This is a genomic window from Kitasatospora sp. NPDC085464, from assembly GCF_044541955.1.
GTDB lineage: Bacteria > Actinomycetota > Actinomycetes > Streptomycetales > Streptomycetaceae > Kitasatospora.
Genome location: NZ_JBITTM010000053.1, coordinates 1 through 56,238, shown reverse-complemented (window position 1 = coordinate 56,238; position 56,238 = coordinate 1). Strand labels below are relative to the sequence as shown.

The following is a 56,238-nucleotide window of genomic DNA, read 5'->3' as shown; positions in this document are numbered from 1 at the left end:
CCGCGGAGGGGGTGGCGGCCCCTAGCGTCGAAGCAGCGACCGGCCCGGCGGGCCGGGCGCCGGATCCCACACGAAGGAAGGAGCACCGCCATGGCCGAGGACGTCCTGGCCGAGAGCGGGCCCATCGACTACCTGGTGGTCGAGTTCCCCGGCAACCGCATGACCGGGGAGGGGCTTCCGCTGTTGATCGACCTGGTGGACCGGGGTGTGATCCGCATCCTGGACTTCGCGTTCGTACGCAAGGACAGCGACGGCACCGTCACCGGGATGGAGATCGCCGACTTCGACGGCGACGGCCTGCTCGACCTGGCCGTCTTCGAGGGCTCCGGGTCGGGGCTGCTCGACGACGACGACCTGGGCGAGGCCGCTGGGGCCATCGAGCCCGGGAACTCGGCCGGGGTGCTCATCTACGAGAACACCTGGGCCGCTCCGTTCGCCACGGCGCTGCGCCGGGGCGGCGCCCGGGTGGTCGCCAGCGGCCGGGTGCCCATGGCGGACCTGCTGCGCTCCCTGGACGAGCTGGACGACGTCGAGGACGCGTCCGACGACCCCGCGACCCGGCCGTCCGCCACCGAGTGACGCCACCGAGAGGAGAGACGAGTCATGCCTGGACTGCTGCGCGGTGTGGCGCGCACCGCCGTCGTCGCCGGAACGGCGACCGCCGTGTCCAACCGGGTCTCCCGCCGTCAGGCGGGTCGTTGGGCCCAGCAGGACGTGGCGGCCGAGCCCGCTCCGCCCCCACCGGCCGCGGCACCCGCCGCTTCTGCGGCGCCACCGGCGGCGAGCATGGACGACAAGATCTCCCAGCTGCAGCAGCTGGCGCAGCTGAGGGACCAGGGAGTCCTCACCAACGAGGAGTTCGCGGCACAGAAGCAGCGGCTCCTGGCCGGCTGAACGCCCCCCGCGTGCTGGTGCCCCGTCCCGGTCCGGGACGGGGCACCGGCACGCGGGAGCCCGGACGAAGCGTGCGGGCGGCGGCACCACCCGCACCGGTGGTTCAGTGCCCGACGGCGACCTTGGCCGCCACGATGACCAGCCCGAGGACCAGGTTGACCGCGCCCTCCACGGCGACCTGACGGGCCGGGGCGCCCGCCCGGTGGGCGCCCAGCGTCGCCCAGGCCACCTGCTGGGCCACCGCGACGCCGAGGGCGAGCCAGGCGCTGTTGCCCGTCCCGAGCCACGGACTGACCAGCACCGCCAGGGCCGGCAGCCCCGACGCCTCGACCAGCGGCCACTCGTGCCGGCCGACCTCGCGCACCTGGGGCCAGCTGACCTGGCGTCCGATCTCCCGCTGCCCGGCCACGTGCGCGTAGACGTGGGCGATCCAGAAGACGAGCCCGGTGATCACCAGCAGCAGGATCAGCGACAGCCGCGGGTGCGGTTCGTGGACACCGGCGGCCGCGATCACGGAGGCCGCCAGCATCGAGCCGTAGACCGCGCCGGCGTAGTCCGTCCGGTCCCCGTTCCCCTGCGGGGCCGGCCCGGGCGGGACGGGGGTACGGCTGCGGGACGTTGTCACGGCGTCTCCTCCCGTCACCGTGCCGGGGACGGCCGGTGAACCGTCGCCGTCATTGTCACCGGATCCCCGGGGCCCGGCCTCACCCCGGGCAGGTGAGGGGTCGGCAGGCGGGGGGCCGCCCCGGCGGGGCCCCCCCCCCCGCCCCCCCCCCCGGGCCCCCCCCCCCCCCCCCCCCCGCCCGGGCCCCCCCCCCCGGGGGGGGGCGGGGGGGCCCCCCCCGGGCCGCATCCCTCCCCGGCCCGGGGTGGGCTCGCCTGGCGGGCCCCCGCCGGCGCGGCCCCCCGGGGGGGGCCCCGCCCGGGCGGCCCGCGGCGCCCCGGCCGCCGGACGTTCACCCACGCCGGGTGATCCGCGGCCGGGCCGCCCTCCGTAGCGTGTCGGCGAAGGGCCGATTCCTTCTCCACCCGGGGAGTGCAGCACGGACGACCACCCTCCGATCACCGAACACGGGGTCATCGGCGATCCGCAGACCGCCGGGTCTCCCGTCAGAACCATCGAAGGAGACGAGACCCATGCCAGGCATCCACCACCAGGTCGCACGCCGCGCCATCGCGCCCGCGCCCGACGAGCTCGGACGCGTCGGGTGGCTCGTGATCGGTCTGGGGGCTCTCGTCGTCGGCGCGACCCTGCACGCCCTGTCAGGCCTCGTCGCGATCGCCAAGGACATGCTGCGCCCCGCTCCCCGGAGCGTCTCCGTGACCGGCCGCGCCCCCGCCACTCCGATCAGCCTCAACGAGAAGGAGGCCTGGATCCTCATCGGCTCCCTGATGATCCTGAGCGGTGCCGTGGGCCACGCCCTCGCGGAGTTCATCGCGGGGATCAGGAAGGCCGCCCACGCGACGCACCGCCGGGCCCGGGCCTGACCTCCCGCACCGGCCGGCCGTTCAACCGACGGGCCCCGGCACACGGCCGGATCGCCCGTCAGGAGGCCGGGGCCTCGGCCTCCGCCGTCTGCCCGGCCCCGCCCGGCTCCCGCCGGGCGGGCAGGTGGCCGGTGAAGGCGAAGCCGACGAGCGTGATCCCGGCGGCGGCCAGGAACGACACCTTGAGGCCGTCGAGCTGGGCCGCGCTGTAGGACTCCACGATGGCGTCCGCCTCCTGCGGCGGAACGGCGGTCTGTGCGAGCACGGCGGAGAGCTGGTCCGCGGGCACGAAGCTGACGCCGGCCTCGATCCTGATGCCGGCCTCCTGCCGCACCGGCTCCGAGATCTGCGGGTGCTCGGCGACGGTGCTGCCGAACGCAGCCGTCAGGGCGCCGATGAGGATGGCGCCGATCAGCGCGGTGCCCAGCGACGACCCCAGGTTCTGCGCGGTGTACTGCAGCCCGCCGACCTCGCTGCGGTCCTCCTCCCCGACGCTCGACTGCACGATGTTGCCAGCTGGGAGGCGAGCAGCCCCATGCCGATCCCCAGCAGGGCCATCGCCAGCGCGAAGGACAGGTCGTCGAGCTCCGGCTTGACGGTGCCGACCAGCCACAGCGACGAGACGAACAGCACCAGCAGCCCGATCCGCACCACCGTCCTCGGCGAGGCGAACCGGCCGAGGAACGGGCCGGTCATGGAGGTCGCGAGCATCGTGACGGACACCGGCAGCAGCCGGAGGCCCGTCTCGAAGGCGTCATGGCCCTGCACGACCTGGAGGTAGAGCGGGATGACGAAGAACAACCCGAGGAGGATCAGGTTCTGGCTGAAGAGCATGAGCAGGCCGGACCGCAGTGGCGGGATGCCGAACAGCCCGAACCGGACCAGCGGATGCTCCCGGCGCAGCTCCCACGACCGGAACAGCACCAGGAGCACCCCGCCGAGCGCGACGGCGAAGAGGGTCGGCGAGAACCCGAGCACCGTGAACGGCGGGTTGCGGGGCTGGAGCCAGCCCCAGGAACTGCTCTGCAGGACGGCCAGCACCACCAGTCCCAGCCCGGCCACCGACAGCAGCACGCCGACCACGTCCAGCCGCGTGCGCCGCTCCGGCGCCGGTTCCGGCGCGATCCAGCCCATCAGCAGGAGGATGACCACCACCAGGACGACCTCGCCGGCGAAGACCAGACGCCAGGTCAGGTAGGTGGTCAGCCAGCCGCCGAGCAGCGGGCCCACGGCGATGCCCGCCCCGGCCAGGCCGCCGATGACGCCGTAGGCGGTGGCGCGGTCCCGTCCCCGGTAGGCGCCGGCCACCAGCGCGGCCAGCGCCGGGAGGACCAGCGCGGCCCCCAGGCCCTCGATCACCGACCAGCCGAGCGCCAGCACCCCCAGGGTGGGGGCGACCGCGGTCAGCCCCGATCCCACGGCGTAGACGACCAGGCCGAGCCGGAACATCCGGCGGCGTCCGAACATGTCGCCGAGCTTGCCACCGGTGATCATGAACGCCGCCATCACGAGCGTGTAGAGGGTGATCACCGCCTGGATCGCCGTGACGTCGGTGTGGAAGTCCTCGACCAGCTGGCTGATGGACACGTTCATCACGGACGCGTCGAGCACCATCAGGAACTGCGCCGTGCCCAGGACGATCAGCGCTCTCCACCGGTTCGCCGTGTCTCCTCGCGCTCGCCGATCCGTACGCCCGGGCCGGACGCCCGCACGGTTCGTGTTCCCGCAACGATGCCGGACCGGACGCCAGCGGCCGTGGCTCACCCCGGCTGGGTGATCCCCCGGGGCGACGCTGCGCGCAGCCTGGTCACACGGGGATCGGCGAGGACCGGCGGAGCATTCCAGGGAAGGACGCTTATGCGTTACGAGTTCCGTATCGCCGGGGCGATGCCAGAAGTGACTGTCCGCGAAGCGTTCCCGGAGCTGGAGAGCGTCTTCGTGCCGGACCAGACCCTCCTGTTCGGCCCCGTCACGGACGAGGCCCACCTCTACGGCCTGCTCGGCCGGTTCCAGGCGCTCGGCTTGCACGTCATGGAGCTCCGCCAGCTGCCCGACCAGGACGCCCTCGGACGCCCCCGGAGCCGGACGCCGGGCGGTTGAGCCCCGCCCCCGGGGCCGTCGGGCCCGCCCCGGGCGTTGCGCCGAACGGCGGCCCGGCCGAGATGCCGCCCACCGTCCGGTCGCCCAGTCTTGGACGGAATCCGGTGTGCCCGCGCCAGAGCGAGCCGCGGCGGTGCCCGACCGCCGACATCGACCCGAGGGAGAGCGGCGTGGCGGAACGGCGGGTTCGGCCCGGCCGCACCGACTGGTTCCGCGCCAGGTCCGCCTGGCTGCAGGACCAGACGGCCACGCTGCGCGACGCCCCGTTCCCGCGCCGGCTCGCGGCGCAGCTGATCCACATCCACGTCCTGGACACCGCCACCCGCCTCGCGGCGCAGACGTTCCTGACCGCCCTCCCGGTGCTGTTCGTGCTGGCGGCCTTCATGCCCCAGGAGGTGCGCAGCAGCGCGTCCGACTCCATCAAGGCCGTCCTGGGGCTCCAGGGCGCCTCGCTGGACGAGGTCACCGGGGTCTTCCACCCCAAGGGAGGGGAGGCCACCACCGACACCTTCGGCGGCATCGGGATCCTGGTGACCCTGCTCTCGGCGACGAGTTGCAGCCGAATCCTGCAGCGGCTGTGCGAGCGGAGCTGGCACCTGCCCCACCTGTCGGGGCGTCTGGCGGCCTGGCGGTGGCTCGCCTGGCTGCTGGTGTGGCTGGCCGCCCTGGTCGTCCAGGGGAAGGTGCGGTCCGGATTCGGGGCGGGCGACGCGCTCGGGGTCGTCCTGTACCTGATCACGGCCACGCTGCTCTGGTGGTGGACCCAGCACCTGCTGGTCGGCGGCCGCGTCCCCTGGCTCCCGCTGCTGCCCGGGGCCGTGCTGACCAGTGCCGCGCTGACGACGCTCGCCTGGGCCTCGCGGATCTACGTCCCCCACTCGATGAACCGCAGCGTGACCCAGTTCGGCCCGCTCGGCCTGGTCTTCACCCTGCTCAGCTGGCTCATCGTGTTGTTCACCGCCATCACGCTCGGGATCGGCGTCGGGTACGTGCTGGCGGGCCAGGGCCGGCTGGCCGTGCTGCTGGGAACGCCGGAGTCGCCCCCGGAGGAGGAGGACGCGGACGGACCGGCCGCTCCGTAGACCGCGTTCACCCGTGCGGCCCAACCGGCGCGCGTGCCGTGACGGGGAACCGGGACCGTTCGGCGGACGGCGGTGGGGGCGTGCGGCCCCGGCGGGCGGGGCCGTGCGCCCCTTTGCCCGACCGGGCCCGGTCGGAAAGGATGGAAGGGTCAGTGATGCGCGCTTCCCGTCCGCGCTTCCCGTGCGCCGCCCACCTGAGGTGAGCACCATGGCCCTCAGCCCAGCCGTCGGCACCCCGGCCCGCCCGGTCGGGGTGCCCGGACGCGCCCCCGACGTACCGGCCCGGATACCCGGCGGCGATCCGGTGCTCGCGGCCCGTTTCGCCGTACCCCTGATCCCGGAGACGTTCGTCCACCGGCCGCGCCTGGTCGGGCGGCTGGACGACGGCCTGCGGACGTCCCTCCTGCTGGTGAGCGGCCCGGCCGGGGCCGGGAAGACCCTGCTCGTCGCCGACTGGCTGGCCACCGCCCGACTGCCCGGCCCCGCGGTCTGGCTCACCGTGGAGCGCGAGGACAACGCCCCCGGGGTCTTCTGGGCCTACCTGCTGGAGGCCGTCCGCCACCACGGCGTCGCCCTGCCCGACGACATCGGCAGTCCCGCCCGGGCCCAGGAGGTCGACCACTCGCTGCTGGCCCGGCTGGCCGCCCACCTGAGCCGGCGGGAGGAGCCCGTGGTCCTCGTCCTCGACGAGTTCGAGCACGTGTCCTCCGCCGAGGTGGCCTCGGGGCTCCACTTCCTCCTCGGCCACGCGGGCCCCGGCCTGCGGCTGGCCGTGCTCAGCCGGACGGAGCCGCTGCTCCCGCTGCACCGCTACCGCGCCGCCGGCAGTGTCACCGAGGTCCGGGCCGCCGATCTGGCCTTCCGGCCGCCGGAGACCGCCGCACTGCTGCACCGGCACGGCCTGGACCTCTCCGCCGAGGGCAGCCGGGCGCTGACCGAGCGGACCGGTGGCTGGGCCGCGGGCCTCAGGCTGTCCGCACTGGCCGCCCAGGGCGCCGGCGACCCGGAGGCCTACCTGGCGGAGTTCGAGGCCGGCGGGAGCACCGTCGCGGACTTCCTGCTCGCCGAGGTCCTCGACACCCAGTCCGCCGAGGCCCAGGACCTCCTGCTGCGCACGAGCGTCCTGGGCCGGGTCCACCCCGACCTGGCCGACGCGCTGACCGGCCGGCGGAACGCCGCCCGGATCCTCGCGGACCTCTCCCGGGCCAACGCCTTCGTCGAGCCCGTCGGGCACGCCTGGTACCGCTGCCACCCGCTGTTCGCCGAGATCCTGCGCGTCCACCTGGCGGCCCGCAGCCCGGGGCTGGAGCGGGAGCTGCACCGCAGGGCGGCCCGCTGGCTGACCGACGCGGGCCACCCGACCGACGCGCTGTCACACGCCGCCGCGGCCGGCGACTGGGAGTTCGCCGCGGCCCGGGTCGTCGACGGCCTGGCCCTCGGCACGCTCTTCACCGGCCGCGACGCGGAACGGCTCGACACCCTGTTCGCCGGGATGACCCCGGACGCCGGGGGTGCGGCCCCGGAGCTGGTCCGGGCGGCCCGCGACCTCGCCCGGTACGAGGCGGACAGCGGCCTCGACCACCTCGGACGGGCCGAGGTGCTGCTGCGGGAGCACGACGGCGGGGACGCGTCGGCGGCCCTGCTCGGCGCGGCCCAACTGCGGGTGCTGGCGGCCCGGCTGCTCGGCTCGGCCGACCTGGCGCGGGCCGCCGCCGAGGAGGCCGAACGGCTCGAAGGGCTGGTCCCGCCGGGGCTGTTGGCGGACCACCCCGAACTGCCCGCGCTCCGGCTGAACGACCTCGGCGCCGTCCTGCTCTGGGAGGGCGGCCTCGACGCCGCCAAGGCCGCGCTGACGGCCGCGGCGAAGACGGCCGACGGACCCACCACGGCCGGTCCGCGCCAGGAGGCACTCGCCCGGCTCGCCCTGATCGACCTGCTCGACGGGCGGCCGGGCCGCGCCGAGGCCCGGCTGCGCAAGGCGGCCGCCGAGGCCGAACGCGCCGGCCTGTCGCCGGCCTCCCGCACCGGGGTGGGCCACCTGGTGCTGGCCGCCCTCGCCGTCGAGCACGACGACCTGACCGCGGCGCGCGCGGCGGCCGACCGGGCAGCCGGATCGGCGGCGGCCCGTCACGACCCGGCCGTCGCCGCCGGACTCGCGATCGTCCGGGCCCGGATCCTGCTGGCCGGTGGCCGCACCCGGGCGGCCCTGGACGCACTCGGCCGGGTGGCGGACGACGGCCCCGGCCCGGCCGGACCGCCGCCCTGGGTACGGGAGGGCGTGGCCGTGCTCTCCTCGGCCGCGCACCTGGCCGAGGGCGATCCGGCCGCGGCCCTCGCGGCGCTGGAGCGCAGCGGCGCCGACGGCCCGGAGTGCGCCGTCGCCGCGGCGCGGGCACGGCTCGCCGCCGGGGAGGGCCCAAGCGCCCTGCGGATCCTGGACGCCGTCCCCGACCACGACGGCCACGGCCCCGGCGTCACCGTCCGGGTCCTGCTGGCCCGCGCGCAGGTCGCCGCCGCGCTCGGCGACGAGGCCGACGCCCGGCGGCTGCTCGCCCGCGCCCTCGCGCTCGCCCGGCCCGAGAAGTTGCGCCGGCCGTTCCGGGACGCCGGGCCGTGGCTGCGGCGGCTGCTGCGGGCCCGGCCGTCGCCGGCGGACTCCCACGGCTGGCTGCCCGCCGACCTCCTGCCCGGCACCGCGGCCGCGGGCGGCGGGGAGGCCGCCGTGCCGGACGCCCCGGTCGAACCGCTGAGCGAGCGCGAACTCGACGTGCTGGAACGGGCCGCGCAGATGCTGTCCACCGAGGAGATCGCCGCCGAGCTCTTCCTCTCGGTGAACACGGTCAAGACGCACCTCAAGAGCATCAACCGGAAGCTCGCCGTCTCCGGACGCAGCCGAGCCGTCCGGCGGGCGCGCGAACTGCACCTGATCTGACCGCCCGCCGTACCGGAAGCGGGGACGGGCCCCTAACGGCGGCGGGCCCGACGGGAGCGCCAGTAGTGCCATCCGACCGCCGCCGCGCTCAGCCCCAGCAGCACCAGGAACATCGCGAGCAGGGCGTTGTCGGCCACGCGCACCCCGGTGAGCAGCACGATCAGCACCGCCCCCACCGTCGCCAGGCACGCCACCACCGTCCGCAGCACCACCAGGAGCGCGCCGGGGCGCAGCACCGACCGGTTCCGGGTGCGGGCCGGTGCGTCCCCGGCGCCCGCCGACCCGTACCGCTGGAGGGCGCGGTCCGCGAGCTGGTTGGTGGCGCGGCGGTACATCTCGGCGCAGGCGGGCACCCAGACGAACGGCACCACCATCCCGACGAGCAGCAGCACCCCGATGCCGGCCCAGCCGAGCCACCTGCGGAGCCGGCCCCGGCTCGGGTCCTCGGGGGTCACCAGGCCGATCAGGTACGCCTGTCGGCGGACGACGGACCACCAGGAGCCCTTGGGCGCGGTCTCGCCCCCGAAGGCCGCCTCGGCATCCTCCTCCGCCTCGGCCCGGACCGCCTTCCGCAGGGCCGCCCTGGCCTCCGCGGGCGTCGAGTAGACCCCCTGCACCAGCAGCACCTCGACCGCCGCGTCGTCACCCCGGGGGTCGCGGCCGGCCAGGGCGCCCAGCTCCAGCACCATCTGCAGCTGGGCGAGCAGCGCGGCGACGAACGCGACCGGCAGCAGGAGGATGAAGGGGCCGCCGAGGAAGGAACCCTCCACCACCGACCGGTGCACGCCCCGGCCGATGACCTGCTCGGTGACCTCCGCCCGGCTCGTCCCCGCCCGTTCGGACTCGTGCGCCCGCGCCGCCGTGTCGGCCGCCTGGGGGCCCAGGAACTCCACCGCGAAGACGGCCAGGCGCTCGGGCATGCGGGCGGGGTCCGCCCGGACCGTCCGCAGCAGTGCCACCAGGCCGGGTCGTTGCCGTGCGCTCTCCGTTCCGCCCATCAGCCGCAGAATAACCCCGCCGGTCGGGGGCCGCCCCGGGGCGGACTCACCCGGTCCGGGTGATGCCCGGACGGGCCGCGGGCGCGTACATGGACGGTAAGGAGCGTCACCGGGTTCCCACCCGGGCTCGGGCGTCCGGGTGGACGCCCGGACGCCTCCGCTCAGCCGAGCACGCGCCCGCCCCGGCTGCCGGGGCGGACCGTCGACGTCAGGAGGCCTGTGGTGGACTACCCGTTGCTCGACATCTTCTTCACGACCATGTGGCTGTTCCTGTGGATCCTGTGGTTCTTCCTGCTGTTCCGCGTCTTCGGGGACCTCTTCCGCGACGACAGCGTGGGCGGCTGGGGCAAGGCGGGCTGGAGCGTGTTCCTCATCTTCCTCCCGTTCCTGGGCGTGTTCGTGTACCTGATCGCCCGGGGCCAGGGCATGGGGCGGCGCGAGGTCCAGCGGGCGACCGAGGCGGAGCAGGACTTCCGCACCTACATCCGGGAGACGGCCTCCGACACCTCGGGGCCGGGCGCCCACGTCGACGAACTGGCGCGGCTGGCCGAGCTCAAGGAGAAGGGCCACATCACCGAGGAGGAGTTCCGGCGCGCCAAGGCGAAGGTGCTCGCCTGACGGCCGGGAACGCGTGCTGACGGCCGGTCGCCGGCCCCCGGGTCGGCGACCGGCCGCCGCGCGCCAGGCCGTCCGCAGCCGGGCCGTTCGCAGCCAGGCGGGCCGGGCCGTCCGCAGCCGTCAGCCGGCCGCCGACGCCGACTCGTCCACCAGGGCACGGACGGCGGCGAGCTCCTCCGCCGCGGCCCGCACGGCCGCCGCGACGTGGTCCAGGCTCCCCGGACCCACCGGGATGCGCACCGGCAGCGGGCCGTCGGCGGCGACGATCCGCAGGACGTCCCGGGCGAACTCCTCGGGGCGCCCCACCGTCGGCAACTGCGCCATCCCGCGCAGCTGTTCGCGCATCGGGTCGGTGGCGTCGCGGTAGAGCGGGGAGCGGTCCGCGGCATCGGTGAGCGAGGTGCCGTAGCGGGTGGCGTAGCCGGCGGGCTCCAGGGCGGTGACCCGGACGCCGAACGGCGCGGCCTCGGCGGCCAGGGCCTGCGTCATGCCCTCCAGTGCGTGCTTGCCGGTGACGTACGCGGCCAGGCCGGGGAAGGACATCCGGCCGGCCAGCGAGGAGACGTTGAGGATGTGCCCGCCGCCCTGGGCGCGCATCACCGGCAGCGCGAGCCGGGCCAGCCGCCAGGGGCCGGCCACCAGCGTCTCCAGCTGGTCCCGCAGTTCCTCGTCGCCGACCTCCTCGACCGTGCCGAACACGCCGTTGCCGGCGTTGTTCACCAGGACGTCCAGGCCGCCGAGCCGGTCCACCGCGTCGGCGACGGCGCTCCGGCACTGCTCGGCGTCCCGGACGTCCAGGGCCAGCGGCAGGATCCGGCCGCCGTGGCACCGGTGCAGCTCCGCCAGGTCGGCGGGCTTGCGGGCGGTGGCCGCCACGGTGTCCCCGGCCTCGGCCGCGGCGGCGGCCAGCGCCCGCCCCAGCCCGGACGAACAGCCCGTCACCAGCCAGCGCCGTGCCATGCGGTACCCCCTCCGTGCCACCGGACCGTCGGCGTCACGGTCCCAGAGCGGGGGCCGGGTGCCCAGGCCTGCGGACAGCGCCCGCCGGGCGTACGGACGTGCGGGCGGGGCGCGGCACGCTGCCTCGCGCCCCCGCAGCACGCCCGTTCGGGCGGCGGCGGTGTCACCAGCGGTCGTGCACCTGCGGGCGGATCCGGCGATCGTACAGCTCCCGGACGGCCGCCAGGGTGGCCGGCGGCAGCGGCGCCTGCTCGGCGGCGGCCGCGTTGGCCCGGGCCTGCGCCACGTTGCGGGCACCGGGGATCACCGTCGTCACCCCCGGCTGCTGGACGATCCAGCGCAGCGCCGTCTGCGCGGCGGTGGCGCCCGCCGGCGCGAGCGCGGCGAACTCCGCCGCCGCCTCGACACCGGTCGCGAAGTCCACGCCGGAGAAGGTCTCGCCCTGGTCGAAGGCCTCGCCGTGGCGGTTGTAGGTGCGGTGGTCGTCGGGCGGGAAGACGGTGCGCTCGCTGTAGCGGCCCGAGAGCAGCCCCGAGGCGAGCGGTACCCGGGCCAGGATCCCCACCCCGGCCGCCTCGGCGGCGGGCAGCACCTGCTCCAACGGCTTGAGCCGGAAGGCGTTGAGGATGATCTGCACGCTCGCCACACCGGGGCGCGCGATCGCGGTCAGCGCCTCCGCGCAGGTCTCCACGCTCACGCCGTACGCGGCGATCCGCTCCTCCGCGACCAGGGTGTCCAGGGCGTCGAAGACCTCGTCCGAGGAGTAGACGGGCGTCGGCGGGCAGTGCAGCTGCACCAGGTCGAGCCGGTCCACGCCCAGGTTGGCCCGTGAACGGTCCGCCCAGGCACGGAAGTTGGCGAGGTGGTAGTGCTCGGGCCGCTGCTCGACCCGGCGGCCGAACTTGGTGGCGACGAACACGTCCGCGTCCGGGCGGTCCTTCAGGAAGCGGCCGATCAGGCGCTCGCTGCGGCCGTCGCCGTAGACGTCGGCGGTGTCGAAGAGCGTGACGCCGGCCTCGACGGAGGCCTCCAGGACTGCGAGGGCGTCCTCCTCCCGGACGTCTCCCCAGTCCGCGCCGAGCTGCCAGGTGCCGAGTCCGACGATCGAGACGGGCCGACCGGTGCGGCCGAGTACGCGCTGTTCCATGCGACGACCCTCTCACGGCGGTCCGGCCCTGTCGCCCGCCGCCACCGTGGGCCCGCCTCCCGGGACTCCGTCGACGAACCATCTGCCAAAGGTACGCATGTGCGCACGAAACGCCCTACGATGAGCGGATGAGCACCGGCACCCACCTGGCAGATGCGCACGGCTCGCAGCAGCGGGCCGAGCAGCGCCTGGACGTCGCCGCGTCCGTCCTGACGCTGCTGGCCGACCGGACCAGGCTGGCGCTACTGGAGCGGCTCGGCCGGGGCGAGGCGGACGTGACCACGCTGACCGAGGCGACCGGCGCCGCCCGGCCGTCCGTCAGCCAGCACCTGGCCAAGCTCCGGCTCGCCGGCCTCGTCGGCACCCGCAAGGAGGGGCGGCGGGTCGTCTACTCGCTGCGCCACGGCCACCTGCGCCGGCTCGTGGACGAGGCGCTGAACGTCGCCGACCACCAGATCGGCCACCTGCCGCCGCACGACTGAGCCGCGCGAGCCGGGCACAGGCGCGCGGACCGCGGAGTCCGGGCGGACCCGGGCGGACTTCCGACGAATAGGTGCACAGGTACGCACGCGTTCCTATGATGGGAGCACGCACCCACCGACCACCCCCACCCGCGACCGGGACGGGGCAGGAGCGCCCATGCTGTCCGTGCTGCGCAACCGCGCCTACCGCCACCTCTTCACCGCCCAGGTCGTGGCCCTGGTCGGCACCGGACTGGCCACGGTGGCACTGTCCCTGCTGGCCTACCGGATCGCCGGCGACGACGCCTCGGCCGTCCTCGGCACCGCGCTGGCGATCAAGATGGTCGCCTACGTCGCCGTCGCACCACTGGCCGGCGCGCTCGCCGGCCGGATACCCAGGCGGGCCCTGATGGTCGCGATGGACCTCACCCGGGCGTGCGTCGCACTGACCCTGCCGTTCGTCGACCGCGTCTGGCAGGTCTACCTCCTGATCTTCCTGCTCCAGGCCGCCTCGGCCGCCTTCACCCCGACCTTCCAGGCCACCGTTCCGGACGTCCTGCCCGCCGAGCGCGACTACACCAACGCCCTGTCGATGTCCCGGCTCGCGTACGACCTGGAGTCGCTGTTCAGCCCCGCCCTCGCCGCGCTCCTGCTGACGGCGGTCCCGTACGACTGGCTGTTCGCCGGGACGGCGGTCGGCTTCCTCGCCTCCGCGGCCCTGGTGGTCTCCACCGTCCTGCCCAAACCGGCCCCGGTCGAGCCGGCCCCAGTCGAGTCGGCGCCGGTCGGACGGGCCGACGGCGTGTACGCCAAGGCCGCCTTCGGCACCCGGCTGTTCCGGGCCACCCCCCGGCTGCGCGCCCTGCTCGCCCTCGACCTCGCGGTCGCGGCCGCCGGCGCGATCGTGTTCGTCGACACGGTCAACGTCGTCCGCGACCACTTCCACCGCCCGGCCGGGGCCGTCTCGCTCGCGCTGGGCGCCTACGGGGCCGGCTCGATGCTCGCCGCGGTCCTGCTGCCCCGCGTCCTGGGCCGGCTCGGCGACCGGGCCGTCATGCTGCCCGCCGCCTTCGCCCTGCCGGCCGTCCTCGCCGCCGTCACCGCGGTCTCCGCCGCCCCGGCCGGGACCGGGACGTGGCTGGGCCTGCTCGCCGCCTGGGCCCTCGTCGGCGCCGGCAGCTCGGCCGTGCTCACCCCCGGTGGGCGCCTCATCCGCCGCTCGGCCGCCGACGCCGACCTGCCCGCGGCCTTCGCCGCCCAGTTCTCGCTCTCGCACGCCTGCTGGCTGCTCACCTATCCGCTCGCCGGGTGGCTGGCCGCCGGCGCGGGGCTTCCGGTCACCGCCGTCGTCCTGGGCCTGCTCGCCCTGGCCGCCGCGACGGCGGCCACCGCCCTGTGGCCGTCCCGCGACCCCGGGGCCCTGGAACACCTGCACACCGACCTGCCCGCCGGGCACCCCCATCTCGCCGACGCGCACGCGACCGCCGGCGGCGCCTGGCAGCACGGCCACCACTACGTCATCGACCGGAACCACCACAGCTGGCCCCGCCCGACCGGCGCCCGCACCCGCTCCACCGCCGGCTGACCCCGCCGCCCCGCCGCCCCGCCACCCGGCCGACCCCGAGCCGAAGCCCTACTGACCGGTACCTCAGACCGCGGAGCCGATCACGTCGGCGCACCCCGGTAAGGTGGTGCACCGTGGCCAGTCGTAAAACGTCGATCCTGGAAGCCGCGGCACGGGTGATCGCCCGCCGCGGGGTGCGCGGACTGAGGGTGGAGGAGCTCGCCGCGGAGGCGGGCGTCTCGACCGCGCTCATCTACTACCACTTCAAGGACCGCACCGGGATCCTCCGTCAGACGCTGGAGTTCATCAACGACCGGGCGGAGCGCTACACGACCGACCGCGCCCCGGACGCCCCGCCGCTGACGGCGCGCGAGGAGCTGGAGCAGACGCTGCTGCTGGAACTCCAGGACACCGTCGAGGTACGGGAGAACAGCACGGCCTGGGGCGAGCTGCGGGCGAGCGCGGTCTTCGACGAGACCCTGCGCGAGGACCTGGCACGGGCCACCCGGGTGTGGGTGCAGGAGATCGCCGAACTGCTCGGGGGCGTCCGGCCGATGGCCTCGGCGGTCGCACTGGCCGGCGCGGCGGAGCGGCTGACGGCGCTGCTGGAGGGGCTGAGCACCCGCTGGCTGAGCGGCAGCCTCCCGCTGGCGCACGCCCGGACGCTGATGGCCGACGCGATCGAGGCCGAAGTGGCCCGGCTCGGCTCCTGACCGGCTCCTGACCGGCTCCCGATCCGCGGGGGTTCCGTGCGGATTCCGCACGGAACCGACGGCGGACGTCACGCTCCGCACCGCTCCCGTCAAGGATCCGTCATGGCACGCCCACGGGTTTGACTGATTTTTCAGTCAATGTAAGCCTGAGTCCGCAGGCAGGGTGCTGCCGCCGGTCCGCGCCGTCCGTGGTGCGCCGGTACGTCGCGGCGCGAAGAGTGGACCACGCGGCCCGCACCCTCCCCGGCACCGTCGCACGATCTGGAGACCCTCATGACCCACTACCGCGATGACCGTTCCGCCGAGCAGCCCTACCCCTGGGTGCCGGCGGACGACGTCCCGCACGCGCGGACCTGGATGTCCTGGCCCTCCCGCCGGGGGGTGTGGGGACTGCGCCTGGGCGGCGTCCAGGAGGACATCGCCCTGATCGCCCGTACGATCGCCGAGTTCGAGCCGGTGGTCATGTGCGCCCCCGACGACTGGACGGCCGGCAAGGCCCAGTCCTGGTGCGGCAACGGGGTGGAGGTGATCACCGCCGTCCCCACCGACGACCTGTGGATGCGCGACATCGCGCCGGTGTTCCGCCGCGACGGGTACGGCGGCCTGGACGCCGTGGTCCTCAACTTCAACGGCTGGGGCAACAAGCAGGTGCACCACGACGACGCCCGGGCCGCCGAGCTGATCGCCACCCGCCGCGGCCTGTGCCACACCTACGCGGACTTCGTCGGCGAGGGCGGCGCCATCGAGACCGACGGCGACGGCACCGTGATGGCCACCGAGAGCAGCCTGGTCAACAAGAACCGCAACCGCGGCATGAGCCGGGACGAGATCGAGGAGGCCGTCCTGGAGGCCTACGGCGCGGACACCATGATCTGGCTGCCGGGCATCAAGGGCCAGGACATCACCGACGACCACGTGGACGTCACCTCCCGGTTCGTCCGCCCCGGCGTGGTGATGGTGCAGCTGCCGCCGGCGGACCGCAACGACGCCTGGGCCCGGGACGCCCGCGAGCAGTTCGCGATCCTCTCCGCCGCCACCGACGCCCGGGGGCGCCGCCTGCAGGTCATCCCCGTGCACGGCCCGGACACCGTCCGCTCCCGCAGCTCCAAGTTCGTCGACTCCTACCTCAACTTCCACCTCGTCAACGGCGGCGTGATCACGGCCCAGTTCGGCGACGCGTACAAGGACGCCGCCGCCCGGGACGCCCTCGCCTCGGCCTTCCCCGGCCGCGAGGTGGTCCAGATCGACGTCGACCGCCTGATGGCCGGGGGCGGCGGCATCCACTGCTCGACCATGCACGAGCCGGTGCCGTAGCCACCGCCGTAGCCACCGCCGTAGCCACTCCCCTGCCCTGCCCTGCCCTGCCCTGCCGCAGGAGTCCCCGCACGAACCCGCACGAGTCCGCCCCACCCCGACCCAGCTGGAGTTCCCGCATGACCAACGCCGTGTCCCGCCGTACCCTGATCCGCAACCTCGCCGGCGTCGGCGCCGGTGTCGGCGCCCTCGCGCTGGGCCTCACCGCCTGCGACCCCAACGACATCGAGGACCCGACCGGTGCCGTGCCGCCCACCCGGCCCGGCGGCACCCCCGGCGTGCGCCGCTTCGGCGCCGAGTGGGACAAGCACCTGCGCACCGTGATGTCCTGGCCCGCCTCCGAGAACGTCTGGGGCGACCAGCTCGCCGACGTCCGCCGGGACGTGGCCGGCCTGGCCCAGGCCATCGCCGCCCGCGAGCCGGTCGTGCTGATGGCCCGGCCCGAGCAGAAGGACGCCGCGCAGAAGGCCTGCGGCTCGGCGGTCGAGGTGGTGCCGATCGCCGTCGACGACCTGTGGGCCCGGGACACCCTGCCGGTGTTCGTCGAGGAGGGCGGCACGGTCAAGGGCGTCGACTTCAACTTCAACGGCTGGGGCGGCAAGCAGCAGCGCGGCAACGACTCCAAGGTCGCCCGCACGGTGCTGGAGAAGTACGGCGTCGAGCGGATCGAGACCCGGCTGGTCGCCGAGGGCGGCTCCTTCGAGACCGACGGCCAGGGCACCCTGATGGTGACCGAGAGCTCCGTCGTCAACGACAACCGCAACCCGGGCATGAGCCGGGACCAGATCGAGGCGGAGCTGAAGCGGCTCCTCGGCGTGACCAAGGTGATCTGGCTGGCCGGCGTCAAGGGCAAGGACATCACCGACGCCCACGTCGACTGCCTGACCCGCTTCGCCGCGCCCGGGGTGGTGCTGCTCGACCAGGCCTTCCCCGGCACCCCGGCGGACGTCTGGTCCCGCTCCGCCGACCAGGCCCGCTCCGTCTTCAAGGACGCCACCGACGCGACCGGCAAGAAGCTGCAGGTGGTCGAGCTGCAGCAGCCCGACCCGGACAAGATCACCGGCCGCGGTGACGCCTTCGTCTCCTCGTACATGAACTTCTACATCGGCACCAAGGGCGTCTACCTGCCGAAGTTCGGCGACGCCCGGGCCGACGACCGGGCGCAGCAGATCCTGAAGCAGTACTTCCCGACCCGGGAGATCGTCCCGGTGAAGATCGACGCGATCGCGGCCGGCGGCGGCGGGATCCACTGCGCCACGCACGACATCCCCGCCCTCGGCTGACCGGACGGGTCGGCCCGGGGCCCGGGGACGGGCTCCGGGCCGGCCTCCGACGGGGCCGGGTCCGGTCGGCGGACCGGACCCGGCCCCGTCGGGCTCACGCGACGGGCTGCTGCTGGGTGACGCAGTGGATGCCGCCGCCGCCCGCGCCGAGGTAGTCGATGTCGAGCTGCTCGACGGTGCGGCCCGGGAACAGCCGGGCGAGGGTGGACCTGGCGGCGCCGTCCGCCCTGGTGTCGCCGAACTGGGCGGAGATCACCGCGTTGTTGCACAGGTAGTAGTTGGCGTAGGAGCCGACGAAGTCGGGGGCGGTCGAGCGGATCAGGTTGTAGTCGGGCCCCTGGATCCGGCTGACCGTGAACGGGGTGCCCTGGGCGCTGGTGGACGTGGTGAGCGTCTGGTACTGCTGGCGTTCGTCGTTCGACCAGACGTCGGTGTCGCTCGCCGGCGGCATCTGGACGGCGGCCGTGCCCGCGCCGAGGAAGCGGGACGTGGCGTCCACGTGGTCGTCGGTGATGTCCTGGCCGGCGATGCCGGTGAACCAGATCACCTTGGCGGCACCGTACGCGGCGCACATGGCGCCCTCGATCGCGGCCTGTGACATGCCGGGGTTGCGGTTGGCGTTGATGATGCTGCTCCGGGTGGCCATCAGCGTCCCGGCGCCGTCGGTCTCGACGGCGCCGCCCTCGGCGACCAGCCCGGCGGCGGTGAACGGCAGGCCGAGGTAGGCGGCGAGCCGCCGGGCGACCAGGGCGTCGTTGCCGTGCGGGTTCTGGTGGTTGCCCCAGCCGTTGAAGTTCAGGCCGATCGTGTCCAGGCCGCCCGCGCCGTCGGTGCGGAAGACCGGGCCGGTGTCGCGCATCCAGCAGTCGTCGACGGGGATGTCCCCGATGACGGTGACGGTCGAGCCGCACATCGACCGCGCCTTGGCCACGGAGGCCGGGTTGGCGCACATCGTGACCGGCTCGTACTTGGCGATGGTCTTCGCGATGAGGGCGATGTTCGACTGGACGCCGCTGAGCTTGTTGCGCCAGATGGTGGTGCTGTCCGGCCAGGCCATCCAGGTCCTGACGTGCCGGACGGTGTCCGACGGCACCCGGTAGCCGGCGACGGCCGGGCCGGCGGTGGTGCGGCGCTGGGCCGCCAGTGCCTGCCCGCCGGTCGCGGCGGTCAGCGCGGTACCGGCGACGACGATCCCGGCGGCCGTCAGGAACTGCCGTCGGCCGAGCTGTGCGTGGAGCTCCGCGTGGGGTCTGGAGCTGTCCTCCATCACTGCCTCCTCGTCAAACTCCCCTGCTGGTGCAGCAGTTGACCGAAAAGGTAAAACTGGCCAAGCGCTCGGTCAATACTTTGCGCAGGTATCGGTGCCGATGCGCCCCTGCCGCACTCCCGCAGTCGTTACAGTGGCGGCCATGGCGACACGGGCGACAGACGCAGCTCCGCGGACGGCCGCCGGAGCGGGCGGCACCGGCGGGGCGCGTGCGTCCGCCAAGGGTGAGCAGACCCGGGCCCGGCTGATCGCCGCGGCGCGCACCCTGCTCGCGGGCGACGGTGCCGGGCGCTTCACCACCCGCAACGTGGCCGCGCTGTGCGGGGTCTCGCACGGGATGTGCCACTACCACTTCGCCGACCGCACCGACCTGATCGTCGCCGTGGTGGCGGACATCCGGCCCGAGTGGATCACGCCGCTGGAGGCGGCGGTGGCCGGCCCGGGCGGCTACGCCGAGCGCGCCGAACGGGTCCTGGCCCTGCTCACCCGGCCCGAGAGCCCCGACCTGGCCCGCCTGCACGCGGCCCTGCACTGGCTCGCCCTGAACGACGAGCGGGTCCGCGCGAGCCTGGAGGCCGAGTACGCGCGGTGGCGGTCCTCCTTCGTCGCCCTGTTCCGCTGCCTGGTGGACGAGCGCGGCGACGGCGCCGATCCCGTTCCGCTCGGCGAGGCCTTCGCCGCCGCCGTGGACGGCCTCGCCGCCATCGGCTCGCTCGACGGAACGGTGGACGCCGAGCGGGTGCTGCGGACCCTGCTGGACTCGCTGTCCGCCGCGGCCTGACCCGTCGCCGGGCCCCTCGTCACGGGTCCGCACCGGTGGCGGCCGCGGCAGCCGCCTCGGCCCGCTTGCGGCGCTCGACGCGGGTGCCGGCCACGACGGTGAACGTGAGGCACGCCGCGATGATGCCCTCCGCCCAGAAGAAGGCCACGTAGTCGATGAGCGAACCGATCGGCGGCGAGCCGGGTGCGGCGTTGCGCATCCCGACGAGCGCGAAGAGGGTCGCGGCCATCCACCCGAGCGAGGGCCAGACCATCCCCTGCCGCCCCCGGTAGAGCACCTCGGCCCCGGCCATCACCGCCAGCGCCAGCGCCCACATCGCCGCGATCATGAACCAGGCCAGGATGAAGGTGCTGCGCGCCCGGGTGACCGTACCGGCCAGGACGGTCGCCCCGGAGGCGCTCGGGGTGCTGGTCGGGTGGACGAGGAAGAACGGGTCGGCGTCCACGAAGACGACGCCGACGGGGACGCTGCCCGCGGTGTCCGCGGCCGCGAACGAGACCGCGAACCGGTGGCGGTCGAAGGGGTAGTCGGTCACGGTGCCGGCGTGGAAGTCGGCCGGCACTGGTTGGGGCGTCGCGGCCTCCCCCGCCGCCGCCCGCAGCTCGGTGCGGGTCGCCGACTGGACGGTGATCACGACCTGCCGGCTGAAGGCCGCGGAGTTCGGCTCCGCGGCGAGGCCGCCGTGCGGGATCGGCACGACGAAGAGGGTGAGGTCCCCGGCCCCGGGGTCGATGTCCTGCGCGGTGACGTCCAGTTCGATCCAGTCGCCGCTCTCCGGGAGGGCCAGTTCACGGGCCTGCTGCCGGGTGTTGCGCTCGTTCAGGTACAGCGCGACGCCCGCCGAGCACAGCACCGCCACGATCAGCAGGGCGACGAGGAAGCGGTTGTCGCGCACCCGGGCGGCGGTCACGTCCGGCTGGACACGGACGCGACGGGCTGCTGCTGGGTGGCGCAGTGGATGCCCCCGCCGCCCGAGGCGATGTGGTCGATGGAGACCTGGGCGACCCTGCGGCCCGGGTGGAGGTCGCCGATGATGCCGGCCGCGTGGTCGTCGGCGGCCTGGTCGCCGAAGCGCGGGACGATGACGCCGCCGTTGCAGACGTAGTAGTTGATGTAGGTGGCGAGGAAGTTCTTGCCGGCGCCCTGGATCAGGTCGAAGTCCGGCTCGGGCAGGTCGACCACCGTGAGCGCGCGGCCCCTGGCGTCGGTCGCGGAGGCGAGGACCTGGACGGCCTGTTCGGAGGCGGTGGTCCAGACGTCCGGCGGGGTGTCGGCGGCGGGGCGGTGCAGCACGACGGTGCCCGGCTCGGCGAAGCGGGCGAGGGCGTCCACGTGGCAGTCGGTGATGTCCTGCCCGGCGACGCCCTTGAACCAGATCACCTTCTCGACGCCGAGCAGGTCCTTGAAGCCCGCCTCGATCCGGTCGCGCGAAATGCCGGGGTTGCGGTTGTCGTTGGCCCAGGAGCTCTCGGTGGCCATCAGGGTGCCCTCGCCGTCCACCTCGATGCCGCCGCCCTCGCCGGTGATCGGCGCCTGGACGCGGGTGATGCCGTAGTGGGCGAGGAGGTTGCGGGCGACCTGGCTGTCGTCGGCGTGGGTCTGCTTGTCGCCCCAGCCGTTGAAGTCGAAGTCGACGCCGGCGAGCCCCAGCGGGCCGGTGACGAAGGTCGGGCCGGTGTCCCGGGCCCACAGGTCGTCGACCATCAGCTCCAGCACCCCGACCGAGGAGCCGCAGGCCTGCCGGGCCTGGTCGGCCTGGTCCGGACGCGCCAGCAGCACCACCGGCTCGAAGCCGGCGATCGTCTGCGCCAGCGTCGCGATGTCCTGCCGGACACCGGGCAGTTGGTCGCCCCACACCTCCTCCAGCGCGGGCCAGGCCATGAAGGTGCGGATGTGCGGGCCCGACTCCGCGGGCATCGCCCATCCGGCCGCCGCCGGGCTGCCCGACGGGGCCGCCGCCGTGCTGCCGGAGCCGGGCTGCTCCTCGTCGCCACCGCCGCCGGAGGAGCAGCCGGTCAGCGCCAGCGCGGCGAGCGCGGCCCCGGACTGCAGGAGCGAACGGCGGGACGGCCGGGGGTGAGCCATGGGGCCTCGTTCCGGTAGGTGTCGGGTCCGGCTCCGCAGGCTACTGACAGGGCGGTCAGGATCCGGCACGGCACGCATCCGCCGTTCGGGGGAAACCGCTCACGGCCCTTCGGTGGCGGCCTCCCGCTCGCGGAGCAGCTGGTGCTCGGTGCGGATCCCGCACCGGTGCGGTAGAGCACCTCGGCGGCGCCGAGGACGGCCAGGGCCGGCGCCCACGTCGCCGGGCCGGGCAGGTTCGCTGCCGGCCGGCGCCGTTCCGCCGGTCTTGCTCGGTCGCCCGGGCCGGCAGGTCCCTCGGCCTGCCGGTCCGGGGCCGTCTTACAGTGCGCGGCGCGCGGCGGCGATCCGGTCGGGATCCCAGCCGGGCCGCGGGACGGACTCCAACAGCAGCCGGGTGTAGGCGTGTTGCGGGGAGTCGAGGACCCGGTCGGTCGGCCCGGACTCGACGACCGCGCCGTGCCGCATCACGATGACCTCGTCGGTGACGCAGCGGACGACACCCAGGTCGTGGGTGATGAAGAGGTAGCCGACGCCGGTCTGTTCGCGGATGTCGGCGAGCAGGTTGAGGACCTGCGCCTGGACCGAGACGTCCAGCGCGGCGACCGCCTCGTCCAGCACCAGGACGGCCGGCTGGACGGCCAACGCCCGTGCGATGGCGACGCGTTGGCGCTGTCCGCCGGAGAGCTGCCGGGGCAGCGCCTCGGCCGCCCTGGTGCCGAGGCCGACCTGGTCGAGGAGTTCCCGGATCCGGGCCCCGTGGTCGGTGCCGGGGAAGTGCAGCCGCAGGGTCTCCCGCAGCACGGCCTCCACGCTGGTGCGCGGGTCCAGGGAGAGGTACGGGTCCTGGAAGACCATCTGGACCTCGCGGGCGCGGGCCAGCCGCTCGGCCCTCCCCCGCACCCGGCCGCCACGGACCCGGCCCTGGACGGTGACCCGCCCCTCGTCGGCCTGTTCGAGGCCGACGATGATCCGGGCGGTGGTCGTCTTCCCGGAGCCGGACTCGCCCACGATGCCGAGCGATCCGCCGGCGGCGAGGGTGAAGGAGACGTCGTCCACCGCCCGTACGGTGCCGAAGGTCCGGCACAGCCCGGTGACCTCCAGTACGGCCTCAGACATCGAGGGGGCTCCCTTCGAGCGGGTGGTGACAGGCGACGGCGTGCTCCCCCTGCGGTTCGGGGGCCTGCTCCCGGCACAGCTCGGTCGCGTACCGGCACCGGGCGGCGAACGCGCAGCCGGTCGACTCCTGCCGCAGGTCCGGCGGCTGGCCGTCGATGGCGGCGAGCCGGCCGTTCCGGGAGTCCAGCCGCGGGGTGGAGGCCAGCAGCGCGGCGGTGTAGGGGTGGCGGGGCCGTTCGAACAGCGCTCCGGCGGGGCCGCTCTCGACGATCCGCCCGGCGTACATCACGCAGACGCGGTCGCTGATGGCCGCGGCGAGCCCGAGGTCGTGGGTGACGAACAGCAGGCCGGTGCCGAAGCGTTCGCGCAGCCGGCCGAGGAGCGCGATGACCTCGGCCTGGCTGGTGACGTCGAGCGCGGTGGTGGGCTCGTCGGCGAGCAGCAGGACCGGGTCGCCCATCAGCGCGGCGGCGATCATGACGCGTTGGAGCATGCCGCCGGACAGCTGCCCCGGGTAGCGGTGCAGCAGTTCCTCGCCGAGGCCGACGGCGTCCAGGAGTTCGACCGCGCGCCGCTCGGCGTCGGCCGCACCCGTCCGTCCGCCGAACCGCACGCCCTCGGTGAGGAAGTCGCCGACGCGGCGCAGCGGGTTGATGGCCGCCCTGGGGTCCTGGAAGATCATGGCGGCCCGGCCGGTGCGCAGGGCGCGCAGCCGGTCGGGGCCCATGGTCAGGACGTCCTCGCCGTCGACCAGGACGCTGCCCCCGGTGGTGGCGCCGGGCGGCAGCAGGCCGAGGGCGCTGCGCGAGGTGAGGCTCTTGCCGGAGCCGGACTCGCCGACCAGGGCGACGGTCTCACCCGGGCCCACGGCGAGGTCGACCCCGTCGAGGACGGGCCGGGCGGTGCCGGGCAGGCGGAGCCGCAGGCCCCGGATGTCGAGGGCGTTCACGTGCTGCTCCGATTCATGGGGTCCTCCGGGCGACGCGGTCGGCCCAGCGCTCGCCGACGACGTTGAACGCGACGACGGTGAGCACGATGAGGACGCACGGCAGGACCGCGGAGAGCGGGTAGCCGTGCTGGATCGCGGTCTGCCCGTCGAAGACCATCCGCCCCCAGTCGGGGGTGAGCGCGGGGACGCCGAGGCCGAGGAAGGAGAGGCCGGCGAGGTCCATGAGGGCGTATCCGAAGTTGATGGTGGACTGGGCCAGGACGATCGGGGCGATGTTGGGCAGGACGTGCCGCAGGCAGATCTGCAGGGTGGAGTGGCCCTGGACCTGGTACGCGGAGACGTACGGCCGGGATCGTTCGGCGAGGACGAGCGAGCGGGTGAGCCGCGAGACGTACGGCAGGTAGGCGATCGCGAGGGCGACGACGGGGGCGAGCAGGCCCTCCCCGTAGACCGAGACGATCAGGATGGCGAGCAGCATGCCGGGGAAGGCGAAGACCAGTTCGGTGCTGCGGGAGAGGACGGAGTCGAGCCAGCCGCCCCGCCAGCCGGCCGCGAGGCCGATGACGACGCCGGCGACGGTGGAGAAGACGACCACGCCGAGCGGGCCGAGCAGGGAGGTGCGGGCTCCGAGCAGGAGCCGGGAGAGGGTGTCGCGCCCGGCGGCGTCGACGCCGAGCAGGTGGTCGGGCGAGGGGCCGGCCAGGGCGTTGCCGAGGTCGACGGCGTTCGGGTCCTGCGGCGCGATCCAGGAGGCGAGCAGGGCGGCGATCACCACCAGGACGACGATGCCGAGGCAGGCCAGGTGGAGCGGGCCGCGGGCGGCCTTGAGCCGGCCGAGTCCGGGCCGACGGGTGAGGGCGACACTCATGCGCCGGACCTCCTCGTGCCGAGGGTGATCCGGGGGTCGACCAGGGGGTGGAGCAGGTCGACGACCAGGTTCACCACCATGAACAGGGCGACGATCAGCAGCGAGATCGCCTGGACGGTCGGGAAGTCCTTGGTGGTGGTGGACAGTTCGAGGAGCTGGCCGATGCCGCCGATGCTGAAGGCCGACTCCACCAGGATGGTGCACACCAGCAGGGTGGAGACGATCAGACCGCCGGTGGTCAGCACGGTGCCGAGCGAGTTGCGGAACACGTGGCGGCGGATCACCTCGCGCTCCGGCACGCCGCGGCTGCGGGCCACGGCGACGTGCTCGCCCTCCAGCGCCTCCAGCATCGCCGAGCGGGTGACCCTGGCGAGCATCCCTATCAGGTACAGCGCGAGCGCGATCGCCGGCAGGGTGAGGTGCCACAGGAGGTCGCCGAAGCCGTCGCCGGTGCCGCTGGTCGGGAACCAGCCCAGCTTGACCGCGAACAGGCCCTGCAGCAGGACCGCCGCGACGAAGGAGGGGGTGCCGACGGCGAGCGTGGTGGAGAGCAGGATCGCGGTGTCCGTCGCGCCGCCGCGCACCGCGCCGACCCAGCCGAGTACCAGGCCGATGACGACGACCACGAGCAGCGCCATGGCGACCAGCGTCAGGGTCGCGGGCAGCCGGTCGGCGAGCAGCTTGGACACGTCGGTGCGGTAGGTGATGGAGCGCCCGAAGTCGCCCTGCAGCACCTGGCCCAGCCAGCGGAAGTACCGGACCAGGAACGGGTCGTCGAGGTGGTACTGGTCGTTGATCGCCTGCAGGGCGGCCGGCGAGGCCGACCGGCCCGACAGGAGGAAACTCGCCGGGTTGCCCGGCGCCAGGTACATCGCGCCGAAGACCACGAAGGACGCGCCGAGCAGGGTCGCGGCCATCTCCACCAGTCGCCGGGCGGCGAATCTCAGGAGGTTCACCGTGCGGCCCCCACGTCGGCCGCCCACGGGTAGTACATGTACGAGATCGTGGTGGGAGCGCCGGTGATGCGCTTGTTGAGGAAGACGGCGGTGGGCCACTCGGCGACCGGGATCCACAGCAGCTGCCGGGAGGCGGTCTGCTGGAGCTTGGCCTCGATCGCCCCGCGCTTGGCCGGGTCGTACTCGGCGGTGGCCTGGTCGACGAGGTCGTCGTAGGCCTTGTCGCTGTAGCCGGCGAAGTTCTGGTAGGCGCCGGTCTTGAAGTTGACGAGCAGGTCGAGCGGGTCGGTGACGGAGTCGTAGTACGTCTCCGGGAACAGGTCGATTCCCTCGCGTGCCTTGGCGTCGGTGAACAGCGCGGTGAAGGCGTTCGGGGCGATCGTCTTCAGCTGGATGTCGAGCCCGATCCTCGTCCCGGCGGCCTGGACGGCGGTGGCGAGCAGCGAGACGTCCTGGCCGATGGTGCTGGTGGCCATGACGAGCGTCTTGCCGCTCGCGCCGGCCTCCTTGACGAGGGCCTTGGCCTTGTCGATGTCCTGCGCGGTGGGGGTGAGGCCGTCGAAGGCGGCCTTGCGGACGTCGTCGGGGGCGGTGCCCCAGGCGGCCTTGGTGGTGAGGGAGCCGGTGACGGTGCCGGCGCCGGCGAGGCCGGTCCTGACGAAGCCGGAGCGGTCCAGCGCCAGGGACAGCGCCTGGCGGACGCGCAGGTCGCCGAGCGGGCCCTGCATGTTGGTGACGTTGACGTTGACGGTGCTCAGGCCCTCGCCGAAGTAGAGCGTGCCGGGGCCGTTCTTCTTCAGCCGGTCGTAGCTCTCGGTGGGGATGAGGTAGCCGCCGTCGACGTCGCCGGTGAGCATCGCGTTGGTGCGGGCGGACGCGTCGGTGAGGAAGCTGAACACGACCTTCTTGGACTTGGCCCTGGTGCCCCAGTAGCCGTCGAAGCGCTGCAGCTCGATCGACTGGCCCTTGGCCCAGGCGCCCAGCTTGAAGGGCCCGGTGCAGTCGAGGCCGCCACTGGTGCCGTAGTCCTTGCCCGCGGCCTCCACCCCCGCCTTGGCGGCGACGACGCCCGCGGCGGTGGCCATGTACTGCGGGAACTGGGAGTCGGGCTGCTTGAGCTTGACGGTGACCTGCAGCGGGCCGGTCGCGGTGACGGTGTCGACGTTCTGGAACACCTGGTTCCAGGCGGCCGCGTTGTCCGGGTTCATCTGCCGGCCGAGGCTGTACACCACGTCGTCGGAGGTCATCACCGTGTCGTCGTGGAAGTGCACGCCGGAGCGCAGGTCGTAGACCCAGGTGGTGGGATCGGGGTTCGAGGCCTTCTCGGCCAGGCCGGGAGCCAGGGTGAGCTGGGGCGTCCAGCGCATCAGGCTCTCGCAGACGTTCGCGAGGACGGTGTTCTGCGGGTAGTCGAACGCCTGGAGGTAGTCGAGGGTGGGCGGCTCGGCGTAGGTGGCCCAGGTGAAGGAGTCGAGCTCGCCCTTGGCCGGCGGGGTGTCGGCCGAGAGCTGCACCGCCGCCTGGTCTGCCCCGGAGTGCGGCGGGCCGGAGCAGGCGGCGACCAGGGCCGCCGCCGAGAGCAGCGCGGTGGCGAGGACGAGCCGGCCGCGGGCGGGGGCGCGTCTCGCGGGCGCGGTGGGAGTCATGAGGGTTCTCTCCGTTCGCTGGCGAGGGGTCAGGCGCGGGCGGCCGGGATCTGCTGGGTGATGCAGTGGACGCCGCCGCCGCCGTAGGCGATCACCCTGGCCCGCACACCGACGACCTTCCGGTCCGGGCAGGCGGCGGCGAGCACGGCCAGCGCGCCCTCGTCCTCGGGGTGGTCGGCGACCGGCACGACGACACCGCCGTTGGCCAGGTAGAAGTTCAGGTACCCCACCTCGACCTCGCGGCCGTCGACCTCGACGAAGGCGGCCTGCGGCAGGTCGACGATCTCGAAGGGCCGGCCCTGGGCGTCCGTGGAGTGCTCCAGCACGGTGCGGTTGGCCCGCATCCGCACGTGGTCCGGGTGCTCCGGGTCGGCGGGGAGCGCCAGCACGACCTTGCCGGGGGCGACGAAGGCGCAGACGCCGTCCACGTGCCCGTCGGTCTCGGTGTCCAGGGCGCCGCCGTACGGCAGCCAGATCACCTTGGTGACGCCGAGGCGGGCCTTCAGCTCGGCCTCGATCTCCTCCCGGGTCAGGTCCGGGTTGCGGTTGGGGTGCAGCAGGCACTGCTCGGTGGTGATCAGCGTGCCCTCGCCGTCGACGGTGATCGCGCCGCCTTCGAGGATCATCTCGGAGCGGATCGCGGGGGTGCCGAGGTGCTCCAGCAGCAGGCCGCTGATCCGGTCGTCGGCGTCCCAGGGGCTGTGCTTGCGGCCCCAGGCGTTGAAGCGGAAGTCGACGCCGGCCCGGGCGCCGTTGCCGTCGAGGACGAAGATCGGCGCGGAGTCGCGGAACCAGGAGTCGTCCGTCGGCAGCTCGACGACGGTGACGCCCTCACCGCCCTCGCCGCCGGCCCCGCCGCCGCCCTCACCGCACAGGGCGCGCGCCTCCTCGCCGTGGCCGGGCGGCGCCACCATGGTGACCGGCTCGAACTCCGCGATGGCGCGGGCGACCGCCGCGTACTCACGCTTCACCTCGTCGAGGGTGTCGCCCCACAGGTCGGGGCGGACGGGCCAGGCCATCAGGCAGCCGTCGTGCTCGGTCCACTCCGCGGGCATGCGGTACGTCACGGGATACCTCTTCTGTTCGGACCCGGCCGGCCCGGCGGGCTGGACGCCCGGCGGTCGGGGGGAGGGTGGTGGAGCGGGAGGCCCCGGTGGCCCGTCTCCGTGGGGGGATCCGGACGGGCCGCCGGGGAGTCTCAGAGCGCCGGCGGGACGGCCGGCTGGGACTGGGTGGCGCAGTGGATGCCGCCACCGCCGGGAGCGATGGTGTCGATGTTCAGCTGTCGCTCCCTGTTCGAGTGGGAGAGGTGGGGTTGCCCCGCATCCTCTACCGTACTGAAAATTCAGTCAAGCTTTCGGCTCAAAGCTGACGCAACTCACTGAAAGGATCATCAGGAACCTGTCTGACCAGTCAGGAAGCCCGGTAGAGTGGACGACCATGTCGGACCGTCGGACGGAAATACTCAAAGCCGCGACCAGGGTGATCGCCCGCCGTGGCGTACGCGGACTGCGCGTGGGCGAACTGGCGGCCGAGGCCGGGGTCTCCACCTCGCTGATCTACTACCACTTCACCGACCGCGCGGGCATCCTGCGCCGGACCCTGGAGTTCATCAGCGACCGCGCCGACCACTACACCGCCGACGACGAGCCCGAACCGCGGACCGAGGACCCGCGGGCCGACCTGGAGCGGGTCCTGCTCAGGGAGCTCCAGGACAGCACCGAGGTGCGGGAGAACAGCACCGCCTGGGGCGAGCTGCGGGCCAGCGCGGTCTTCGAACCGAGCCTGCGCGAGGACCTGGCGAGGACCACCCACACCTGGGTGCACGACATCGCCGAGCTGCTCGCCCGGGCCGACCCGACCGGCACCGCCCCCGCGCACGCGGCCTCCGCCGAGCGGCTCACCACCCTCGTCGAGGGGCTCAGCGTACGGTGGCTGAGCGGCTCGCTGCCCCTGGACCACGCGCGCCGGCTGCTGCGCAGCGCCCTCGACACCGAACTGCACCCCGGCCGGCCGGCCGTCGGCGCCCGACCGGGCCGGTCACGGCTACCCTGACCCTACCTCTAAACTTCGCGATGCCGTCTGCGCCGACCAGCGCCGTGGCCGCCCCGGGACGCCGCTCGGCTCCCGCACCCTCCTTGTCCGCCGAGAGAGGCCACCGCATGTCCGCCGACCGATCCCCCTTCGCCCTCCAGCCGGTCTTCCAGGAGCTGACCGCGGACGACCCGCGCGAGGTCGGCGGCCACCTGCTGTACGCCCGGCTCGGCGCCGGCGGCATGGGGCGCGTCTACCTCTCCTACACCCCCGGCGGCCGGCCGGTGGCCCTCAAGGTGGTGCGGCCCGAACTGGCCGAGGACCCGGAGTTCCGGGCCCGCTTCGCCCAGGAGGTGGCCAGCGCCCGGCGCATCCACGGCCTGTTCACCGCGCAGGTGGTCGACGCCGGGGTGGACGCCGCCACCCCGTGGCTGGCCACCACCTACGTGCCGGGGCCCTCGCTCCAGCAGGTCGTCCAGCGGTTCGGTCCGCTCCCGGAGCGGACCGTCCTGCTGCTCGTGGCCGGCATCGCCGAGGCCCTGCAGGCGATCCACGCGACCGGGGTGGTCCACCGCGACCTCAAGCCCGGCAACGTGCTGATCGCCTCCGACGGCCCCCGGGTGATCGACTTCGGCATCGCCCGCGCGGCCGACGCCAGCGCGCTGACCGGCACCGGACTGCGCATCGGCTCCCCCGCCTACATGGCCCCCGAACAGGCCATGGGCCGGGCCGCGACCCCGGCCACCGACGTGTACGCCCTCGGCGCCCTCGCCGTCCACGTCGCCGGCGGCACCCCGCCCTTCGGGGACGGCCCGGACCCGGTGGCGCTCTACCGCACCGTCCACGAGGAGCCGGACCTCGGCCGGGTGCCGGAGAGCCTGCGCGCGCTGCTGCTGCACTGCCTCGCCAAGCAGCCGGAGGACCGTCCGACCACCGCCGAGGTGATCGCCGCCGCCCGCAGCCACCCGGCGGTGGGCGGCCACCTCCGGTTCGGCGAGGACTGGCTGCCGCACCCGCTGACCAGCCAGATCACCCGGCACGCCGAGCTGCCGCAGGTGCCCGCCGAGGCCGCCGCGCGCCCGGGCCGGGACTCGGCGCAGACGGTCCTCGCCCCGGCGGCCGCACGGACGCCGACGGTGCTCGCGCCGGTCTCCGCGCCGGTCTCCGCGTCGGTCTCCGCGTCGGCGGCAGCCTCCGCCGTGCCGTCGGCCTCCGGCGCGTCGACGGCCTCCCGGACGGCTCCGGGCGAGGACCGCTCGGCGGAGCGCCGCGGCCGGGGCCGCCGGAGCGGGACCGGCCGCAGACGCACCCTGGGCCGCACCGCGCTGACCGCCGCCGTCGCCCTGGCCGTCGGCGCCGCGACGGCGGTCTTCCTGCTCGACGACCCGGACTCCGGGGAGGCCGTGGCCGACGAGGCCCCGGCGTCCGCCTCCGCCGTGCCGGGCAGCCCGGCGCCGGCCCCCGAGTACGCGCCGGTCTACCGCTCGGTCGAGCTGACCTCGGCGGACGCCGGCTACGAGTTCGACCTCGCCACCGGCACCGTCGTCCCGACCGACAGCGCCTCCTGGTACCTGAGCCGCGGCGACGCCGAGTTCCTCGTCCCGGAGACCTCGGACGCCTTCATCGGCCGGGACGCCGGCCTCGGCGTGGCCGAGTGCCTCAAGGGGCTCGGCAGCCGTCCGGCCGACCGGATCCCGTTCGCCGCCGTCGGGCCGCGCGGGGCCTTCTGCGTCCGGTCCGCGGACGGCCAGGACATCGCCGTCGTCCGGGTGCTGTCGACCGCGGGCACGGACGGGCCGGTCAAGGTGTCGCTGGACCACTACCGCCGCAACGGCTGAGAGCCGCCGCCCCCGGCCGGGCGGTGGGGGAACGACGGCTCTCGGCTCCGGCCGCGGGCGCTCCCGCGACCCTCCCGGTCAGACCGGCCGCTTCACCGGCTCGGCCGCCGGGCCGGGCGGCTCGGCGGCCGGGTCGTCTCGGGGTGGTTTGGGCACCTTCACCGTAAAGCTTGACTGATTTTTCAGTCAATGCGAGAGTTCAGTTCCGGCGATGCCGGACGACCTCGTCCACCGGGACGGCCCCTTCGTCCGCCGCCACCGGCCCCCGCGGCCGCTCCCCCGGAGCCCCGCCCGCCCCGCCGGACCGGATCCACCCCCAGCCCCACCGGAGTTCAGCGTGTCCCAGTCCCCCCTCGCCCGCCGCACGGTGCTGCGCTCCCTCGCCGGAGCCGGTGTGATCGCCCTCGGCGCGAGCGCCTGCGCCGCCTCCGACGACGATGCCGCCGAGCCCGCGGGCCCCAGCTCCGCAGCCCCCGGCCAGTCGGCCACCGGGGCGCCCGCACAGCCCCCGGCGCCGGCGCCCGCCCCCGCCCAGGGGCGCCGGCTCGGCGGCGAGTGGGAGAAGCACGAGCGGACCTTCATGGCCTGGCCCGCGTCCGAGAACGTCTGGGGCCAGCAGCTCGGGGCCGTCCGCAAGGACATCGCCACGGTGGCCCGGGCCATCGGCGAACGCGAACCGGTGGTCCTGCTGGTCCGCCCCGGCCAGGAGACCTCGGCCCGCAACGCCTGCGGCTCGGACGTCGAGCTGCTCTCCGTCCCGGTGGACGACCTCTGGGCCCGCGACACCGTGCCGGTGTTCGTCGAGGAGGGCGGCAAGGTCAAGGGCGTCGACTTCAACTTCAGCGGCTGGGGCGGCAAGCAGGAGCACGCCAACGACGCCAGGATCGCCCGCGCGGTCCTGGAGAAGTACGGGATCGAGCGGCTGGAGACGCCGATCACCGCCGAGGGCGGCTCCTTCGAGACCGACGGCCAGGGCACCCTGATGATCACCGAGAGCTCGGTCGTCAACGACAACCGCAACCTCGGCCGCAGCCGCGACTCGGTCGAGGCGGAGCTCAAGAAGGCCCTGGGCGTCACGAAGGTGATCTGGCTCGCCGGCGTCAAGGGCAAGGACATCACCGACGCCCACGTCGACTGCCTCGCCCGCTTCGCCGCCCCCGGCGTCGTCTTCCTGGACCGCGCCTTCCCCGGCACCCCGCCGGACGTCTGGTCCCGCTCCGCCGACCAGGCCCGCGCCGTCCTCGCCGAGGCCACCGACGCGACCGGCAGGAAGCTCAAGGTGATCGAGATCGGCCAGCCCGACCCGGACCGGATCACCGGGCGCGGCGACGCCTTCGTCTCCTCGTACATGAACTTCTACATCGGCAACAAGGGCGTCTACCTGCCGCTGTTCGGCGACGCCAAGGCCGACGGGCAGGCCCAGGCGATCTTCCGGGACCACTTCCCGGACCGCGAGATCGTCCCGCTGCAGATCGACACCATCGCCTCCGGCGGCGGTGGCATCCACTGCTCCACCCACGACCAGCCCGCCGGCTGACCGGCCCCGCACCGAGGCAGAAGGGAACCCCCGTGCAGCTGACTCCCACCGAACGGCTCAACGTCCCCGAGGCCACCGCGCTCATCTCGGACACCGTCTGCGAGGCCGCACACGCACCGTCCCGGCGGCCGCGGGCGGCCCGGTGCACACCTGACACTCGGCCCAACTCGGCTTTCTCCACGAACACTTGAGCCCCGACGGGTTCGACGGCATCCTTGGCGATCGACACGGCCGGGGCGGCCCTCCAGCGGTGCTGGACGGACCCTCCAGCCGCCGCCGGGAGGCTGGCGGCGCATGCCGACGAGTGATCACTGAGGAGGGGGCCAGATGCGGGTTGGCGATGTCTTCATCGAGGGAATCGGGATCTACCTGCCGGAGAGGAAGAACGCGGCCACGGCGGTCGACGAGGGCGTCTACTCGGCCGAGGACTTCGCCGCGAACGAGATCGACGAGGTGCCGATAGCCGGGGACATGGCCCCGGTGGACATGGCGGTGCACGCCGTGCGGCACGCGTTCGACCGCTCCGGGGCGGACCCGGCGGACGTCTCCTTCGTCCTCTACGCGACCGGGTTCCACCAGGGCCCCAACGGCTGGAGCCCGGCCTCGTACATCCAGCGGAACACCATCGGCGGCTCGGCGCCGGCGGTCGAGCTGCGCGGCCACTGCACCGGCCTGTTCAGCGCCGTGCAGCTCGCCGTCGGACAGCTGCGGGCCGCGCCGGAGAACGCCTCCGTCCTGGTGGTGGGCTCGGACAACTTCTCCGGGCCGCTGGTCGACCGCTGGTCGCACCTGAACGGGATGGTCCTGGGGGACGCCGCGGTCGCCGTGCTGCTGTCCAAGCGGCCCGGGTTCGCCCGGCTGCGGTCGGTGGGCGTGCAGGCCGTTCCGCAGCTGGAGGAACTGCACCGCTCCGGGGTGCCGATCTGGCCGCCGACGGACCTCTCGGCCCAGACCATGGACCTGCGGGCCCGCAGCGTCCACTTCGTCGAACACTCCCCGCTCGCCAAGGAGTTGAAGGACCTGCTGGTCAACGGGCAGCAGGAGCTGAACGACCGGACGGTGGCCGACGCCGGGCTGGGCTCGATGTCGGAGATCTCCTGGATCGGGCACATCAACGCCAGCCGCGCCGTGGTCGCCGAGCGGCTGCTGCCGCTGTTCGGCTTCACCGAGGAGCGCTCCACCTACCGGCTCGGCCGCGACCTCGGCCACGTCGGCACCGGCGACCAGGTCATCTGCTTCGACCGGCTGATCGAGCAGCAGCTGATCAAGCCGGGCGAGACCTACCTGATGGCCGGGGTCGGCCCCGGGCTCCAGTTCGGCACCGCGGTGCTGGAGTACCTCTCGGCCCCGCCCTGGTCGGCCTGAGCGGCCGGCCGCACCGTCACGACGCGCAGCGCCGCCCGCCCGGGATCCGGGACGGGCGGCGCTGCGCGTCGTCGGCGCCGTCAGCCCAGTGCGATCCCCTCCAGGAGGTCGCCCAGCAGGCCGGGCGAGGGCATGGCCGCCATCTCCCGGCGGATCCGGTCGGCCCCCTCCCGGAAGCGCTCCTCGGTGAGGATCTCGCCGAGGGCCTTGCCGATCGCCGCCGGGTCGTCCCGCTCGCGCTCGTCGACGATGCCCCGCCCGCCGCCGCTGGCCTCGACCCGCTCGGCGTTCGGCACGAGCAGCGGCCCGTCCTGGGCGAGCACCAGCTGCGGCACGCCGTAGCAGAACGCGGTGAGCGCCGTGCCGGAGCCGCCGTGGTGGATGATCGCGTCGCCGTACGGGAGGCAGAGGTTGACCGGCAGCGGGTCGGCGACCCGGACCGTCCCGGGCAGCGGCCCGAGCGTCTCGCGGAAGCGCTCCTCCAGGAAGAGCACCGCCTCGACCTCGTCGACCTCGTGGACCGCGGCCGCGATGCTGTCCACGATCGAGTCCAGCTTGCCCTGTTCGGCCAGCCGCCCCGTCCCCCAGGCGCCCAGGCTGACGAACACCCGGCGCGCCGGACGCGGGCCGAGCACCCAGTCCGGCAGCGACGCCGTCCCGTTGTACGGCACGAAGCGCACCGGCTCGCCCGGGGTCACGTTCGGGGACTGCACGCTGGGCGGGCACGGGTCCAGGACCAGCACCGGGTCGGGCAGGCCGTCCGGCGCGCCCAACCGTGCGCACAGCTCGTGCAGCGCCAGCTTGCCGGGCTTCAGCAGCGAGGAACTCATGTTGTCCAGGCCCCAGCGGTGCAGCACCACCGGCACGCCGAGCACGCCGCCGAGCACCAGCCCGCCCCACTCCAGCGGGTCGGTGATGATCAGGTCCGGCTGCCAGACCCGGGCCAGCTCCAGGTACTCGTCGATGTAGGTGTCCAGCCGGGCCAGCCAGCGCTGCCCCATCTGCGCCCACGGGGGCTCCTCGCTCGGCCGGTTGCTGCCCGAACCGGCCACGGCGAACGGGGACTTGGCCACCAGCGGCCGGCTCCAGCGCTCGGCGCCGCCGTCCGCCGGGCCGACCCGGCGGCTCGGCAGGCCGGCCCGGCCCGCCGCTCTGGCCACCTCCGCGTCACCGACCACCAGCACGTCGTGGCCGGCCAGTCGCAGCCCCCAGGCGACCGGCACCATCGGCATCAGATGGGTGAGCACCAGGGCATTCACGATCACACGCACAGCAGCTCCTCGATCGGTACGGTCATTGGTCTCCCCCCCGGGCCCGGCACCCGGGCCCCGGCCGTCAGGCGCCCGCCTGCCCGAGGCCGTCCGGGACGGCCAGCACCGGGCTGCGCCGGGAGGTCACGAACTCCCGGACGGAGTCGGCGAGGTAGTCCACCATCTCCGGGGTGAGCCGCGGGTGGACGCCGATCCAGAAGGTGTGCTCGGTGACGGTGTCGCTGTTCTCCAGCGAGCCCGCGACCCGGTAGTGGGCGTGGGTGTAGGCCGGCTGGCGGGTGAGGTTGCCGGCGAAGAACCGCCGGGTGCCGATCGCCCGCGCCTCAAGGAAGGCCACCAGTTCGGCCCGGGTGTACGGGGCGTCCGGCAGCACCGTGAGCACGAAGCCGAACCAGCTCGGGTCGCTGCCCGGGGTGGGGCTGGGCAGCAGCAGGCCGGGCAGCCCGTCCAGCGCCTCGCGCAGCCGGGCCCAGTTGCGCCGCCGCAGCCGGCCGAACTCGTCCAGCTTGGCCAACTGGGCTTCACCCAGCGCCGCTTGGAGGTCCGTCGACTTCAGGTTGTACCCGATGTGGGAGAAGATGTACTTGTGGTCGTAGCCGTGCGGCAGCGTCCCCAGCTGGTGGTCGAAGCGCTTCAGGCAGGTGTTGTCCTTGCCCGGGGCGCACCAGCAGTCCCGGCCCCAGTCCCGGTAGGACTCCACCAGCCGGGCCAGGCTGACGCTGCGGGTCAGCACGCAGCCGCCCTCGCCGGTGGTGATGTGGTGCGCCGGGTAGAAGCTGACCGTGCTGAGGTCGCCGAAGGTGCCGGTCAGCCGGCCGCGGTAGGTGGAGCCGAGCGCGTCGCAGTTGTCCTCGACGAAGTGCAGCCCGTGCTCGCGCGCGAGGTCGGCCAACTCCTCGGCCTGGTAGGGGTTTCCCAGCGGGTGGGCGATCATGATGGCCCGGGTGCGCGGCCCGATCGCCGCGGCGACCCGCTCCGGGGTGGTGTTGTAGGTGCCCAGTTCGATGTCGACGAAGACCGGCACCAGGCCGTTCTGGATGATCGGGTTCACCGTGGTCGGGAAGCCCGCCGCCACCGTGATCACCTCGTCGCCGGGGCAGAGCCGTCGGTCGCCGAGTTCGTGCGCGGTGAGCGCCGACAGGGCGAGCAGGTTCGCCGAGGAGCCGGAGTTGACCATGTGGGCCTTGCGCAGGCCGAGGTGGCGGGCCAGCTTCCGCTCGAAGCGCACCGAGATCTCGCCGGACGTCATCCGCAGGTCGAGGGCGGCCTCGACCAGCGCGACGCGGTCCTCCTCCGCCAGCACGGCACCGGCCGGCAGCAGCGGCGTGACACCCGGTACGAACTCCTGCTCCACGCTGATCTCGCGATGGTACTCCCGGACCTGTTCGATCAGTAGATCGCGGCGGTCGTTCACCTTCGTTCCTCCCGGCAGTAGGCGCGGCCGCGGGCTCGCCCGCCTCGCGGGGCCCGTTCGCGGTCGATGGTGCGGACGTTCGGTCGAAGCCCGTTGGAGTCACCGGGGGCCGGCGGCCGCGGCCCGCTGGATCTCCCCGGTCAGGACGGCGTGCCGCAGCGTCGCCTCCGTGTAGCGGTCCAGGTGCCGTTCCCCGCGCACGGCCGCGGCGAACGCCCGCACCAGGTTGGCCCACTGGTCGTCCGCGGGCAGCACCATCTCCTCGGTGCCGCCCTTGGTCTCCACCCGGAGCACCGGCCGGTGGTCCGCCGGCGGGGTGTACGCCCGGTCCAGGACGATCCGCCCCTCGCTGCCGGCCAGCTCGTAGGCCGAGCGGTAGCCGTGCGCCATCCCGTACGTGAGCTGGGCGCTGACGCCCTCCGGGGAGACCAGCAGCGCGGCGCCCGCGACGTCCACGCCGGAGCCGGGGTCGCGGACGGCCACCGCGCCGGCCACCCGCAGCTCGGGGCCCAGGAAGAGCTGGGCGGTGCGGATCGGGTAGCCGCCGACGTCGAGCAGGCAGCCGCCGCCGAGTTCGGGCCGGTAGCGGATGTCGTCGGGGTGCAGCGCCGGGATGGTGAACACCGCGCTCAGTGACCGCAGTTCACCGATCGCGCCCTGGTCGAGCAGGTCCCGGACGGCCCGGTGCTGGGCGTGGAACTGGAACATGAAGTTCTCCAGCAGCACCAGCCCGCGGGCGGCGGCGAGCTCGACCAGCCGCCGGGTGGCCACCGCATCGACGGTCAGCGGCTTCTCGCAGAGCACGTGCTTGCCCGCCCGCAGCGCCGTCTCCACCCACGGCTCGTGCAGCGCGGCCGGCACCGGGACGTAGAGGGCGTCGACGTCGGCGCGCTCCACCAGGGCGCGGTAGCCGGTGACCGCCTCGCAGCCGAAGTGCCCGGCGAAGCGGCGGGCCTTGGCCTCGTCCCGGCTGGCCACCGCGACCAGCTCCACCGCGGGGTCCGCGACCAGCGCGGGCAGGGCCCGGCGCCACGCGATGTCGGAGCAGCCGAGCACGCCCGTCCTGAGGACGGGCGGCTCGGTTCGGGTCTGGTCCATCGTCGCCTCCGCTGTACGGCCGGTCGGTGTCGTGCGGCCAGCCTGTCGCCGCTCGCTGGAGGCCCCGTCCAGCCGGGCCGCGCACCGGCGGCGCGAGGGCTGGGCGAGGGCGGCGCGAGGGCCCGACGAGGGCTGGGCCGGAGCCGCGGCGGGGGCTGGGCGAGAGCGGCGGCAAGGGCTGGGCCGGAGCCGCGGCGCGGGCTGGCTTGAACGCCCCTCGAACGCGAGCCCCAAGCATCGTCCCGCCTGGGGCCGGTGTGTGCTCCCGGCGCGGGCCGGTCCCGCGCCGGAAGCACGCCGCGACGGACCCACGCTTTCCGTATCCGGCCGGGGCGAACCGCTCCGGAGCCTGCCCGGCCTCCGGTGCCGCGGCGGTGAGGAGAAGGCACCTTGAGGGCTCTGTTGTTGTCCGGAGGGACAGGCACCCGCCTGCGCCCGCTCACGTACTCGATACCGAAGCAGCTCGTCCCGGTGGGGAACAAGCCCGTGCTCGGACACTGCCTGGAGAACATCCGCGACTGCGGGATCGAGGAGGTCGGCGTCATCGTCGGTCCGCACGCCGAGCAGATCGCGGCCGTGTTCGGCGACGGCTCCGCGCTGGGCCTGCGGCTCACCTACCTGCACCAGGAGCGGCCGCTGGGCCTGGCGCACTGCGTCGCGATCGCGGCGGACTTCCTCGGCGACGAGGACTTCCTGATGTACCTCGGCGACAACCTGCTGACCGAGGGGGTGGCCGGGGCCGCCGCGGTGTTCCGGGAGACCCGGCCGGACGCCCAGGTCCTGGTGACCAAGGTGGCCAACCCGTCCGCGTACGGCGTCGCCTCGCTCGGCGCGGACGGCCGGGTGGACGCCGTGGTGGAGAAGCCCGAGCGGCCGCCGAGCGACCTGGCGCTGATCGGGGTCTACTTCTTCACCCCGGCGGTCCACCGGGCCGTGCGCGGCCTTCGCCCCAGCCTCCGCGGCGAGCTGGAGATCACCGACGCCATCGGCGAGTTGATCGCCGAGGGGGGTGACGTCCGGGCCCTGGAGTACGCCGGGTTCTGGCGCGACAGCGGGACCGTCGAGGGGCTGCTGGACTGCAACCGCGCGGTCCTGGACACCCTGCGGCGGGACGTCCGCGGCAGCGTCGACCGGCATTCGGTGCTCACCGGTGACGTGGTCCTGGCGGAGGGCGCCGAGGTGGTCCGCTCGCAGCTGACCGGCCCGGTCACCGTCGCCGCGGGCACCGTGGTCCGGGACAGCCGGCTCGGCCCGTACACCTCGGTCGGGCCGGGCTGCATGCTGGACGCCACCGGCATCGAGAACTCGATCGTGCTGGAGGGCACCACGATCACCGGAGTGCGCGGACTGGACGGCTCGCTGATCGGCCGCCGGGCCGAACTGCACGCCGAACCGGCCGCGGCCCGGCAGCAGTTGATCGTCGGCGACCTGACCCGGGTGCGGGTGGCGCGATGACTCCCGCCCCGCTGACCGCCACCGCCCTGCGGCACGGCTCCGACGTCGCCGACCGCACCGAGCTGATCCGCCGCTTCACCCGCTCGGCGGCCGCCACCGACAGCCCGGTGACGCCCAACCGCGCGATCCTCGCCTGGCTGGAGGAGAACCGGCGGATCTTCCGCCACGAGGTCACCCGCATCCCGTTCGCCGATCTGGCCGGCTGGGGCTTCGACGCCGCCAACGGCGACCTCGGGCACGAGAGCGGGCGGTTCTTCACCATCCAGGGGCTCGACATCCGGACGGACACGGCCCACTGGATGCAGCCCATCATCAACCAGCCGGAGATCGGCATCCTCGGCTTCGTCGCCAAGGAGTTCGACGGCGTCCTGCACTTCCTGATGCAGGCCAAGATGGAGCCGGGGAACATCAACTCGGTGCAGCTGTCCCCCACCGTGCAGGCCACCCGCAGCAACTACACCGGGGTGCACCGGGGCCGGCCGATCACCTTCCTGGAGCACTTCGTGCCGCCCACCGGCGGGAAGGTGCTGCTCGACTCGCTGCAGTCCGAGCAGGGGGCGTGGTTCCTGCGCAAGCGCAACCGCAACATCGTGGTGGAGATCGACGAGGAGCCGCCCGAGGCGCCGGAGTTCCGGTGGCTGACGCTCGGCCAGATCCACCGGCTGATGGGCTTCGACGACGTGGTCAACATGGACGCCCGCACCGTGCTCTCGTCCATCCCGCTCGGCCCCCGGGTGGAGGACCAGGGCGCGTACCAGTCGCTGACCGACGTGCTGAGCTGGCTCACCCGGATCCGGGCGACCAGCGAACTGGCCCAGAGATACCGGCCGTTGGACCGGATCGAGAGCTGGCGGCGGACCGCCGACCAGATCGGGCACGAGCAGGGGCGCTACTTCCGGGTGATCGCCGCCTCGGTGAGCGCCGCCAACCGCGAGGTGTCCAGCTGGACCCAGCCGCTGTTCGAGCCGATCGGGCTGGGCGTCACCGCCTTCCTGGTACGGCCGGTCGAGGGCGTGCTGCACCTGCTCGCGCACGCCCGGGTGGAGGCGGGTCTGGCCAACGTCGCGGAGATCGCGCCGACCGTGCAGTGCTGCCCGGACAACTACGCGGGCCTGCCTCCCGAGCGACAACCGCGGTTCCTCACCGAGGCGTTGACCACCACCGGGAGCCTGGTGCGCTACGACACCGTGCTGTCCGAGGAGGGCGGACGCTTCTTCGAGGCCCGCTCCCGCTACCGGATCGTCGAGGTGCCCGAGGACTTCCCGCTGGACGTCCCCCCGGACTTCGCCTGGATCAGCGTCCACCAGGCGATGACGCTGCTGCGCTACGACGGGTACCTCAACGTCCAGGCCCGGACCCTCATCGCGGCCCTGCTCGCGACGCTCTGAGCCCCGCCCGCACCCCCACCCGCCCACGAGGAGGAGACCCATGCCGTTCACCGAGAAGGAGACCGCCTACCTGCGGTCCCGGCGCATCGGCCGGCTGGCCACGGTCGGCGCCGACGGCCGCCCGCACAACGTCCCGGTCGGATTCCGGCTGAACGACGACGGCACCATCGACATCACCGGCCGCGACCTCGGCCGCAGCCGCAAGTACCGGGACGTGGCCGAGCAGCCCGCGGTGTCCTTCGTCGTCGACGACATCGCCGGCACGGACCCGTGGGTGGCGCGCGGCGTCGAGATCCGCGGCCGGGCCACCGCGCTCGCCACCGGCGGGCGGACGCACAACCCGAACCTCGCCGAGGAGTTGATCCGGATCACCCCGGAGCGGATCGTCGCCTGGGGCGTGGACGCCTCCTGGCAGGAGGGCACCAACGGCCGCGACGTCGGCTGAGCCGCGGAACCACCGGGCCCGGCCCCGTCCGTCACGGAGGGTGGCCGGGCCCGGCTCGTGGGTGTCCGCGCTCAGAGGTGGACGGCGACCGCCCCCGGGGTCAGCGCCTGCTCGCGCAGCCGCTCCTCCGCCGTCTCCTCGATCCGCGCCATGAACCGGCGCAGCAGCGGCGGCGCCATCAGCGAGGTGACGATGGCGACCAGGATCACCACGGTGTACATCTCCTGGCTGAGCACACCGAGTTTGAGACCGACCATGGCGACCACCACCTCGATCACGCCCCGGGCGTTCATCCCCGCGCCGAGCGCCAGGCCCTCCCAGTGGCTCATCCGGCTGAGCCGCGAGCCCAGGTAGGCGCCGCCGAACTTGCCGGCGATCGCGACCGCGAGCACCGCGAGACCGGCGGCCAGGACCGCGGGCCGGCCGAGGGCGGTCAGGTCCATCCGCAGTCCGGCGGTCGCGAAGAACACCGGGGCGAGCACCGAGACCACGACGGTGCGCACGGGGGCGAGCCTCTCCGGGTCGGCCAGCGGGGTGCCGCTCAGGGCGAGTCCGCACAGGAAGGCGCCGAAGACGGCCTCCAGGCCGAGCGCCTGGGTGCCGGCGGCGGCGAGCACCAGCGCGCCGACCAGCACGGCCGGAACGGACGGGCCGGCCGCGATCCGGCGCCCGGCCGCGGTGACGGCGCGGCGCAGCACCAGGGCGAGCACCACCACGACCACGAGGTTGGCTATCGAGTGCAGGACCCGGCCGCCGGAGACGCCGACGGTGGCCATCGCCGAGACGACGGAGAGCAGCAGCCAGCCGACGATGTCGTCGACGGTGACGGCGCAGAGGATCAGCTGGCCGATGTTGCGGTGCAGCAGGCCCAGTTCGATCAGGGTCTTGGCGATCACCGGGATGGCGCTGACGCCCATCGCGACCCCCACGAACAGCGCGAAGGTGCCCCGGTCGGAGACGCTGCCGAGCAGCGAGCCGGGCAGCAGGTACGCCAGCCCGATGCCCAGGCCGAGCGGCACCAGGATCCCGGGGACGCTCACCCGTACGGCGGTGACTCCCCGTCGGCGGACGAGTCCGAGGTCCATCTGCAGGCCGGTCACGCCGACCATCAGGACGACGCCGACCTGCCCGAAGGCGTCCAGGAGGTGGAACCTGGCGGGGTCGTGCGGCAGCAGCCACTCGGCGAAGCCGGGAGCGAGGTGGCCGAGCAGCGACGGCCCGAGCAGCACGCCGACGAACAGTTCGCCGACGACGGCGGAGAGCCCGAGCCTGGTGAAGAGGCGTCCGAGCGCGACGGCGAGCCCGAGCAGCAGGCCCACTTGGAGGAGGAAGACCATCAGGTCGTGGGCGGCGAGCGGCGCGACCGGTCCGGCGGCCAGGTGCACGGTGACTCCCTTGCTGGGTAGGGGGTTGGGGCGCGACGGAGCGCCGGGGGCCGGTGGCTCGGCAGGTGCCGGGCCACCGGCCCCCGGGTTTCGCCGTACGGCGTGGGTCCGGGCGGACGGGTCAGGAGCGGACGGACAGCCGCTGGTTGATCAGCTCCAGCAGCTCGCGCACGGTGCCGATCTCGCCGAGCTCCTCCTCGGGGAGCTGCACGCCGAACTCCCGCGAGATCCGGCTGGTGGTCTCGATCAGGGCCAGGGAGTCGTAGCCGAGCTCCTCGAAGCGGAGGTCCAGGATCTCGCCGTCCAGGTCGACGGACTCCTCCTCCCCGGCACAGTCGCGCATGATCCGCTTGAGGTCCTCGATGGTGAACGCGCTCACGGTGGTGAATCCTCTCGTCGCAGTTCCAGATCCATGACTTTCGGGTGACGTTCCGTCAGATCGCCCGCACCACGAGCGCGGTGTTGAAGCCGCCGGCCCCGCGCGCCACGACCAGGGCGGTGCGCAGCCGGGCCGGACGGGCCTCGGTGACCAGGTCCAGGCGGTACTCCTCGACCGGCGCCGTGATGTTGACGGAGGGCGGGATCACCCCGTCCCGCAGCGCCAGCAGCGCCAGCGCGACGTCGACCGGCGCACCGCCGGAGCTGAGCCGGCCGAACATGGTCTTCGGTGCGGTCACCGGTACCCCGCGCGGGCCGAACAGCGCGGTGACCGCCTCGGCCTCGGCCCGGTCCGACTCGGGCACCCCGGAGGCGTCGGCGAACACCACGTCGACCTCCTCGGCGGTCAGCCCGGCCGCGTCCAGCGCGCCGCGCATCGCCCCGAGGAGCCGGGAGGGCCGGCCCGACCCCGGGCGCGGGTCGAAGGTGGCGCAGTAGCCGGCGATCTCGCCGTAGAGGTGCGGGGCGCCGCGCTCGCGCGCGGCCGCCGCCGGCTCCATGACCAGGATCGCGCCGCCCTCCCCCAGTACCTGGCCGCTCGCCGCGGTGTCGAAGGGCAGGAACGCCCGCTGCGGATCCGGCTGTTCGCTGAGCAGGCCGGAGGGCAGCTGGGCGACCAGGCCCCAGGGGCAGAGCGAGGCGTCCATCCCGCCGGTGAGCACCAGGCGGATGCCCTTGGAGAGCTGCCGCCGGGCCTGGCCGAGCGCGTCCAGGCCGCCGGCCTGCTCCGCGACGGTGACGCCGCTCGGCCCGCACATCCCGTGCCGGATCGACAGCTGGCCGGTGTTGACGGCGTAGAACCAGGCGAACGACTGGTAGGCGCTGACGTACTGCGGGCCGTTCGCCCAGAGCTGTTCCAACTCCTTCTGGCCGAACTCGAATCCGCCCGAGGAGTTGGCCGTCACCACGCCCATCTCGAAGTCGTCGAACCGCTGCGGGTCGACCCCGGCGTCCGCGAGTGCCCAGTCGGCGGCGGCCAGGGCGAGTTGGGTCATCCGGTCGGTCTGCGGGACGAGTCGGCTCGGCACGTGCGCGGCCACCTCGAACCCCGGGACCTCACCGGCCAGCCGGACCGGGTAGCCGGAGGCGTCGAACCGCGAGATCGGACCGATCCCGCTGGTGCCCGCCAGCGTGCTGCGCCAACACTCCTCGGTGCCCAGGCCGTTGGGGGCGGCGATGCCGATGCCGGTGACGACGGCGGGTGTACTCGCCGACGCGCTCCCGGTGACCGTCCGCGCTCCGCCGGCCTCCGGGCCCGGGTGCCCCCGTCGCTCGCTCATGCCCGCACCGCCCCGGGCCGGGTGAGCACCATGGCGCTCTGGAAGCCGCCGAACCCGCTGCCGACGGTGAGGACGGCGTCCAGTTCGCGCTCCCGGGCGGTCAGCGGCACGTAGTCGAGGTCCAGCTCCGGGTCCGGCTCGGTCAGGTTGGCGGTCGGCGGGACGGTGCCGTGCTCGATGGCCAGCGCGCAGGCGGCGATCTCGATCGAGCCGATCGCGCCCAGCGAGTGCCCGATCATCGACTTGATCGAGCTGACCGGTGTCCGGTAGGCGTGGTCGCCGAGGGCGCGCTTGAACGCGTTGGTCTCGTGCCGGTCGTTCTGCCGGGTGCCGGTGCCGTGGGCGTTGACGTAGTCGATCGCCTCCGGGGCGAGCCGGGCCTCGGCCAGGGCCGCGTCGATCGCCGCGGCCATCTCCCGTCCGTCGGAGCGCAGTCCGGTCATGTGGTAGGCGTTGCTGCGGGCCGCGAAGCCCGAGATCAGCGCGTAGATCTTGGCCCCGCGCCGGCGGGCCCGCTCGGCCTCCTCCAGGACCAGGACGGCCGCGCCCTCGGCGAGCACGAAGCCGTTGCGGGTGCGGTCGAACGGCCGCATCGCGTGCTCGGGGTCGTCGTTGTAGGTCGAGGTCGCCTTGATCGCGTCGAAGCAGGCGACCGTGATGGGCGAGATCGGGGCGTCCGTCCCGCCGGTGATCACCACGTCGGCGCTGCCCTCCCGGATCAGGTCGCAGGCGTAGCCGACCGCGTCCAGGCCCGAGGTGCAGCCCGCCGACACCATGTTGACCGGGCCTTCCGCCCCGGCCGTCCAGGCCACCTCGGCCGCCAGCGAGCTGGGCACGAAGTAGTCCGGCAGGTGCGGCAGCGCGTACGCGTGGTCCACCTCCCAGCGGCGGCCGCTGTCGCTGACCACCGCGTACTCGGCCTCCAGACTCATGGTGCAGCCCACGGCGCTGCCGAGGCAGACCGCGATCCGCTCGGGCCGCTCCTGGCCCAGTTCGAGCCCGCTGTCGGCCACCGCCTCACGGGTGCCGACCACGGCGAGCTGCGCGGCGCGGTCCAGCCGGCGGACCTCCTGGAGGCCGAGGCCCGCCTGCAGCGGGTCGAACACGCACTGGGCGGCGATCCTGGAGCGGTACGGCGACGGGTCGAACCCCGAGATCGTCCGGGTCGCCGTGCGCCCCGAGACGACGAGGTCCCAGAACGCCTTCGTGCCTGGATCTCCCGGCGCCACCACGCCGATTCCGGTAATCGCGACGAGCCGGTCCACCGGCAACCTCCTCATGGCAGTGACCCGCGTCCGGTGCGAACCGCCCCGAGTCCCCGTCGGATCTGTGCTTCCGGACGATGGACGGCCGAGCTCAACCCGCGATCGAGCGGTGGTGGAGGGCCCGCGGCGGCACCCGCTCCGGCCGACGCCCATCCGGCCTCGTCCGTCCCTCGAACGGCCGTCGCCAGCATCGGCCGGAACGCGAACGTTGCCGAGGAGGTGAGCCGTATGACGACGGATCCGACCAGTCGGCCGCACGCCCCGCTGCTCGTGGTGGGCGCGGGACCGGTCGGCCTGGCGGCGGCCCATGAACTGACCCGCCGCGGGCTGCGTGTGCGGATCGTGGACGCCCGCGACGAGCCGCCCACGACCAGCCGCGCCATCGCCACGCACCCGCGCACCCTTGAGGTCTACGACCACATGGGCATCGTGGACGAGATGCTGGCCGCGGGCCGCCGGATCACCGCCTTCACGCTCTACCAGCGGGGCCGGCGGATGGCCCGGCTCGACGCCGACTACTCGGCCACCCCCACCCGCTTCCCGTTCACCCTCGCGGTCGACCAGGCCGACACCGAGCGGGTCCTGCGCGGCGCCCTGGCCCGGCTCGGGGTCGAGGTGGAGTGGGGCACCCGGCTGACCGAACTCGCCCAGGAGGACGGCTTCGTCCGGGCCAGGCTGGAGCTGCCGGGCGGGGCCCGGGAGCACATCGGCACGCCGTGGCTGCTGGGGTGCGACGGCGGCCACAGCCTGGTCCGCAAGACCCTCGGCGTCCCCCTGGAGGGCGAGAGCGCCGAGACCTGGATGCTCGCCGACGCCCGGGTGGAGACCGCACTGCCCGCCGACAGCATCTACTGGGTGCGCACCGGCGGGGTGACGCTGATGGCGGTGCCGCTCACCGAGCCCGGCCGCTGGCGGATGCTGGACACCTCGCCGCGCGACCGCAGCACCGACCCGCACACCGTCGCCGACCGGCTGACCCGGATGCTCTCGGCCGGCACCGGGGTGCCCTTCCGGGTCGGCCCGCCCCGGTGGGTCTCGGTCTTCACCTTCCAGCAGCGCATGGTCCACCGGATGCGGGTCGGACGCTGCCTGCTGGTCGGCGACGCCGCCCACGTGCACAGCCCGGCCTCCGGCCAGGGCATGAACACCGGCATCCAGGAGGCCTACAACCTGGCCTGGAAGCTCGCCATGGTGGTGCACGGCCAGGCCGCGGAGGGCCTGCTGGACAGCTACACCGCGGAGCGGGTGCCGGTGGGCGCCGCACTGCTCGCCACCACCAAGCGGGCCACCCGGATGATCCAGCTGAAGAACCCGGTCGCCGACCGGCTGCTCCCGCTGCTCTTCGGGGTCCTGCGCACCGTCCACCCGCTGCGCGCCCGGGTGCAGCGCGGCTTCCTGGGCGGCATCTCCGGCCTCAACCTGCACTACGGCCTCAGCCCGCTGACCGTGCCGTCCCCCGCCGGCGCCCGCTCCGGGCCGGCGCCCGGCGAGCGGATCACCCAGGTCGACGAGCGGCACTCCGCGACGCCCGGCTGGCAGGCGCTGCTCGCCGAGCTGCGCGACCCCGGCTGGACCCTGCTGGTCTTCTCCGGCCCGGGCGCGGCGCACACCGGCGAACCGGCCGCCGCCCTGGCCGACCGGCACAAGGACTGGCTGTCCGTCCGCACCGTCCGCACCGCGGCGGAGGACGGCGCGGGCCACCCGGCCCCGCTGCCCCACGACCCCCGGCTGACGGCCGCGCTCGGCGGCCGGCCGGGCGGCTGGATCCTCGTCCGGCCGGACGCGTACGTGGCCGCCCGCGGCGAGCGGCTCGACGAGGACGTGCTCGACGAGGCCGCCCGCCGGGCCGGCCTCACCCTGCCCGACTGACCCTGACCGCCCCCGGCCGCCCCCACCCCCGGACCCGCCCCCACCGCCGCCCGTCCCCGCACCCGATGTCGGGAACCGACCACGAGACTGGAGTCGCCCGTGAAACCCGCCGACCCCGCCGGAACCGCCGGACCCGCCGAACCGTACGACGTGATCATCGTCGGCACCGGGCTGTCCGGCACGATGCTGGGCTCGATCCTCGCGCGGCACGGATTCCGCACCCTGCTGCTGGACGGCGCCCAGCACCCGCGCTTCGCCATCGGCGAGTCGACGATCGGCCAGACCCTGGCGCTGCTGCGGCTGATCGCCCAGCGCTACGACGTCCCGGAGATCGGCTACCTGGCGAGCTTCCCGGACACCATCAAGCACGTCAGCAGCTCCCACGGCCAGAAGACCAACTTCGGCTTCCAGATCCACCAGGAGGGCGCGGAGCCGGACCCGGCCCAGAGCAACCAGCTGCGGATCCCCGAGGTCATCGGCTACGCCGCGCACTACTTCCGCCAGGACACCGACGCCTACATGTTCCACACCGCCGTACGCTACGGCTGCGACGCCCGGCAGAACTTCCGGGTCGAGCGCCTGGACCTGCGCAAGGACGGCGTCTCGGTCGCCGGCGCCGACGGCACGGTGTACGAGGGCCGCTACCTCGTGGACGCGAGCGGCTTCCGCTCCCCGCTGGCCCACCAGGAGGACCTGCGCGAGGTGCCGACCCGGCTCAAGCACCAGGCCCGGTCCATCTTCACCCACTTCGTCGGCGTGCAGCCGTACGACGACCACATCGACGTGCCCGCCGGTCAGCGCCCCCCGGAGCGCTGGAACGACGGGACGATGCACCACATCTTCGACCGCGGCTGGATGTGGGTCATCCCCTTCGACAACCACGAGAACGCCACCAACCCGCTGTGCAGCGTGGGCATCCAGATCGACCCGCGCACCTACCCCGAGCGCTCGGACCTCACCCCGGAGGAGGAGTTCTGGCTGCACGTGCGGCGCTTCCCCGCGGTCGAGCGCCACCTGGCCGGCGCCCGCCCGGTGCGCGAGTGGGTGCGCACCGGACGGATGCAGTACTCCTCCAGCCGCACCGTCGGCGACCGCTGGTGCCTGATGTCGCACGCGGCCGGCTTCCTCGACCCGCTGTTCTCCCGCGGCCTGGCCAACACCTGCGAGATCATCAACACCCTGTCCTGGCGGCTCATGGACGCGCTGCGCGAGGACGACTTCGCCCCCGAGCGCTTCGAGTACGTCGAGCGCCTGGAACAGGGCCTGCTCGACTACAACGACAAACTGGTCAACTCCTCGTTCATCGCCTTCGCCGACCACCGGCTGTGGGACTGCGTGTTCCGGCTCTGGGGCAGCGCCAGCATCCTCGGCGGCCGCCGGCTGGCCACCGCGATCGCCCGCACCGTCGCCACCGGCGACGACGCGCACTGCCGCGCCCTCGACGACGACCGCTACCCCGGCCTGTGGTGCCCGACCGACTTCTACCACGAGCTGTTCACCGAACTGGTCGAGGTCTGCGAGCAGGTCGAGGCCGGCGCACTCGGCAGCGAGGAGGCCGCGCAGCGGATGCAGGCGCGGATCCGGGAGTCCGACTGGATGCTCCCCGCGCTCGGCTTCACCGACCCCGCCACCCGCTTCATCGACCCGACCCCGGCGAAGATGCGCGAGGTCGGCGAATGGGCCCGCAACCACCCCGGCAAGGAACTGCGGGAGTACCTCGCGATCGGCCACCGGGAGCTCGACTGACCCCGGCGCCGCGCACCAACGCGACACCCGTACCGGGACGGCACGACGCGCCGTCCGTACCGGGACGGCGCACCGCCCGTCCGTACCGAACCCCTTCAGGAGGAACCATGCTGACCATCGTCAACAAGCTGACCGTCACCGGTGACCGGGCCGAGTTCGAGCGGCTGCTGGGCGAGATCACCGGCTACATGAAGAGCCGTCCCGGCTTCGTGTCGCACACCCTGTACAAGTCGCTGAAGGACGAGAACGTCCTGATCGAGACCGGCACCTGGGAGAGCCGCGAGGCCCACGCGGCGGCCCTCCAGGGCGCCGGGTTCCGCGACCGGGTGGGCCTGCTGATGAAGCACGCCACCGCCGAGTTCGAGCCCTGCCTCGAAATCCCCGCGTTCCCCGCCGGCCAGTAGCCGACGACCGCGCCGCGGCGGCCGGGAGCCCGCGTTCCCGGCCGCCGCTCCGTACGTCCGAGCCGCCCGGACCCGTCCGGGATCCCGCCCGAGTTGAGGAGAGGCAGCACAGATGAACGACACCGAGGCCTCCGGCTTCACCGCCGTGATGCGACTTCGCGAACTGGCCATGAGCGGCGCGTACGCGGCGACCGTCCGGGCGGCGGCCCGGCTGCGCGTCGCGGACGGCATCGGCGAGCACCCGACCACCGCGGAGGAGCTCGCGGCCGCGGTCGGCGCCGAACCCGGGACGCTGCTGCGGCTGCTGCGGGCGCTGGTCGCCCACGGCGTCCTCACCGAGGGCCCGGACGGCTTCGCCCACACCGAGGCGTCCCGGCTGCTGCGCGAGGACGCCCCGCGCAGCCTGCGCAACATGGTCCTGTGGGCCACCGAACCGTGGACCTGGGCGGTGTGGGGCCTGCTCGACGAGTCGGTGCGCACCGGCAAGGGCGTCTTCCAGGACGTGTTCGGCAAGGAGTTCTTCACCTACCTCCACGAGGACGCCCCCGCCTCCGCCGAGATCTTCGACCGCGCCATGACGGAGTCCAGCCGGCTGTCCGCCAGGACGGTGGCGGACGTCCTCGACCTCGGCGGGGCCGCCACGTTCGCGGACATCGCGGGCGGTCAGGGCCTGGTCCTGGCCACGCTGCTGGAGCGCCACCCGCAGCTGCGGGGCACCCTGCTCGACCTGCCCGACGTGGTCGCCGGCGCGGACGGGCGGCTGCGCCCCGGCGGCGCCCTCGCGGACCGGGCGACGCTGCTGCCGGGCGACTGCCGCGACAGCATCCCGGTGAAGGCCGACTTCTACCTCCTGAAGAACATCCTGGAGTGGGACGACGAGAGCACCGTGACGACCCTGCGCAACGTCCGGGCCGCGGCGCCGGCCGGCGCCCGGGTCGTGGTGATCGAGAACCTGGTGGACGGCAGCCCGGAGATGCGGTTCACCACCGCGATGGACCTGCTGCTCCTGCTCAACGTGGGCGGCAAGAAGCACACCCGGGCCGGCCTGTCCGCGCTGATCGCCGAGGCCGGGCTGGAGCTCGGCGGGGTGCGGCAGATCGGCCCGTACCTGCACTGCTTCGAGAGCACCGTGCCGGCGTCCTGAGTCACCGACGGAGCGAGGGCCCGAGCCGTGGACAACGGCTCGGGCCCTCGTTCTTGACGGTCAATCAGCCGCGGTCGACCGTGGCCAGCAGGCCCGGCGGGTAGCGCTCGCCGGCCGGGCCGTGCGGGGGCAGCAGGCCGTCCAGGGCCTTGGTCACGGCCTTGTCCAGCCGCAGCTCCGCGGCCCCGAGGTCGGCTTCCAGGTGGGCGCGGTCCAGGGTGCCGGGGATCGGCAGCACGCCGTCACGCGAGAGCAGCCAGGCGAGGGCGAGTTCGGCCGGGCCGGTGCCGGCCTGCCGGGCCAGTGCGGTGAGCGCGTCGGCCAGCGCCAGGTTGGGGCCCAGGTTCCCGGGGGCGAACCGCGGGTCGCGGTGGCGGAAGTCGCCGGGGGGCAGAGTCCGCGGGTCGACCCGCCGGCCGGCCAGCAGGCCCGAGCCGAGCGGCCGGTAGGCGACCAGGGTGACGCCGAGCTCCCGGCAGGCGGGCAGGATCTCCGCCTCCACGTGCCGCTCCCAGAGCGAGTACTCGGTCTGCAGCACGCTGACCGGGTGGACGGCGTGCGCCCGGCGCAGCGTGGCGGGCGCGGCCTCGCACAGGCCCACCCGGCCGACCTTGCCGGCCGCGACCAGCTCCGCCAGCGCGCCCATGGACTCCTCCACCGGCACCTGCGGGTCGATCCGGGCGAGGTGGTAGAGGTCGATCCGGTCGGTGCCCAGGCGGCGCAGCGAGGCCTCGCAGGCCCGGCGCAGGTGTTCGGGGCTGCCGTCGAGGCCGGGCGGGCCGCCGTCGCGGTGGAGGATGCCGGTCTTGGTGGCGAGGACGATGCCGCTGCCACGGCCGGCGGCGCCCCGGCGGCCGAGGGCGCGGCCGAGGACCTCCTCGCCGGCCCCGCGGCCGTAGTAGTCGGCGGTGTCGAAGAGGGTCACGCCGAGGTCGAGGGCGTGCCGGACGATCGCGGCGGGGTCGTCCGCCGGGCCGTAGGCGCCGGCCAGCGGGAGCCCGCCGAGGCCGAGCACCGAGACGGCCGGCCCGGACCGGCCCAGGGAGGTGGTCCGCACGGTTCAGTCCTCCAGCAGCGCGACGGCGCGGGACCAGCCGGCGCCGGCCCGCGCCAGCTTGACCGGGAAGCAGGAGACGGTGAAGCCGTACGGACGGGGCAGCGTGTCGAGGTTGGCGAGCCGTTCGATCTGGCAGTACTCGCGGTCGCGGCCGGCGAAGTGGGCCGGCCAGAGCACCGAGCGGTCGCCGGTCTCCCGGTAGGTGTTCAGGATGTACGGGAACGGCGCGTCCAGGCTGAAGGCGTCGGTGCCGATCACCCGGACGCCGAGGTCCAGCAGGAAGTGCACGGCGGGGCCGTCGAGGCCGGCGAAGTCGGAGAAGTAGGCGGGGGTGCCGAGGTGGCGGTCGGCGCCGGTGTTGAGCAGGGCGATGTCCATCGGGGCCGGGGTGTAGCCGATCCGGTCGAGCTCCTCGGCGAGCAGGTCGGCGCCGACGGCCCCGGTCCCGGCCTTGGTGAGGTCGAGGACGAAGGCGGGCCGGTGGAACCAGTCGAGCGGGAGCCGGTCGATCGTGCGGGGGCCGCCGTCCCGGTAGGAGGCGCGGGTGCCGTAGTGGGCGGGCGCGTCGATGTGGGTGCCGGTGTGGACGGTGAGGGTGAAGGTGTCGTTGTTGAGGAACTCGCCGTCCGGGAGGTCGTCCACGTCGAAGTCGACGCCGAAGTGCTCCCGCATCGATTCGGCCATGTGCAGGGCGCCCTCGCGCGGCGACATGGTGACGTGGGTGACCGGGTCCGGCTCCCAGAACGTCGCGTCCACCGGTGAGGAGAGGTCGATCAGCTGCATCACTGCTCCTGGGTCTGGGAGTTGTGGACGGCGGCGGCGGGTGCCACGTCGATGGCGCGGTTGCCGAAGGCCAGTTCGGCCAGCACCGCGCGGTAGAGCGGCGAGCGGGAGAGCAGCGGCGCGAGGAGGGGCCGCAGCGCTCCGGCCGCCCGGCCGGAGGAGAGCATGCCGCGGCTCTGCAGGCGCTGGATGCGCATGATCCGCGCGATGTCGCGGTGCCGGGCGGCGGCGTACCCGCGGACCGGGCCGCTCTCCCCGCCGGCCGCCAGGGAGGCGAGCAGCGCAGGGTGGAGGGCCACCGCGTCCTGGACCGCGAGGTTGATCCCCTGGGCGCCGATCGGGCTGTGGGTGTGGGCGGCGTCGCCGATCAGCACCAGCCCCTCCCGCACCCACTCCCGGGCGACGCCCGAGAAGACGTCCAGCAGCGTCAGGTCGCCGAGTGCGGTGATCCGTTCGCGGACCTGGTCGGCGTACATCGGCATCGCGGCGCAGATCAACTCCCGGACGGCTTCGGCGCCCTGTGCCGCGAGCGGGCGGTAGCCGCCGTGCGGGAGGGTCCAGCCGACCTGGATCGCGTCCGGCACGGCGGTGTACGCGAGGACGGGGTTCCCGCCGGCCCGGAAGATCCGCACTTCGTTCAACGGCCGTGCGTCGGCGGGCAGTTTGAACCAGAGGACGTCCTGGTCGAAGACGTCCAGCCGGCCGGCGTCGATCCCGGCCAGTCGGCGCACCTTGGAGTAGCGGCCGTCGGCGCCGACCGTCCAGCGGGCCCGGACCGTCTGTTCGCCGCCGCGGCCGGAGGCGACCACGCCGCGGACCCGGCCGTCCTCGGTGTGCAGGGCGCCGACCTTGGCGCCCTCCAGGTAGCGGAATCCGGACAACTCCCGGCAGCGGTCGAGCAGTTCCTCCAGCACGTGCCGCTGGGGGATGCTCAGCAGGCAGTTGAACGGGCCGGGCAGCCGCCGGTAGTCGCCGTCGATCAGTGTCCGGCCGCGTTCCGTCAGCACGAACCGGTCGTGCTCGTGGCTGCCGCGCGCTCGCGCGCCGGCCAGCACGCCCAGCCGGTCGAGCAGGGTCATCCCGCCGGGCTGGAGGATCTCGCCGCGGAACTGCCGCTCGAACGAGCGCGAGCGTTCGACCAGGACGACGTCCACGCCGGAGCGGGCGAGCAGCAGGGCGAGGGTGAGGCCGGCCGGGCCCGCGCCGACGACGCAGACCTCGGCCTCCAGGTCGGTCACCGGCCCGGCCCGGTGCTCGCCCCGCGCTCGACCAGCGCCCGGGCGTGCTCCAGCGTGGTGCGGCTGTTGGCCCCGAGGGCGGCGCGCACCGCGGTGCGGGCCTGGTCCAGGGTGGCGTCGGGGCCGAGCAGGGCGGGCACCGCCTCGGCCCGCAGGACCACGGTGTGGTGGGAGGTCGCGGCGATGCCCTCGGCGGTCTCCTCGAAGGTCCACGCGCCGGTGTGCGCCGCCATGATCGGGGGCAGGACGGTCTGCTTGTAGACGATCCGGTCCGGCAGGCAGACCCGGACCGACTCGGTGGTGTGCGTCGTCCCGTCCGGCGCGCGGGTGTCCATCACCATCCGCTGGATGCCGTCCTCCGGTTCGGTCAGTTCCAGCCGGGCCACGTGCGGCAGCCGCTCGGGCCAGAGGTCGCAGCGGCGGATGAACTCGTAGGCCTCCGCGCGCGGGCCCCGGACGAGCACGGTGTCGGAGAAGGAGAGCAGCAGTTCGTCGAGTCCGGGGTCGCGCTCGGCGATCTCCCGGAGGCAGTCCAGCTCCGAGCGGGAGTTGCGGTCCACGGCCCGGTCGATCCAGTCGAGGTCCGACGCGCCGTCCCCGACGGCGGCGAAGGTGTGGCCGAGCACCACCTCGGTCCGGCCGTCGGCCGCGGGGTTCATCGCCCAGCTGCCGGTCATCGACGCCACCGGCGCCTGCGAGACCTCCTGGCGGAACTCCACCCGCCGGGCGGCCGGGTCGAGTTCGCGCAGCGAGGTCCAGGTCCGCACCTCGCCGTTGGCGAAGGCCCAGATCCGGATCCGCTCCCGGCGGTCGTCGCCGTCCACCCGCTCGGCGTGGACGGTGGGCGTGAACAGGTGCGGCCAGCCGCCGACGTCGGCGACGAGCCGGTAGAGCGTCTCGGCGGGCGCGGAGACGAGGATGCGGTGGTCGGTGTGGCGGATGTCCTGCGCGGGCACGGTGGCCCTCCTTCCGTGGGGTCCGACGGGGTCCCGGGCGGCCCGGCGGCCCGGGTGGCCTGGGCGCCGGGTGCCGGGTGCCGGGTGCCGGGATCAGTAGTTGCCGAGCCCGCCGCAGACGTTGATCGCCTGGGCGGTGACCGGGTCGGCGGCCTCGGTGGTGAGGTAGCCGACCATCGCGGCGACCTCCTGCGGCGTGCTGTAGCGGCCGAGCGGGATCTTCGCCTCGAACCTCTCCAGCACCTCGGCCTCGGTCACGCCCCAGTGGGCGGCGTAGCCCTGCCGGACCCGGTCGGCCATCGGCGTCTCCACGTAACCGGGACACACCGCGTTCACGGTGATCCCGGTTTTGGCCAGTTCCAGCCCCAAAGCTTTGGTAAATCCGACGACACCGTGCTTGGAAGCGGAATAGGGAGCTCCTAGCACCACACCCTGTTTTCCGCCGGTCGACGCGATATTGATGATTCGCCCCCAGCTCCCGTCCCGCATGCCGCCGCGGGCGAGCACCTCGCGGGTCATTCGGAATACGCCGTTGAGATTCACCTCGATCACGTCGCACCAGGTCTCGTCCGGAATCTCGGCCGTAATCCCGCCACCGCCCCGGCCGGCGTTGTTCACGAGGATCCCGATCGGCCCGAAGCGCTCCACCGCCGCGGCGACGGCGACGGCGATCTGCTCGGTGGAGCGGACGTCGCAGCCGACGCCGTCCACCTCCATCCCCTGTTCCCGGAGCCGCTCGACCGTGGCCGCCACGTCGTCCCCGGTGCGCGCGCAGACGAACACCCGGTCGCCGCGCCGCCCCAGCTCCTCGGCCACCGCGAGCCCGATCCCGCTCGTGCCGCCGGTGACCAGCGCGACCCGCTCCTTCTGTTCCGCCATGTCTCCGCCTTCCCGCCGGTGTCCCCGCCGCCGGTCGCGCGCGGGGCTGTGCGTCGTCACACTCCGGCGGACACTGCCGGGACCGGTTCAAGACACCCTCAAGGCGGGGCGGAACGGCGGGCCGATGGCCGCCGGGCTGGACCGCAGCTCCAAGAGATCTCCAGGCCGCCCTGCGAGGGTCGGTCAGCGTTCGCCCCCCTCACCCGCAGGCACCGCCCGCCGTCCCGAGAGGAAGCCCGATGACAGCCCACGAGGTCGCCCCGCTCGCCGACACCGACACCTACCTGCGCGTCCAGCACTTCTACGCCCGCCAGATGCGGCTGCTCGACACCGGCGCCACCGACGCGTGGGCGGCCACCTTCGCCGAGGACGGGGTGTTCGCCGCCAACGGCCTGCCCGCGCCGGTGCGCGGCCGCGGCAACATCGCGGCCGCGGCGAAGGAGGCCTCCCGGCGGCTCGCCGAGGCGGGCGTGGTGCACCGCCACTGGGTGGGCATGCTGACCACCGAGCCGGCGGAGTCGGGCCGGCTCCGGGCGACCTGCTACGCGCTGGTCCTGGAGGTGCCGCGCGGCGGCGAGGCGACGGTGCACCGCTCGACGGTCTGCGTGGACCTGCTGGAGCCGGTCGGTGGCTCCTGGGTCGTGACGGACCGCAGGGTCACCCGGGACGACCTCGCTTGAACGGCCGGCCGGTCGGTTTTTCCCTGAGTATTCGCTGAGCAGGCGGA

At 74.1% G+C, this 56,238-nt stretch carries 50 protein-coding genes and 1 pseudogene; 25 read left to right on the top strand and 26 right to left on the bottom strand.

Going from position 1 to position 56,238, the window contains the following annotated elements; genetic code table 11:
• Window positions 1-90: 90 nt before the first annotated feature.
• Window positions 91-579, top strand: coding sequence for a DUF6325 family protein (locus ACIGG8_RS35275; protein WP_350526029.1), 489 nt, complete (start codon window positions 91-93; stop codon window positions 577-579).
• A gap of 24 nt (window positions 580-603) precedes the next feature.
• Window positions 604-894 carry an SHOCT domain-containing protein gene (locus tag ACIGG8_RS35270; RefSeq protein ID WP_396552708.1) on the top strand — a complete coding sequence of 97 codons (291 nt, stop codon included), beginning with the start codon at window positions 604-606 and terminating at the stop codon, window positions 892-894.
• A gap of 103 nt (window positions 895-997) precedes the next feature.
• Here the strand turns inward: ACIGG8_RS35270 and ACIGG8_RS35265 are convergent, their stop codons facing one another.
• Window positions 998-1,519, bottom strand: coding sequence for a hypothetical protein (locus tag ACIGG8_RS35265; protein ID WP_396552707.1), 522 nt, complete (start codon window positions 1,517-1,519; stop codon window positions 998-1,000).
• Between the two features lie 512 nt (window positions 1,520-2,031).
• On the opposite strand from ACIGG8_RS35265, the gene ACIGG8_RS35260 reads away from it, so the two are divergent.
• Window positions 2,032-2,382 carry a hypothetical protein gene (locus ACIGG8_RS35260; RefSeq protein WP_396552706.1) on the top strand — a complete coding sequence of 117 codons (351 nt, stop codon included), beginning with the start codon at window positions 2,032-2,034 and terminating at the stop codon, window positions 2,380-2,382.
• Between the two features lie 58 nt (window positions 2,383-2,440).
• Here ACIGG8_RS35260 and ACIGG8_RS35255 read toward each other — a convergent pair.
• Window positions 2,441-3,996 (bottom strand): annotated as a pseudogene (locus ACIGG8_RS35255) (MFS transporter).
• 243 nt (window positions 3,997-4,239) lie between these two features.
• Here ACIGG8_RS35255 and ACIGG8_RS35250 point away from each other — a divergent pair.
• The 3 genes from ACIGG8_RS35250 (at window position 4,240) to ACIGG8_RS35240 (ending at window position 8,496) form a co-directional block, all read left to right on the top strand.
• Window positions 4,240-4,482, top strand: coding sequence for a hypothetical protein (locus ACIGG8_RS35250; RefSeq protein WP_396552705.1), 243 nt, complete (start codon window positions 4,240-4,242; stop codon window positions 4,480-4,482).
• Between the two features lie 170 nt (window positions 4,483-4,652).
• Entirely contained in the window at window positions 4,653-5,564 is a 912-nt protein-coding gene (locus tag ACIGG8_RS35245) for a YhjD/YihY/BrkB family envelope integrity protein (RefSeq protein ID WP_396552704.1), read from the top strand.
• A gap of 208 nt (window positions 5,565-5,772) precedes the next feature.
• A complete protein-coding gene (locus ACIGG8_RS35240) occupies window positions 5,773-8,496 on the top strand; it encodes a LuxR C-terminal-related transcriptional regulator (protein ID WP_396552703.1) in 2,724 nt (907 codons plus the stop codon).
• A gap of 32 nt (window positions 8,497-8,528) precedes the next feature.
• On the opposite strand, the gene ACIGG8_RS35235 is transcribed toward ACIGG8_RS35240, so the two are convergent.
• Complete coding sequence (locus tag ACIGG8_RS35235; protein ID WP_396552702.1) at window positions 8,529-9,494, bottom strand: hypothetical protein; 966 nt, start codon at window positions 9,492-9,494, stop codon at window positions 8,529-8,531.
• Window positions 9,495-9,716: 222 nt separating this feature from the next.
• Here ACIGG8_RS35235 and ACIGG8_RS35230 point away from each other — a divergent pair, with 222 nt between their 5' ends.
• Entirely contained in the window at window positions 9,717-10,112 is a 396-nt protein-coding gene (locus ACIGG8_RS35230; protein WP_396552701.1) for an SHOCT domain-containing protein, read from the top strand.
• 120 nt (window positions 10,113-10,232) lie between these two features.
• Here ACIGG8_RS35230 and ACIGG8_RS35225 read toward each other — a convergent pair whose 3' ends face one another.
• Window positions 10,233-11,072 (bottom strand): SDR family oxidoreductase, encoded by an 840-nt coding sequence (locus ACIGG8_RS35225; protein WP_396552700.1) that lies wholly within the window; start codon window positions 11,070-11,072, stop codon window positions 10,233-10,235.
• Window positions 11,073-11,235: 163 nt separating this feature from the next.
• Window positions 11,236-12,219, bottom strand: coding sequence for an aldo/keto reductase (locus tag ACIGG8_RS35220; RefSeq protein ID WP_396552699.1), 984 nt, complete (start codon window positions 12,217-12,219; stop codon window positions 11,236-11,238).
• A gap of 128 nt (window positions 12,220-12,347) precedes the next feature.
• Between ACIGG8_RS35220 and ACIGG8_RS35215 the strand changes: the two genes are divergently transcribed.
• From ACIGG8_RS35215 to ACIGG8_RS35195, 5 genes are all read left to right on the top strand, one after another.
• Window positions 12,348-12,701: an ArsR/SmtB family transcription factor gene (locus ACIGG8_RS35215; protein ID WP_396552698.1), complete on the top strand. Its 354-nt coding sequence runs from the start codon at window positions 12,348-12,350 to the stop codon at window positions 12,699-12,701.
• A 157-nt stretch (window positions 12,702-12,858) separates the two neighbouring features.
• Window positions 12,859-14,265, top strand: a complete 1,407-nt coding sequence (locus ACIGG8_RS35210) for an MFS transporter (RefSeq protein ID WP_396552697.1) — start codon at window positions 12,859-12,861, stop codon at window positions 14,263-14,265.
• 113 nt (window positions 14,266-14,378) lie between these two features.
• A complete protein-coding gene (locus tag ACIGG8_RS35205; RefSeq protein ID WP_396552696.1) occupies window positions 14,379-14,957 on the top strand; it encodes a TetR/AcrR family transcriptional regulator in 579 nt (192 codons plus the stop codon).
• Window positions 14,958-15,230: 273 nt separating this feature from the next.
• Window positions 15,231-16,271: an agmatine/peptidylarginine deiminase gene (locus ACIGG8_RS35200; RefSeq protein WP_396552695.1), complete on the top strand. Its 1,041-nt coding sequence runs from the start codon at window positions 15,231-15,233 to the stop codon at window positions 16,269-16,271.
• A 119-nt stretch (window positions 16,272-16,390) separates the two neighbouring features.
• Window positions 16,391-17,554: an agmatine/peptidylarginine deiminase gene (locus ACIGG8_RS35195; protein WP_396552694.1), complete on the top strand. Its 1,164-nt coding sequence runs from the start codon at window positions 16,391-16,393 to the stop codon at window positions 17,552-17,554.
• 94 nt (window positions 17,555-17,648) lie between these two features.
• On the opposite strand, the gene ACIGG8_RS35190 is transcribed toward ACIGG8_RS35195, so the two are convergent.
• Complete coding sequence (locus ACIGG8_RS35190) at window positions 17,649-18,821, bottom strand: agmatine/peptidylarginine deiminase (protein WP_396552693.1); 1,173 nt, start codon at window positions 18,819-18,821, stop codon at window positions 17,649-17,651.
• A 142-nt stretch (window positions 18,822-18,963) separates the two neighbouring features.
• On the opposite strand from ACIGG8_RS35190, the gene ACIGG8_RS35185 reads away from it, so the two are divergent.
• Window positions 18,964-19,602, top strand: coding sequence for a TetR/AcrR family transcriptional regulator (locus tag ACIGG8_RS35185; protein WP_396552692.1), 639 nt, complete (start codon window positions 18,964-18,966; stop codon window positions 19,600-19,602).
• A gap of 19 nt (window positions 19,603-19,621) precedes the next feature.
• On the opposite strand, the gene ACIGG8_RS35180 is transcribed toward ACIGG8_RS35185, so the two are convergent.
• From ACIGG8_RS35180 to ACIGG8_RS35145, 8 genes are all read right to left on the bottom strand, one after another.
• Window positions 19,622-20,512, bottom strand: coding sequence for a DUF4436 family protein (locus ACIGG8_RS35180; protein ID WP_396552691.1), 891 nt, complete (start codon window positions 20,510-20,512; stop codon window positions 19,622-19,624).
• Window positions 20,509-21,687, bottom strand: a complete 1,179-nt coding sequence (locus ACIGG8_RS35175; protein ID WP_396552690.1) for an agmatine deiminase family protein — start codon at window positions 21,685-21,687, stop codon at window positions 20,509-20,511. The genes ACIGG8_RS35180 and ACIGG8_RS35175 overlap by 4 nt, the downstream gene beginning before the upstream one ends.
• Before the next feature lie 318 nt (window positions 21,688-22,005).
• Entirely contained in the window at window positions 22,006-22,803 is a 798-nt protein-coding gene (locus ACIGG8_RS35170; RefSeq protein WP_396552689.1) for an ABC transporter ATP-binding protein, read from the bottom strand.
• Window positions 22,796-23,752 carry an ABC transporter ATP-binding protein gene (locus tag ACIGG8_RS35165; protein ID WP_396552688.1) on the bottom strand — a complete coding sequence of 319 codons (957 nt, stop codon included), beginning with the start codon at window positions 23,750-23,752 and terminating at the stop codon, window positions 22,796-22,798. Before ACIGG8_RS35165 ends, ACIGG8_RS35170 begins: the two co-directional genes overlap by 8 nt.
• A gap of 13 nt (window positions 23,753-23,765) precedes the next feature.
• Complete coding sequence (locus tag ACIGG8_RS35160; RefSeq protein ID WP_396552687.1) at window positions 23,766-24,620, bottom strand: ABC transporter permease; 855 nt, start codon at window positions 24,618-24,620, stop codon at window positions 23,766-23,768.
• Entirely contained in the window at window positions 24,617-25,576 is a 960-nt protein-coding gene (locus tag ACIGG8_RS35155) for an ABC transporter permease (protein WP_396552686.1), read from the bottom strand. Before ACIGG8_RS35155 ends, ACIGG8_RS35160 begins: the two co-directional genes overlap by 4 nt.
• Window positions 25,573-27,222: an ABC transporter substrate-binding protein gene (locus ACIGG8_RS35150; RefSeq protein WP_396552685.1), complete on the bottom strand. Its 1,650-nt coding sequence runs from the start codon at window positions 27,220-27,222 to the stop codon at window positions 25,573-25,575. Before ACIGG8_RS35150 ends, ACIGG8_RS35155 begins: the two co-directional genes overlap by 4 nt.
• 29 nt (window positions 27,223-27,251) lie before the next feature.
• Complete coding sequence (locus ACIGG8_RS35145; protein ID WP_396552684.1) at window positions 27,252-28,289, bottom strand: agmatine/peptidylarginine deiminase; 1,038 nt, start codon at window positions 28,287-28,289, stop codon at window positions 27,252-27,254.
• 373 nt (window positions 28,290-28,662) lie between these two features.
• Here ACIGG8_RS35145 and ACIGG8_RS35140 point away from each other — a divergent pair, with 373 nt between their 5' ends.
• The 4 genes from ACIGG8_RS35140 to ACIGG8_RS35125 all read left to right on the top strand — a co-directional run bounded on the left by ACIGG8_RS35140 (window position 28,663) and on the right by ACIGG8_RS35125 (window position 33,996).
• Window positions 28,663-29,277, top strand: coding sequence for a TetR/AcrR family transcriptional regulator (locus ACIGG8_RS35140; RefSeq protein WP_396552683.1), 615 nt, complete (start codon window positions 28,663-28,665; stop codon window positions 29,275-29,277).
• Between the two features lie 107 nt (window positions 29,278-29,384).
• Complete coding sequence (locus ACIGG8_RS35135; protein ID WP_396552682.1) at window positions 29,385-31,094, top strand: serine/threonine-protein kinase; 1,710 nt, start codon at window positions 29,385-29,387, stop codon at window positions 31,092-31,094.
• 337 nt (window positions 31,095-31,431) lie between these two features.
• Window positions 31,432-32,631, top strand: coding sequence for an agmatine/peptidylarginine deiminase (locus ACIGG8_RS35130; protein ID WP_396552681.1), 1,200 nt, complete (start codon window positions 31,432-31,434; stop codon window positions 32,629-32,631).
• A 327-nt stretch (window positions 32,632-32,958) separates the two neighbouring features.
• Window positions 32,959-33,996 carry a ketoacyl-ACP synthase III family protein gene (locus ACIGG8_RS35125; protein WP_396552680.1) on the top strand — a complete coding sequence of 346 codons (1,038 nt, stop codon included), beginning with the start codon at window positions 32,959-32,961 and terminating at the stop codon, window positions 33,994-33,996.
• Window positions 33,997-34,076: 80 nt separating this feature from the next.
• On the opposite strand, the gene ACIGG8_RS35120 is transcribed toward ACIGG8_RS35125, so the two are convergent.
• From ACIGG8_RS35120 to ACIGG8_RS35110, 3 genes are all read right to left on the bottom strand, one after another.
• Complete coding sequence (locus tag ACIGG8_RS35120; RefSeq protein WP_350521941.1) at window positions 34,077-35,267, bottom strand: nucleotide disphospho-sugar-binding domain-containing protein; 1,191 nt, start codon at window positions 35,265-35,267, stop codon at window positions 34,077-34,079.
• 64 nt (window positions 35,268-35,331) lie between these two features.
• Window positions 35,332-36,681 (bottom strand): lipopolysaccharide biosynthesis protein RfbH, encoded by a 1,350-nt coding sequence (gene rfbH / locus ACIGG8_RS35115; protein WP_396552679.1) that lies wholly within the window; start codon window positions 36,679-36,681, stop codon window positions 35,332-35,334.
• A gap of 99 nt (window positions 36,682-36,780) precedes the next feature.
• The gene (locus tag ACIGG8_RS35110; protein ID WP_396552678.1) at window positions 36,781-37,779 is read right to left on the bottom strand and encodes a Gfo/Idh/MocA family protein; all 999 of its coding nucleotides are present in this window, start codon (window positions 37,777-37,779) and stop codon (window positions 36,781-36,783) included.
• Window positions 37,780-38,169: 390 nt separating this feature from the next.
• Here ACIGG8_RS35110 and ACIGG8_RS35105 point away from each other — a divergent pair, with 390 nt between their 5' ends.
• From ACIGG8_RS35105 to ACIGG8_RS35095, 3 genes are read left to right on the top strand one after another with little or no spacing between them, the layout of a single operon-like run.
• Complete coding sequence (locus ACIGG8_RS35105) at window positions 38,170-39,234, top strand: glucose-1-phosphate thymidylyltransferase (RefSeq protein WP_396552677.1); 1,065 nt, start codon at window positions 38,170-38,172, stop codon at window positions 39,232-39,234.
• Window positions 39,231-40,622 carry an NDP-hexose 2,3-dehydratase family protein gene (locus ACIGG8_RS35100; protein WP_396552676.1) on the top strand — a complete coding sequence of 464 codons (1,392 nt, stop codon included), beginning with the start codon at window positions 39,231-39,233 and terminating at the stop codon, window positions 40,620-40,622. The genes ACIGG8_RS35105 and ACIGG8_RS35100 overlap by 4 nt, the downstream gene beginning before the upstream one ends.
• A gap of 40 nt (window positions 40,623-40,662) precedes the next feature.
• On the top strand, window positions 40,663-41,067 hold the full coding sequence (locus ACIGG8_RS35095; protein WP_396552675.1) for a PPOX class F420-dependent oxidoreductase: 405 nt from the start codon (window positions 40,663-40,665) through the stop codon (window positions 41,065-41,067).
• Between the two features lie 71 nt (window positions 41,068-41,138).
• Here the strand turns inward: ACIGG8_RS35095 and ACIGG8_RS35090 are convergent, their stop codons facing one another.
• The 4 genes from ACIGG8_RS35090 to ACIGG8_RS35075 all read right to left on the bottom strand — a co-directional run bounded on the left by ACIGG8_RS35090 (window position 41,139) and on the right by ACIGG8_RS35075 (window position 45,450).
• Window positions 41,139-42,452, bottom strand: coding sequence for a cation:proton antiporter (locus ACIGG8_RS35090; RefSeq protein WP_396552674.1), 1,314 nt, complete (start codon window positions 42,450-42,452; stop codon window positions 41,139-41,141).
• 121 nt (window positions 42,453-42,573) lie between these two features.
• Window positions 42,574-42,795 (bottom strand): acyl carrier protein, encoded by a 222-nt coding sequence (locus tag ACIGG8_RS35085; protein WP_396552715.1) that lies wholly within the window; start codon window positions 42,793-42,795, stop codon window positions 42,574-42,576.
• A gap of 91 nt (window positions 42,796-42,886) precedes the next feature.
• Complete coding sequence (locus ACIGG8_RS35080; protein ID WP_396552673.1) at window positions 42,887-44,170, bottom strand: ketosynthase chain-length factor; 1,284 nt, start codon at window positions 44,168-44,170, stop codon at window positions 42,887-42,889.
• On the bottom strand, window positions 44,167-45,450 hold the full coding sequence (locus ACIGG8_RS35075; protein WP_350521950.1) for a beta-ketoacyl-[acyl-carrier-protein] synthase family protein: 1,284 nt from the start codon (window positions 45,448-45,450) through the stop codon (window positions 44,167-44,169). The genes ACIGG8_RS35080 and ACIGG8_RS35075 overlap by 4 nt, the downstream gene beginning before the upstream one ends.
• A gap of 213 nt (window positions 45,451-45,663) precedes the next feature.
• Between ACIGG8_RS35075 and ACIGG8_RS35070 the strand changes: the two genes are divergently transcribed.
• From ACIGG8_RS35070 to ACIGG8_RS35055, 4 genes are all read left to right on the top strand, one after another.
• Window positions 45,664-47,304, top strand: a complete 1,641-nt coding sequence (locus ACIGG8_RS35070; protein ID WP_350521951.1) for an FAD-dependent oxidoreductase — start codon at window positions 45,664-45,666, stop codon at window positions 47,302-47,304.
• A 99-nt stretch (window positions 47,305-47,403) separates the two neighbouring features.
• Window positions 47,404-49,050: a tryptophan 7-halogenase gene (locus ACIGG8_RS35065; protein WP_396552672.1), complete on the top strand. Its 1,647-nt coding sequence runs from the start codon at window positions 47,404-47,406 to the stop codon at window positions 49,048-49,050.
• Window positions 49,051-49,157: 107 nt separating this feature from the next.
• Window positions 49,158-49,454: an antibiotic biosynthesis monooxygenase family protein gene (locus ACIGG8_RS35060; protein ID WP_350521953.1), complete on the top strand. Its 297-nt coding sequence runs from the start codon at window positions 49,158-49,160 to the stop codon at window positions 49,452-49,454.
• A 112-nt stretch (window positions 49,455-49,566) separates the two neighbouring features.
• Window positions 49,567-50,598 carry a methyltransferase gene (locus ACIGG8_RS35055; RefSeq protein WP_396552671.1) on the top strand — a complete coding sequence of 344 codons (1,032 nt, stop codon included), beginning with the start codon at window positions 49,567-49,569 and terminating at the stop codon, window positions 50,596-50,598.
• A 64-nt stretch (window positions 50,599-50,662) separates the two neighbouring features.
• Here the strand turns inward: ACIGG8_RS35055 and ACIGG8_RS35050 are convergent, their stop codons facing one another.
• From ACIGG8_RS35050 to ACIGG8_RS35030, 5 genes are all read right to left on the bottom strand, one after another.
• Window positions 50,663-51,655, bottom strand: coding sequence for an aldo/keto reductase (locus ACIGG8_RS35050; protein WP_396552670.1), 993 nt, complete (start codon window positions 51,653-51,655; stop codon window positions 50,663-50,665).
• Window positions 51,656-51,658: 3 nt separating this feature from the next.
• Entirely contained in the window at window positions 51,659-52,438 is a 780-nt protein-coding gene (locus ACIGG8_RS35045; protein WP_350521956.1) for a cyclase family protein, read from the bottom strand.
• Window positions 52,438-53,676: an FAD-dependent monooxygenase gene (locus tag ACIGG8_RS35040; RefSeq protein WP_396552669.1), complete on the bottom strand. Its 1,239-nt coding sequence runs from the start codon at window positions 53,674-53,676 to the stop codon at window positions 52,438-52,440. The genes ACIGG8_RS35045 and ACIGG8_RS35040 overlap by 1 nt, the downstream gene beginning before the upstream one ends.
• Window positions 53,673-54,632 (bottom strand): aromatase/cyclase, encoded by a 960-nt coding sequence (locus ACIGG8_RS35035; RefSeq protein ID WP_396552668.1) that lies wholly within the window; start codon window positions 54,630-54,632, stop codon window positions 53,673-53,675. The genes ACIGG8_RS35040 and ACIGG8_RS35035 overlap by 4 nt, the downstream gene beginning before the upstream one ends.
• A 93-nt stretch (window positions 54,633-54,725) precedes the next feature.
• A complete protein-coding gene (locus tag ACIGG8_RS35030) occupies window positions 54,726-55,511 on the bottom strand; it encodes an SDR family NAD(P)-dependent oxidoreductase (RefSeq protein WP_350521959.1) in 786 nt (261 codons plus the stop codon).
• 239 nt (window positions 55,512-55,750) lie between these two features.
• Here ACIGG8_RS35030 and ACIGG8_RS35025 point away from each other — a divergent pair, with 239 nt between their 5' ends.
• Window positions 55,751-56,191, top strand: a complete 441-nt coding sequence (locus ACIGG8_RS35025) for a nuclear transport factor 2 family protein (protein ID WP_396552667.1) — start codon at window positions 55,751-55,753, stop codon at window positions 56,189-56,191.
• The last annotated feature ends 47 nt before the right edge of the window (window positions 56,192-56,238 follow it).

What these genes read in the sequence shown, in the direction of transcription:
- ACIGG8_RS35275 (WP_350526029.1), top strand. Translation starts at nt 91, where the DNA reads ATGGCCGAGGACGTCCTGGCCGAGAGCGGGCCCATCGACTACCTGGTG.
- ACIGG8_RS35270 (WP_396552708.1), top strand. Translation starts at nt 604, where the DNA reads ATGCCTGGACTGCTGCGCGGTGTGGCGCGCACCGCCGTCGTCGCCGGA.
- ACIGG8_RS35260 (WP_396552706.1), top strand. Translation starts at nt 2,032, where the DNA reads ATGCCAGGCATCCACCACCAGGTCGCACGCCGCGCCATCGCGCCCGCG.
- ACIGG8_RS35250 (WP_396552705.1), top strand. Translation starts at nt 4,240, where the DNA reads ATGCGTTACGAGTTCCGTATCGCCGGGGCGATGCCAGAAGTGACTGTC.
- ACIGG8_RS35240 (WP_396552703.1), top strand. Translation starts at nt 5,773, where the DNA reads ATGGCCCTCAGCCCAGCCGTCGGCACCCCGGCCCGCCCGGTCGGGGTG.
- ACIGG8_RS35235 (WP_396552702.1), bottom strand. Translation starts at nt 9,494, where the DNA reads ATGGGCGGAACGGAGAGCGCACGGCAACGACCCGGCCTGGTGGCACTG.
- ACIGG8_RS35225 (WP_396552700.1), bottom strand. Translation starts at nt 11,072, where the DNA reads ATGGCACGGCGCTGGCTGGTGACGGGCTGTTCGTCCGGGCTGGGGCGG.
- ACIGG8_RS35220 (WP_396552699.1), bottom strand. Translation starts at nt 12,219, where the DNA reads ATGGAACAGCGCGTACTCGGCCGCACCGGTCGGCCCGTCTCGATCGTC.
- ACIGG8_RS35215 (WP_396552698.1), top strand. Translation starts at nt 12,348, where the DNA reads ATGAGCACCGGCACCCACCTGGCAGATGCGCACGGCTCGCAGCAGCGG.
- ACIGG8_RS35210 (WP_396552697.1), top strand. Translation starts at nt 12,859, where the DNA reads ATGCTGTCCGTGCTGCGCAACCGCGCCTACCGCCACCTCTTCACCGCC.
- ACIGG8_RS35200 (WP_396552695.1), top strand. Translation starts at nt 15,231, where the DNA reads ATGACCCACTACCGCGATGACCGTTCCGCCGAGCAGCCCTACCCCTGG.
- ACIGG8_RS35195 (WP_396552694.1), top strand. Translation starts at nt 16,391, where the DNA reads ATGACCAACGCCGTGTCCCGCCGTACCCTGATCCGCAACCTCGCCGGC.
- ACIGG8_RS35190 (WP_396552693.1), bottom strand. Translation starts at nt 18,821, where the DNA reads ATGGAGGACAGCTCCAGACCCCACGCGGAGCTCCACGCACAGCTCGGC.
- ACIGG8_RS35185 (WP_396552692.1), top strand. Translation starts at nt 18,964, where the DNA reads ATGGCGACACGGGCGACAGACGCAGCTCCGCGGACGGCCGCCGGAGCG.
- ACIGG8_RS35175 (WP_396552690.1), bottom strand. Translation starts at nt 21,687, where the DNA reads ATGGCTCACCCCCGGCCGTCCCGCCGTTCGCTCCTGCAGTCCGGGGCC.
- ACIGG8_RS35170 (WP_396552689.1), bottom strand. Translation starts at nt 22,803, where the DNA reads ATGTCTGAGGCCGTACTGGAGGTCACCGGGCTGTGCCGGACCTTCGGC.
- ACIGG8_RS35160 (WP_396552687.1), bottom strand. Translation starts at nt 24,620, where the DNA reads ATGAGTGTCGCCCTCACCCGTCGGCCCGGACTCGGCCGGCTCAAGGCC.
- ACIGG8_RS35150 (WP_396552685.1), bottom strand. Translation starts at nt 27,222, where the DNA reads ATGACTCCCACCGCGCCCGCGAGACGCGCCCCCGCCCGCGGCCGGCTC.
- ACIGG8_RS35140 (WP_396552683.1), top strand. Translation starts at nt 28,663, where the DNA reads ATGTCGGACCGTCGGACGGAAATACTCAAAGCCGCGACCAGGGTGATC.
- ACIGG8_RS35135 (WP_396552682.1), top strand. Translation starts at nt 29,385, where the DNA reads ATGTCCGCCGACCGATCCCCCTTCGCCCTCCAGCCGGTCTTCCAGGAG.
- ACIGG8_RS35125 (WP_396552680.1), top strand. Translation starts at nt 32,959, where the DNA reads ATGCGGGTTGGCGATGTCTTCATCGAGGGAATCGGGATCTACCTGCCG.
- ACIGG8_RS35110 (WP_396552678.1), bottom strand. Translation starts at nt 37,779, where the DNA reads ATGGACCAGACCCGAACCGAGCCGCCCGTCCTCAGGACGGGCGTGCTC.
- ACIGG8_RS35100 (WP_396552676.1), top strand. Translation starts at nt 39,231, where the DNA reads ATGACTCCCGCCCCGCTGACCGCCACCGCCCTGCGGCACGGCTCCGAC.
- ACIGG8_RS35095 (WP_396552675.1), top strand. Translation starts at nt 40,663, where the DNA reads ATGCCGTTCACCGAGAAGGAGACCGCCTACCTGCGGTCCCGGCGCATC.
- ACIGG8_RS35085 (WP_396552715.1), bottom strand. Translation starts at nt 42,795, where the DNA reads ATGCGCGACTGTGCCGGGGAGGAGGAGTCCGTCGACCTGGACGGCGAG.
- ACIGG8_RS35080 (WP_396552673.1), bottom strand. Translation starts at nt 44,170, where the DNA reads ATGAGCGAGCGACGGGGGCACCCGGGCCCGGAGGCCGGCGGAGCGCGG.
- ACIGG8_RS35075 (WP_350521950.1), bottom strand. Translation starts at nt 45,450, where the DNA reads ATGAGGAGGTTGCCGGTGGACCGGCTCGTCGCGATTACCGGAATCGGC.
- ACIGG8_RS35070 (WP_350521951.1), top strand. Translation starts at nt 45,664, where the DNA reads ATGACGACGGATCCGACCAGTCGGCCGCACGCCCCGCTGCTCGTGGTG.
- ACIGG8_RS35060 (WP_350521953.1), top strand. Translation starts at nt 49,158, where the DNA reads ATGCTGACCATCGTCAACAAGCTGACCGTCACCGGTGACCGGGCCGAG.
- ACIGG8_RS35055 (WP_396552671.1), top strand. Translation starts at nt 49,567, where the DNA reads ATGAACGACACCGAGGCCTCCGGCTTCACCGCCGTGATGCGACTTCGC.
- ACIGG8_RS35045 (WP_350521956.1), bottom strand. Translation starts at nt 52,438, where the DNA reads ATGCAGCTGATCGACCTCTCCTCACCGGTGGACGCGACGTTCTGGGAG.
- ACIGG8_RS35030 (WP_350521959.1), bottom strand. Translation starts at nt 55,511, where the DNA reads ATGGCGGAACAGAAGGAGCGGGTCGCGCTGGTCACCGGCGGCACGAGC.
- ACIGG8_RS35025 (WP_396552667.1), top strand. Translation starts at nt 55,751, where the DNA reads ATGACAGCCCACGAGGTCGCCCCGCTCGCCGACACCGACACCTACCTG.